This is a genomic window from Myxosarcina sp. GI1, from assembly GCF_000756305.1.
GTDB lineage: Bacteria > Cyanobacteriota > Cyanobacteriia > Cyanobacteriales > Xenococcaceae > Myxosarcina.
Genome location: NZ_JRFE01000034.1, coordinates 57,672 through 115,342, shown reverse-complemented (window position 1 = coordinate 115,342; position 57,671 = coordinate 57,672). Strand labels below are relative to the sequence as shown.

The following is a 57,671-nucleotide window of genomic DNA, read 5'->3' as shown; positions in this document are numbered from 1 at the left end:
TACTTCAAAAGCAAAATTAGCCGAACTGAAAGAATTGATTCAAATGAAAAATGAAGGAGATTTATCAGAAGCAGAATTTTCTGCTGCCAAACGAAATCTTTTAGGTATGTAACTTATAAATATTCTTTATAATGCCCCCGTTCATCTCAAATTTATTTATGCTAAACGCTTTAAAAATATTTCCTCCTTTATTGATTCTACTTACTGTAATCTTAATAATTTTACCAACGCTTGCTGCTATCTTATTAAAACAATCTCTGTATCATTATCTAATAGATTCTGCAAATAAAGTATCTAGGTTATTAGTACGAGAAAGTAGAGGTAAACAACCAGAATTAGTTACAAAGCTTGAAGCTAGATTTAAGGCTGCTAGCCAAAAATTAGAACAGGTAAACACCATCGCTCTTATTGATGGCTTGTACAGTCAGGAAAGATTAAAGTTTTTAGGTATAAATTTACGCTGCGAACAGTGGGATTATTTTTGTCAAACTTTACCTGGCTTATTACTTGCTTTTGGCTTACTTGGTACTTTTATTGGCATTAGCTCTAACTTATATAATCTCAGTCAAACTATTAGTGAAGGTGCGGCAGAGGTAGATAATTTAATTGCTCAGTTACAGACACCATTACAAAATATGGGCATTGCTTTTTTTACCAGTTTAACCGCGATTGCCTGTAGTTCGATTTTAATTATGGTTAATCTGCGCTGCAATACTAACTTCGCTAAATCTTTGTTGATTAGTTCCCTTGAAGACTATCTCGATAATATTTTTAAAATTAATATTGACGGTTACAGCCGTTTGGATAAAGCCGTCGATCGCATGGTAAAACAGCAGGAAGAATTTCTCACTCGTTTTCATGATAAAGTCGGACAGGTATTAGAAACCACTATTGGTAATGCGGCTAACCAAATGGTAGCAGCTAATCAAGGTTTTCAAAATAATGTCGATAGTATGGTTAGTAGATTTAACGATATATCTAGTTCACTAGCTGCTAGTATCGATAGCTTTCAAGGTTCGGTTTTTTCTTTAAAAGAACAAACTGAAACGGTAAACGAAATAATACCCAGATTTGAAACTGCAACTACAAAAATTGAATCTGGTTCTCAACTATACTTACAGGGTGCGGAAAGGATAGAAGCCAGCAAGTTTTCAGAGAACTTAGAAAATCTGACTAAGGATTTAGCTACTACACACTCATCATTTTCTCAATCTACAAGTTTTTTGGGCAAACAAGTTAAAAAGATTAGTCAATCTCATCAACAAGTAACCGAACTGGCACAACAGGTTTATACTCAACTGCAATCAGCCTCTAGTAAATTACAAGATAGTGCCGTAGGGTTTATTGAAGCCGCAGAGACATTTCGAAATAGCGATTTTGCTGACAAATTAACTACTGCTACCAACGAACTAACAACTATTCCGCAGCAGTTTAACGAATCTACCGTAGTTTTACATCAGTCAAGCAATACTTTGAGTAGCGCGATCGAGAAAATAGATAATGTTTCGCGAGAAAGTAATAGTTTGATTCAGCAAATAAATAATTTAAATCAGCACTCGTCGGAGTTATTAGAAAAAAGCGATCGCAATATTCAACAAGAAATTATTGGCTTTAACAATCTTAAATCCGAACTAGAACGCATTGTAGCTACTTTAGATCGACATAAAGAACAAGTTAATCTTAGTATTGGTAACTTTGGCGAAAAGATACTTAAAAGCTTTGAGAAACAAACAACCGAAAATATTGTAGAACTACACAATCTTACTTCTGAAATAAGCAATAGTTACGACTCTCTACAACGAAGTCAAACAGAAACAACAAGATTAATAAACATATTAGAAAATCAGGTAAATAATTTTAATTCTATTGATTCGACATTGACAAACATTGTTGATGTATCAAACAAGCAAGGGCAACAAATCAATCAAAGTTTAAATACTATTGGAACTAATGGCAATCGCCTATTAACTAGTTTTGAACAGCGGTCGCAGAATACTATTCGAGAAGTTCAGAATTTGATTGCAGAATTAAAACAATTAACAAGTAAAGAAATTACTAGAGACAAGCGATCGCGTAGTAACTTTAAAAATATATAAATTTATGTCTAGACGTTCGCTATATTCCAATAAAAACAAATTAGAATCTCACGACATTTTTCAATCCTTTACAGATTTGATGTCTAATGCCTTTATGATTCTTAGCTTATTATTATTGTTAGTTCTATTTAAATTTCTGGAAACCAATAAACGCTTACAGTCAGCTTCGCCAATCGTAATTGATGAAAGTTCTGGTAAATATAAGTTTGAGTCGGGAAGTGCCGAACTAAATCCCCAACTCAGACAATACATTTCCACAAAAATAACTCCCGAAATAGAAACTATTTTACAAGAAAGAGAAATCGATTTTATTCAAGTAATCGGACATACTGACGGAGAAAGAATAAGACGCAATAGCAATCTCGATAATACTTTAGAAGCAGTAGCGAACGGGAAGCAGCCAGTCAGTGTTTTATCTGCTGGTTCAAATGCCGATTTGGGATTGATGAGAGCCTTAGCAGTAGTTCGAGAACTAGAAAAAACTGGCTTGCAGAGTATAGAATTTCGTGCTTACTCTGCTGCACAACTATATTTACCAGATGGTAATTTGGCATCGGGCGATCGACAACCAGATGAAACTCGACGTAGAATCGAAATTCGTTTTATTCCTCCTGGTCAATTTAATTAATGGTACTTAAATAATTCTTAAGTTTCTCGGTGGTCAAACAGCGTAAAGTAAAGCCGAAATCGATCGGCATCACCAGAAACATGACCTCGAAAAATTTCACAATCGCAAGTTTCATATTGAAAAAGGCTATGTCGGTTTTTTTATGTTTACTTTATTCGACATAGAGCATTTACTCGTCGTATATATACATTGCTAACTATTCAAAATCTAAAAAAACCAAGTCAGAATTAAGAAGACTGGTCAATCAGTTCATGAACGGCTCTCTTAAGTTGCTCTAAACTTTCGCCCGAATTAAAAAGTCCCCAAACCACATCAAGATCTACTCTCCAGCAACGATGAGCAAGGATATTGCGAAATCCTATAATATCTTTCCATCTAATATCGGGGTATTGTACCTTTATTTCTTCAGGCAGTTGATTCACTGCTTCGCCAATAGTTTGAAGCCGAAAAATACCGCATCCTGAATCTTTTCATTCTGTAAAAATTCATCTTTTCCTGGTTGAATATATTCCTCAATCTTTTCGATTGCTGTTGCTATATCTCCGAGAAAAAGCAACGGTTTTCTCTTTTTCGCCATGATAGGTTTCCCTTTAAAGACTATCTAAAGAGATAGCTTCCCGCAGCACATCATCACGGATAACTGGATGAAGTACCGTGCTTTGAGCAACATCAACCTCACAGCCTAGAAGCTCTTTTAATTCGCGAGTAAATCCAATTAGATCGAGAAGTGTTTGATCGGGAGCAACATCAATTAAAAAATCAACATCGCTTTCAGGGGTATTATCATCTCGCACTGTCGAACCAAATACCCTTACATTGGGTGCGTGATACCGTTCGGCAAGCTCTAAAATTTTATCGCGATAGTGTTTTAATTTTTCTTTCGTCATTGAGAACCTTTTTGCTATAGAAATTATTATGACTATTCTGATATCAAATTTTCTATTTGAGTTAGTAATGAATCTAGTTTTTTTTGTTTCTTGGGATTTGATAATAACAACTTTTTAGATTTTTTTACTCGCTTGTAGGCACTATCCAGTCGATAAAAGATTGCTTCTTGCTGGGATTTTGGTTGAAAATCATTTATCCTGGCGCGAATTTGACTTAAGGACAACGAAGAAGCGATCGCTTCTTCTATTAGCTGTTTTCTAAAAGTTTTATCTTTGACACGACCAATTGTTTTGGCTTTTGTGTATTCAATTTTTCCTTGTTCGAGAACCGTCAAAATTTCTGGAGGCAGCTTTAGTAATGGAAGCCTACTGCTGACAAATGATTCCCAACTCAACTTACCCAAGCTCTCAAAAAGCTCAATAACTTTTTCACTTACTGGACTACCTAAAACGTTTTGGGTAACTTTTCCTTTAGCTTCATTTTGCATCTTATAGAGTAACAAAACCAATTCGTCTTTAGAAAGTTCTGTTTCGATTGATAACAACTGAAGAATTCCTTCGGTTTCTTCTAGAGGATTAAGTTCGGCTCGTTGCAAATTTTCAATCAAAGCAATCTGCATTGCTTCGACATCGGTTAATTGCTTAACGACAACAGGAACTTTAGACAGTCCTATTGCTTTAGCTGCCAAAAAACGTCGTTCTCCAGCGACTATCTCGTATTGCTCTAACTCAATCGGTCTAACTAGTAAGGGTTCTAAAATTCCGTGTTGATTTACAGAAGCTTCTAACTGTTCTTGCTTTATCGGATCGAAATAACGACGAGGCTGAGAATTAGATTGATGAACTCGATCTATTGGAATTAATTCTGCTGCTTTAGTTGCTATTACTTCTTCTGAAGTTGTGCTTTCTAATAATGCCGCAACTCCACGTAATTTGCTGGTATAAGGTTGTTCTTTTTTTTTAGTCTGAGTCATAATTGTTCCAGTTTTTTGACGATTTTGTTAATTACTTTGATAGCAGGATGCTTGGGTTGATATAACGCTAAAGGTATTCGTTTCTCACTAGCATCGGGAAAAACTACAGAACGAGGAATTGGTTCGTAAACTGTAGCTAATGGTGAAAGTTGCTCTTTAATTGCCTTATAAGTTCTAGTTTCTTGAGCAGTACGACCATCAAACATAGTGGGAATAAAACCAGCTATTTTAAGATTGCGATTTGCTGCTTTACGCAGTCTAGCAACTGTATTCAACAGCAAATCTGTTCCCTGAAAAGATTTAAATTGAGTTTGAATAGGAACTAATACGTGAGTTGCAGCTACCAAACTTAAAACAGTAAGAATTCCTAAAGAAGGAGGGCAATCAATCAAAATGAAGTCATAGTTGTCAGCAATACCATCAAGGGCATTTTTTAATCGTACTTCTCGCATTAAGCTAGATACTAGTTCTAGTTCGGCAGCACTTAAATTTATGTTGGCTGGAACTAAATCCAAACCGTTAATCCCTTCGATGATTTGTAGCGGCTCCTCATCAACTATTGATTCATAAATAGTTTTATCGAGTTCTTCAGGATCTATTCCCATAAATGTCGTTAAAGATGCTTGAGGATCGATATCCGCTAGTAACACTCGATTATTTCTTTGCCCTAGATGATAACCTAAATTCATTGTTAAAGTAGTTTTGCCTACTCCACCAGATTGATTAAATAAGGCTATTGTCTTGGTCATCTAGTTAATTTTTTACTATTATTACTTATCATCAATCGCTATCTTACAAGCTCGAACCAATTTTGACGACAATTTTTTTCTAAAAGTAAATCTTTCGTTCAAAGCCCGAAAAATATTAGATCGTTAAGATCGAGAGAGAGAGAACTACCAAACGAACTTTCTGGAACGGCAGAAAAAAGTCAAAAAAATATAACTACCTAAAACGTTTTGGGTAAAATTCTAATTCTCGAATTAGTTTTTCGCTTCTGACATAATCCCAAATATTGTTTATCATTGTCCCATCGGTAATCCTAATGCGGCTGGCGACGATATGAATGTGGTCGTGGTCTTTGTCGCCATGGCAATAGACTACATATTGACTGCCTTCAAAACCCATTCCTTGTATGTAATCTTCGGCAATGACAGTCTAGGGATCGTCGTCTAGCTGTTCGGTTTTAGGGAGCAACAGGCTCGAATGATACACCGCTTTCTATAGCCTGGGATTGAGTTATCTCGATACGGCAAACTTGGCTGCTATAATTCTGGGGGAATCTCCTGCAATGCATTGGTTGTTTTAGTTAGAACTTTATAATCCATAGTCGATCGCCATCGGCGATCGACCAAGCAAATGCTCGCTCCACTCTCCAACGCCAAGGTAGAACTTTGAATCTTTTTTTCTAAGTACGTTTTACCACTTCTAGCCCTAAATTGTAATTATCTCGAATCCGATCGTGAAAATCTTCTCAAGTCGAGGAAACTTTTGTCTTTAACTAGCTCTAGTAATCTAACAACTCTTCTGTTCTCTGCCAGATTAGCTGCGATAACTATAACAATTAACAACAATCCGAGAGTATCGACTAGAAGATGTAGTTGATGACTGACTTCAATCGCTATTTCCATCTCGCTTTTTTCTTAAAATAGATAAAGTCGAGCTAAGTTAAGTAGCTCACCAACAACTTTAGAACATCGCCTACAGATTTTGCTTAAATTCAAAGTTTACTTCAGGCTGCCGACCTGTAATAATATCGGAGATCGCTTTTCCCGAGCCACAGGCATGAGTCCAGCCCAAGGTGCCGTGTCCCGTATTGACAAACAAGTTGGAATAACGTGTTGTACCGATATAGGGCAGATTAGAAGGAGTCGAAGGACGCAATCCCGTCCAGAATTGGACTGATGCGAGCGTAATCGCTCCTGGAAACAGTTCCATTACCCGATTGACAATCGCTTCACAGCGAACCGTATTTAGTGCCAAATTATAGCCATTTAGCTCTGCCGTACCAGCAACTCGCAAGCGATCGCCTAGCCGTGAAAACACCAATTTGTATTCATCATCGGTTAGGCTAGTGGTGTAGGCTAGTTCTTCACGTTCTACCTGAAAAGTAGCCGAATACCCTTTGACGGGATAAATTTGCAAATTGATTCCTAAAGGGCTTAGTAGTAAGGAACTATAGCTACCCATCGCCACCACGCACAGATCTGGTCTGAGAGTTTCACGAGTACCGTTGGAGCGCGTAATTTGGATACCGTCGAGCTTGCCTTCATCTCCAGTTTCTAAGGTATGGACACAAGTATTCCAAAGAAACTCCGTTCCTCGTTTTTGGCAGAGCTTTGCTAGATTTTGCGTAAACTGATGGGCATCTCCCGACTCGTCGGCAGCGGTGTAGGTCGCGCCGACAATCTTGTCTCTTACCGTCTGCAAAGCAGGTTCGATCTGCACTGCTTGTTCTGGAGTCATTACTTGGCGACCGCAGCCGAATTCTTGCATTAGTTGGGTTACCTCGACCGCCGCTTCAAACTCTTGAGAACTGGTGTAGAAGTGTGGAATTCCCTTATTCAAACAGTCGTATTCTATTCCTGTCTGCGCTCTCAAGGCTTGTAAGGTATTGCGGCTAAAAGTGCCTAAGCTAAGTAACTGAGTTAGATTATGGCGAGCGCGAGCGGGAGTACACTCCCGTAGAAAATTAAGTCCCCACAGCCATTGTCTGAGATCTGCTTTGAGACGAAACAAAAGCGGTGCATCTTCTCGCAATAGCCACTTCAATATTTTGGCTGGAGTACGAGGGTTTGCCCATGGTTCGGCATGAGAAACGGAAATTTGACCGCCGTTAGCAAAACTAGTTTCTAGTCCCGCTCCCGATTGGCGATCGATAACCGTAACTTTATAACCTTGCTGTTGTAAATACCAAGCTGTAGTAACGCCAACTACTCCAGCACCTAAAACGCAAACTTGCATAAGTCTCTCCTGTAAAAGTTTTCGGTTTTCCAGACAGCAAGCTTTTGCTGCCCCCTCTGTCCTTTTACCTGAGAGATTCACAAACGAGAATTTACTCTAGCTTCTCGTCTATTTGCCCCTTCGGTCGCTGCACTTAACAGCACTCTCCAGATATTTAAATCTATTCAGTAACCAAACCTGAGCGTTCTTGGGCTTCGCCTTCGGTGTCTAGCGAGAATATGCTCTTGTTGCTAGAACTCTCCTGAGTAGATTTTACTATTCAATTTATTTTTACAAAAATAGCTCAAATCTAGAAGATGATACTGTTGTTGTTAATACAACTTAATAAGATTGACTATATTCGATTAGCTGGTTGTGTTTGCTTCTTATTGAGCAAAGAACTTAAAAGCCAATAAATCAAAGCCGCAGCAATGATGCCGTTAATTGGTTTAATTCCAGGAGTAAAATAGGCGATCGCACTAGCTACAATATAGGCAATTATCCCAGCCCAGTTGAAGTTTGGTTGTTTTCGTTCCAAATCGAACCCATCTTGACGATACAGCCAAAAATCTGCCATCAAGATCCCACCAATAGGGGGAATAAAAGCTCCTAATGAAACTAGATAGGGAACTAACGCTTCATAAATACCGCCTAGAGATAAAGCTAAAGCAAAGGTAGCACCGCCGAGAACAAATAAAGTCCTTTTAGAAGTACGAAACATATGCGCTCCTGCCACAGAAAAAGCATAGATCGTATTATCTTGAGTCGTCCACATATTTAGCAGAAATAGCCCCAACCCCCAAAACAACAAACCTTGTTGCGCCATGACCTGGACGATATCTTCGTTACCATAGACCAAAGCACAAAAAGCACCGCTAAAAACCAAAAAACCATTTGCCAGGAAAAAAGCACTAAAAGTCGCCCAGAACCCCGTATTTGGCGAACTGGCAAAACGAGTCCAGTTAGTTACTTGTGTCCCACCTGAGATAAAAGTACCGACAATGACGGTTAAAGCTTCACCAACTCCCATTTCTCCTGCTGGCTGAAGAGCTTGCAGTTGGCTATAACCGCCAATATCTCCCCATGCGATAGACAGACTCCAAAGCATCAAAATAATCATGGCAGGAACTGCGAGGCGACTCAACCAGTCCATCGCTTTATAGCCTATATATGCCGTGACGCAAAAAAGATAGGTAGCAATGACAATCAACAGCCAGTTGAGAGATTGAGGTACACCAGCGAGCTTGATTAATAGATCGGCAATTAAAGCCGAACCCCAAGCATACCAACCAATTTGAGTAAAACCGAGAATAAAATCCACCCAACGCGAACCAAATTCGCCAAAGCTATAGCGCGCCATCAGTACGGTACTCAAACCCGTCTTAGCTGAAATATAACCCAAGCCTGATGCATACAAACCAAGAATTAGACTCCCCAACACAATCAGACCGAATAAATCGGGGAAAAAGCGGAAATTGGGACCTACTAAACCGCCACCGAACAGAGTTCCCGAATAGAGGGTAAAACCGATTAATAGCGGTCCTAAAGACCAGATAGATTTTCTCGCACTAAGCGGTACAGAAGTTAAAGGAAAATCTTCCTCTTTTTGTGGCGATCGCTCTTTGATAATTGGTTCTGCTAACTTACTCATGGTTATTTATTTTTGATTGAATAATTTTTGAATTGAAAAAACTGAGTTAACGATAATTTTTGGAAGCACTACGAGAATCTGGATTAGCAAGTACCAAACTGAAGACCGAGTTGCTTGAGCCATTTACGATAGGCGATCGACATTTTGTCGCAGGGAAAATGAAACTCTTGTTGCAAGTTCAAGGGTAGCTTTTGTGGACGCTGAGACTCGACCATCGGTATATCTTGTGCCATGACTTCATCTTGAAAGGTTTGTAGTTCATCATTAGAGATTTCTGGCGAATAGTTGCGAGCTACTCCCAACCAAGCGATGCTGCGGGTTTCTTCCACAGGGGTCACAACCATAAAAATTGAAAACTGCTTGCTGTCCTCTCCCTTACGAAAACAAGCTGCTAGCGGTCGAACAATTTTGTAGACATACGAGACAGATTTTGCTTCGCCCGTCCCTTCTGGGTTGGGTTGATAAAAGTGAATGTCTTCTGCACTAATCTCCTCAGTTCCTACTACCAATTTGTAGTTTGGTACCTCTGGGAACTCTGGATCGCCCAGAAGGTCTTTGTGAGTGAATGGAAAGTGAGCAATATCGACAAAGTTTTCCACGATGCGCGGCGCACTCGCATTAATAAAATAAGGACCGCATTGAAACGTAATGGCATCAGCCCGATCCCACTCTGGAAACACTGGAATCTCGCGATCTGGTTCGCCCAAAGCTACCCAGACAAAACCGTATTTTTCTTTAACTTTATAGATATGAAGATTAGCAGCTTTGGGAAAAGACTCGATCTTGAGATCCGCAGGAATTCGGGTGCAGTATCCTTGCGAGTCGAAGGACATTGCATGATAAGGACAAACCAACGCACTGTTGTCGTCGATCCACCCCATTGAGAGAGACACCCCCCGATGCGGGCAGCGATCTTGACAGGCAACAAGCTTGTCTTGAGTTCTCCAAAGGGCAATTGTTTCACCTAATAAATGAACCTGTAGCGGTCGCTCGGCTTTAACCCGATCTGCTAAAGCCACTATATGCCAAGCGTTGTAAAGAACTGAGTCGTAGATGGGAGTTTCGTTAAGCACGATCGCATCCTCAATAGCTAGGTTTTCAAACGGTTAGGGTTTGGCTTAAAACACTGACAATCATTTGCAGAGATGCTTTCAGATGAGTATCGATCTTGAGCTATAAATATAAAATCATCGGGCGGTCAACAGTTCGAGGAAACCTCGAACTTACGCCCGTTCAATGCGAAGCTTGCAGCTATTGCATATTCAAAGTACTAGCCCAATAAATCACTAGAACCTTAACCTCTGAACTTCATCCTAAAGAAAGTAGTAAGTAAAAAAAGTTGTTTTTAATACAATATTAATAGAAGTTTGTTTATCTGCTAAATTAGCAATAAATAGGTTTTAAAATTGCGTTTTTTCAGCACTATGACTCAAAGTAATTCTAGTTTTACTACTCCATTCGCCCTTGACGATCTCGATCGCGACATTATTGGGTTACTGAAAATCGACGGAAGAATGTCCTTTACAGAGGTTTCCAAACGGCTCAATCTTCCAGAAGCTACGGCACGTTATCGCGTGCAGCGTCTGCTTCAATCTCAGGTGGTGAAAATCCACGCCACTCCTAATCCAGATCGTCTTGGTACGCCGCGTGTGGTGATTGTTCAACTCTTTGTCGAAAACAACAAGATTGATGCGGTCGCACAAGCACTGGTCGAGATTGAAGAAGTTCAATTTGTTGCCATTACTGCGGGACATCACAACATCGTCATTGATGTCTGCTTTGGGACCCACGATGAGATGCTATCCTTCTATGCCAAGCTCCACAAAATTCCAGGTGTCATTCGCTATGAGTCTCAGATAGTCATGAGGATGTTGAAAGCAGAGTATAAGTATGTGCTGAATTAGTGAAGTCTTCTAATTTTATTCTGTCGGCAGTTAGCATGGCAAATAGAAACTGCTAAAACTCATACCGTACAAAGCATATAACCTATCATTCACTAGAAAGTCAGGGAAGCCAAACATTTCTCTGACTATTTTTTTATTAATTTATCAGCAATCAATATTGTCATAAATTACTAAATTATTATTTTTAGAAGAGAACATATTTTTTTATTAACAAAATATGTTTAATAATTACGTATTTAGCAAAAAGAGTTTAATATGGTATCAAGGGCTACATAAACTATCGATCGAGTGCCTCTATTATGAGCTTGGCAGCGCGATCGAGCTATGAGAGAGCTTTTAACTTTAAGTAAGCTTTAGATAGCCTAATGAATGAGCTGAAGTGATATCCATTGATTCAATAAATTTGCTGCCAAACTAATCTGTTGAAAGAGAGCGAATATCCTATGCATCCACTAATTATGGGTTCATTAAGTTGGATTGAGTACCAGCAACGCCTACAGGATGAGGCGATCGTTTTTATTCCCTGTGGCGCGTTAGAGCAACACGGCCCCCATTTGCCATTAGGGACAGACGCATTGCTTAGCACCTCCGTGGCTCAAAGCGTCGCCGAAAAGATCGACGGTATTGTGGCACCAACTGTCAGCTATGGCTATAAGTCTCAGCCTAAGTCTGGTGGCGGACAGCATTTTCCTGGCACCACTAGTTTGGATGGTAACAGCTTGAGTCAACTGATTCGAGATATCGTGCGGGAACTAGCACGTCAGGGGGGGACTAAAATTGCTGTAGTTAATGGACATTATGAGAATCAGTGGTTTCTCACCGAAGGAATCGATCTAGCGATACGAGATGTAGGCAGTGCATCCACACTGCGCGTTATGCGGTTGGAATACTGGGAGTTTTTGACCCCAGATATTTTAGCTAAAGTGTTTCTAGAGGGTTTTCCTGGTTTTGCCCTCGAACATGCTGCGGTAATCGAAACCTCTTTAATGGCGCACTATCACCCAAACTTAGTCAGACTCGATCTAATTCCTGACGTTGCAGCAGCAGAATTTCCGCCCTACGATCTGTTTCCGCAGTGTTCTGACTGGGTTCACGTATCTGGCGTACTCTCCTCGGCTAAGTCTGCTAGCGTCGAGAAGGGAGAGCTGATGGCAGACCACATTGCCAAGGGAATTGCAACCGCACTCAAGCAAGAATTTCCTAGTCTGGTTTCCGTTCCTGACATGGTGCTAAACCAGAAAGCATAGTTACTTTACTTTATTTTTATAGCGATCGCCTTATCATGCAAAATCCCGATTTAATCCCAATTCAGCCGATTAATGGCACGATCTTACCTCGTTATGCAGGGGCTTCAACCTTTGCTCGTCTGCCCGAACTTCGAGACGTTCCTCAGTGTGATGTCGCAATTGTAGGCATTCCGTTTGATGCTGGTACGAGTTTTCGTCCCGGTGCGCGGTTTGGTCCCCAGGCAATCCGCCAAGCCTCCAGAAACTTGAGGACGCAATATCATCCCGCCTACGATGTCGAGCCGTTTATGGTTCAACAAGTTGCTGATGCTGGAGACGTTGCTTGCAATCCCTACCATATTAATCAGGCGATCGAGCAAATCGAAACGGCTGCCACAGAACTGCTCGAACAGACTGGAGCAATTGTGAGCTTGGGCGGCGACCATACGATCGCCTATCCCCTCCTCAAGGCGGTCAATCAACGCTATGGTCCAGTAGCCTTAGTTCACTTCGATGCTCATCTCGATACCTGGGACACCTATTTTGGTGCGCCCTACACCCACGGCACTCCGTTCCGACGAGCGGCTGAGGCTGGCTTGTTTCTAGATAGTGCCTCTATGCACGTAGGAATTCGCGGTCCGCTTTATAGCCGTCAGGATCTATCTAACGATGAGGAGCTAGGTTTTAGAATTGTTCATTGTGATGAGTTTGAAACTATTGGTATTAAAGGAGTTGTCGAACGAATCCGCAATCGGGTTGGCGATCGCCCACTCTACTTATCCATTGATATCGACGTTCTCGATCCCGCCCATGCCCCAGGTACGGGTACGCCCGAACTTGCAGGAATGACCAGCCGCGAGTTGTTAGGAGTGCTGCGGGGGCTTGCTGGTCTGTCTGTCATTTCTGCTGATGTTGTGGAAGTGGCTCCAGCTTATGACCATGCTGAAATTACCTCGCTTGCAGCAGCAACTATCACCTACGAGTTGATTAATTTATTGTCCCTTAGCCCAAAATTAAATCAGTAAACTTTTTCTACAGGCGATCGCTCTATTTGTAAGAGCGATCGCCAATCGTAATTTTTTTTTAACTATTGAACAATCATCTTTTTAAACTATAATTTTGCTTTTGTTTGAGAGCGATAAAAACCTTAGTTAACAAAAAATCCCACGCCGTTAGAAGTTTTTAATTCACCATTGGGAAAGGTAATCTATTCTTCAGTACCATTTCTGTCAATGGTTTGGTGAATTAATTTATTGGAATATTTTTTTAAAGCCTATTATCATACTACGAAAAAGCGAAATTAGAACATTTCAAGTAAATACTGCAATTTTTTTTATTTATTAAGTTAATAATAATTAAAATTTAAACCTTTGAATCGTAGTATTTTTATAGTTGTATAGTTTTTGTAAAAACATACTACATTAAGCTTGTTTTTACAAAAACTATATTATGTTGAACTTTTTTGTTTTTTTAAAAAAAGTTCTTGGTGTTTTATTGCTAATTTTTCTGGCGGCTAAAACAATAGTTGAGAAAAATTAATAATTAAAATTAGTGCAATTGTATTTACTTTTAATTAAATTTTTGTAATTAAGCGGGTTCAATTTTAGGTTCTGACAAAAGATGGTTACAATTTCATACTTACTTAAAAAACATTAACTTTAAAATCAGGAGTAAAAAATGGTTTTACCATCTTCAAGTAATATTGAAGGATTTAGCTGGCAAGATTTAAATCGAGACGGAGTCATAGATAATAACGAACCTGTGTTAGAAGGGGTAACGGTTTATCTAGACTCGAACGCTAATGGTTCTTTAGACACTGACGAAACCCAAACAGTTACCGATAGTAATGGTCGCTACGAATTTAACGATTTAGTAACTGGATTGTATCAAGTTCGTGCGGAGAATCTCGACCAGTTTGAGGTCATTTCACCCTCAACCGACACGCCGACCATCCCTTTTACGGGTTTAACGGAAGACAATCGAGGACTTATTGCTTACAGTACAATTGACAACATCGGGCATTCCGAACCGATTCCAGGTTTAACCGATTCTTATGCCTTCTATTATCTGGCTTCTCCCGAATTTAATGGAGTTAATCCCGATTCAATAGGGGCGGTTCAAGGCATAGAACCAGCAGTAGGTTTTAACAACCTAACTGAAGCTCTGGCGGATAACAATTTAACTTTAGAAGACCTTAACGTAAAAGTTAGCGAACTTTCTCTGGGGGATGATGTTCTTGGCGAGGACTGGTTTGCTGAAGATAACCTTGAGATACGCTACTACACAGGTGGAAATCTCACACTTCAGATTGACGGCGAAGATGCGCTCGTCGCTCCTATCGAGCGTTTCACTCTCATCTTGGAATACAATAACATAGAGAATTCCAGTACCAATGATTATTCTGGTTGGGTAGATCTTGGTTCGCTAGAGAATATTTCTCAAGACAGTTCTGGCAGCGTACAAACAATTGTAGAAGCTTTACTGACAGACATTAACGAGCGAGACACCAATTTTTTGTTTAACACCCTTCAGACTTCGGCACAAGCAAATTTTGCAGTGGGCAACGAAGTATTTGGCTCTTTTTATGAATTAGATGATGTAGCCTTTACTTTTGCCGATACACCTGTGGTCGGTGATTCTGCTTATCGATTGATTGCTAAACCAGGAGAAACATATAGCGATATTAATTTTGGGTTGAGCGATTTAATTGAGGATAATAGTGACTTTGATAATGATGGCAACGCTGACTTAGTATGGCGCAATCAAGCAACTGGGCAAAATGCTGTCTGGTACATGGACGGCATAAATCGTATTGGTAGTAAATCTCTGCCTAGCGTAGCCAATACCGACTGGGAACTTAAAGCAACTAATGATTTCAACAACGACAACCATCCTGACTTAGTATGGCGCAATCAAGCAACTGGGCAAAATGCTGTCTGGTACATGGACGGCACAAATCGTATCGGCAGTGCTTTATTCGACCCAGTGAATAGTGCCAATTGGGATATCTCTGGAGTAGGCGACTTTAATAACGATAACAATTCTGACTTAGTATGGCGCAATCAAGCAACTGGGCAAAATGCAGTCTGGTACATGGACGGCACAAATCGTATTGGCAGTGCTTTATTCGACCCAGTGAATAGTGCCAATTGGGATATCTCTGGAGTAGGCGACTTTAATAACGATAACAATCCTGACTTAGTATGGCGCAATGGAGTTACAGGAAGAAATGTGTTTTGGTATATGGATGATACTACCCGCATTAGCAGTGCTGATTTTGATGCCGTAACTAATACAGACTGGATTTTAGTAGCTTGATATCTTAAATCTGTTGAATTTTACGAAATAATTGGATCGGTTTATTATGTTTTCCAACGATGGAACTAAACGCCTCAATAAAACACTTTTCTAGCGCGATTTTTTTCAGGAAAGCCTGATTTCCAATTTCAACATAATATCTGTAAAACAAAAAAACTTTTAGCGGGAGCGATGCAGGAATATGGGCGAGATACGCGGCATCAAGTGGAACGATTTAAATAATGATGGTGTATTTAACTCTGACGAACCCGCTGTAGAGGGAGTCACTATTTATTTAGACTTCAACAACAACGATACATTAGATTCTATCGAACCAAGTACTACTACTAATGAAGCTGGCGAATATTCGTTTACTGAATTAGAGCCAGATGATTATGTGGTTCGCGAAGTAGTACCCACTGGCTTTACCAAAACTTTTCCTACGGATAGTGCCGATACTATCGGAGATGGATTTGCCGATGTGGTATTGGATTTCTTTGATAGCGGTGAAGGTCCAATTCCAGGACCTTATGGTTTTCTAGATCCCTATGGTGCTATAGAAGAAGTCGATTTAAATGTTGTCTTGGGAGACGATCCTAGTCCTGGTATCGAGGCTCTGTCGCTACCTACAAATTCTTCAGTTACCGTTGGATTTACCGATGAAGTAGGAATAGATGGACCTGGTGACGATATTTTTATCCGCGAATCAGGAGCAGCAGGCGACAGAGCCGAAGTTTTTGTTAGTTCCGATCTCGTTAACTTTACCTCTTTGGGTATCGCTCAAGATGATACAACTACTGCCTTCGATCTAGCCGACATTAATTTTACAGAACCAGTACGCGCCGTTAAAATTGTCGGTCTGGATAATGCGGGAACCGTACCTGGCTTTGATGTGGTTAACGTTCAAGTACTGCCCGAAAGCGTTGGGGAAGCAATAGGAGGTCACGCGGTGACGCTGGCGGAAGACCAGATTGTTGAAGGACTCAACTTTGGTAACTTCGGACAAGCTCCCGAATCTGAAGAACCGTTAGAAGTAACCATAAGTTCTCCAGACGATATTGCAGCCGATGAAACTGGTTTAGTTACTATAACCTATACCAATACGGGAAATGCCGACCTACCCGCACCTTTGCTAGAATTGACCGCTTCGGGTGCCAATCTCAGTTCTCTGGGAGCTACGGGATTTACTGAAGATTCAATTCAGTTTTTAGGACTCAATGATGAAGGAAATATCGGCGTTCTACCTACGGGAGCTACTAACAGCCTGACTGTAGGATTTCAACCGACACAAGAAGCGGGCGAACAAATTGATTTTTCCGTTAGTATTGCCGATCCCGACGAGTCGATTGACTGGCAAGAATTACAGCAAGACTCAAAGCCCGATTATCTGACTGATGAAGCTTGGAGTATTATTTACGATAACTTTACTGCTTCTGCTGGCAACACTGTAGAAGACTATCAAGAGCTTCTAGCCGCCAATGCCAATTATTTATTTGGATTGGGAGAATATGTTGCCGATGCCAATCGTTTAGTCGGGTTTGAGTTCCAGCAAGCTAGCGACTATCAAGCTATTTCCCAACGCTACGCTTTAGGTTCGTTCGGTCGCGGTCGCAGTTTTATCGGCGATATCGAACTGAACGTCGATGAGAATGGTAACGTGGCGATCGCCGCTTTGGGAAGCAGTCGTTCTTTCGAGTTGCTACCAGACAGTACTTATCAGCCAGAGGTAGGAGATTTTGCTACCCTTAATCTCAACGCTGGGGTTTACACTCTTACCGAACCCGATGGTACTGCTACTGTTTTTAATGACAACGGCACTATCGATTCTATTATCGCTCCTAGCGGTTATAGTTTAGTTGCTGACTACAGCGATGGGCAGTTAACCAACCTGAGCGATTCCTACGGCAATAGTCTGACTTATAAGTACGATGCCAACGGCAGAATTGTTACCGTCACCGATTCGGACGGACGCATTACTAACTATGACTACAATCCTAGCGGGGAACTGCTCGTAAGCATTAGCGATGCAGCGGGAACTACTACCTATACCTACGATGATGTAGCTCTGACAGCCATTACCGATGCCAACGGAACGACTATCGAGTTTGAATACGATACTCGTGGCAGATTGATACGCCAGAGCGTTACCAATGCTGCCGTCGATGAATTTGAAACTGAAGTACTTACCTATAGCTACGGCAGTGCTGGTGAGGTGGCAGTCACCGACGCAGAAGGCAATGAAACCCAGCTATTATTCAACGCTAACGGTCAGATAGGTAGGCTTATCGATGCCAACGACCGTTCCCTCGATTTCAATTACGATCGCCAAGGCAATCTAACTCAAATAATTACCTCTGAAAATAACACCACTCTGTTTGGTTATGACGAGCGCGGCAATTTAACTTCTCAAGTTGATGCAGCAGATAATCTAACTACTTTTACCTATGAAGATACCTTTAATCGGCTAACAGGCTTTAGCGATCCTCGTGGCAACGGTATTGATTACAGTTACGACGAGTCGGGCAATCTCACTACCATCGATTATGAAGATGGCAGCAGCGAAACTTTTGAATATGACAACAATGGCAATGTTACCGTTTCGGTCAATCGTCGGGGACAGGAAATTCTCTATAGTTACGACAACAAAGGTCAGTTAGTCAGTCAAATAAACCCCGATGCCGATGTTCCAATTGAATATACTTATGACGAACGAGGTAATTTAGATACTGTAACGGATGTCAACGGCACGATTGAACTCGATTATGACAAGAGCGATCGCCTAACCAAGATTGCCTATCCTGGTGGCAGGTTTTTAGAGTATACCTACGATGCTGGCGATCGCCGCACCAGTATGACCGATTCGGAAGGGAATGTAGTTAATTACAGTTACGATAATGCAGGACGGTTGGCGAGTCTGACTGATGGTAACGAAGATTTAATCGTTTCCTACGAATACGATGCTATAGGACGGTTGGCGAGAGAAGATAAGGGTAACGGTACTTATACTCTCTATAGCTACGACCTGGTAGGTCAGTTACTGAGCATTGAAAACTATGCTCCCGACGATACTCTCAATTCTAGTTCTGTTTATACCTATGACACTCAGGGACGGCAAATCAGCCTGACTACCTTAGATGGCGAGTGGACTTATAGTTATGACGCGATTTCTCAACTGACAGGAGCAGAGTTTGTTTCTACCAATCCCGACATTTCCGACCAAAACCTAACCTACGAGTACGATGCGGCAGGCAATCGCATTAGTAAGATTGAAGATGGAGAAACTACAGATTACACCACTGATAACCTCAATCAGTATACCGACGTTAACGGGTTTGAATATCAGTACGATGCGGATGGAAACTTAGTTTCTAAAACTATCGACGAGGGAACTTTTCTCTACGTCTACAACAGTGAAAACCAATTGAGTAGCGTTACTGCACCCAACGGTACTGTTACCTCTTACGAATACGACCCTTTTGGTAATCGCATCGCTAGCGTAGTTGATGGCGAACGAACCGAGTATTTAATAGATCCCTTTGGTTTTGGTGATGTCGTAGGTGAATACGACGCAGATGGTAATTTAACGGCTACCTATGCTCATGGTATCGGTTTAGAAACTATTACCGACCCCGAAGCTAGTTACTATTATGACTTTAATGCAGTTGGTTCTACTGTTGGCTTAACTGATGTCAATGGGGAAGAAGCTAATAGTTATTTCTACGAGCCATTTGGTGATGATATCTCAGAAACCGAAGCTGTTACTAATCCTTTTGAATTTGTCGGTCAATATGGCGTAGCCGAGGAAGCCAACGGACTCGACTTTATGAGGGCAAGATTCTACGACAGCGATACTGGTCGGTTTATCTCTCCCGATCCGATTGGGTTGAATGGCGGCGATACAAATTTGTATCGGTATGTTGAAAATAATTCAATAGACAAATTCGATCCAATAGGTTTAAAAACATTTGGAATTGGTTTTGGTGTAGTTGGGGGTGCTGGTTCAGGTGGATTAATAGAATATCAAGTGGTTTGGGATGATAATTCTAAGTGGTGGAATCCCAATATTTTACGAACAGTTGGTGGTGGTGGTTATGGAGGAGTTAGTCTTACTTTTCCAGTTAGCCTAAATTTTACTGATGCAAAAAGCGTTCAAGATTTAACCAAAGAAGGAATTGAGGGAAGTGTGTCATTGGCAGTACTTGCAGGAGCAGTAGGCGGTTCAATCTATACTAACCCAAAGCGTGAATTTACTGGACGAAGTTATTATCTCGCACCTGTATTAACTCCTTTTATAGTTCCACACCCTGAAATTAGTGTGTTTGGAACTTATACAGAAGATTTAGGAACTCCTGTTGATAATCTTCGTGACTTTTTATCATCAGCTTATAACAATTTCAAAGACTTTGCTAATAGAACTGCTGAATCATCTAGCGACTTAGTAGATTCTGTAACAAATTCAATTAATAGTTTTAAGGATAAAGTTGCTGAAAAAGTCACCGATCTTCTCAATCCAGAAGAATCTGCTATGGATAAAGGTGACAAACCTAACAACCAAGCACGTTCAAAAGGCGAACCTCACCTTACTACCTTCGACGGAGTTGGCTATGACTTTCAAGCTGCGGGTGAGTTTACCTTAGTTGAATCACTCGATAATGACCTCAACATTCAAGTCCGCTACGTGCAAATTGACGATGATGTAACTGTAGCCTCTGCCGTTGCTACGGAAGTTGACGGACAAAATGTGGTCATCGACTCGGAAGGAATTGAGTTTGTCGATGCTGAAGGCAATATTGTGGAAGAAGGCGGTATTCCCAGAGTAAGCAGAAGTAGCGGCAGTGGCGAAGCTACAGTCATAATCGATGGGGAAGAAGTAGAGATTGCTAGTGGGGACAGCATCGATGTCGGCAATAGCCGCATCTATAGAAGTAGCGATGAATATACTATTGTCTATGCTGGCGAGGATGGCGAACTCAATGACAGCGACGACCAGTTAGTAGTCAACTACTTTCGTCCTGGTACGATTAACATCGTCGATGTCTATCTAGGTGACGAAAAACAAGGGCAGATTACAGGACTGTTGGGCAATCTCAACGATAATCCCGATGATGATGTTGCCCTGCGGGATGGTACAGTCTTACCCCGTCCTTTAGAATTCGATCGCCTGTATGGTGATTATCTCGATGACTATCGCGTTACCAGTAACGATGAATCTTTATTTACCTACGAACAGGGACAAAACCCCAACACTTTCTACAATCCTGATTTTCCTACAGCACCCTATACCTATGACGATCTACCTTCAGAATTAAAAGCTAAAGGCGATGCCGCAGCTTTAGCCGCAGGATACGAACCAGGAACCTTTGCCTTTAAATCGGCAGCCTTTGACTTTGCCGTAACTAACGATTCGGGTTTCTTAGAAGGGGTAGGAACGAAATCGGAAGTTGCGGTTTCACTGCCCATCATCGATAAAACAGCAATTTCAATCGATAATGTTTCTTTAGCTGAAGGCGATTCGGGTAATACTGAATTTATCTTTACTGTTTCTCTAGAGGAAGCTAGTGATGCAACTATTACCGTAGATTACGTCACGGCAGACGGTACTGCCACTGCGGGGGAAGATTATACTGCTACTGAGGGAACTTTAAAGTTTGCCCCTGACGAAACTGAAAAAACTTTTTCGGTAGAAGTTATTGGCGATACGGAGGTAGAAAAAAATGAAACTTTTACAATTAACTTGAGTAATGCCGTCAACAGTACCCTATCTAACGACCGAGCCACAGGTACACTCGAAAATGACGATTCCGAACCCGAAGCCAGAGGTTCTACTGTTTATCGCTTCTTCAATCCGACTGCGGGAGTCCACTTTTACACTGCCGATAAAAAAGAAAGCGATTATGTCCTCAACAATTTAGATAACTATGACTATGAAGGAGAATCTTACGTTACTGTAGACCCTTTGACGGGAAACGATGCAGAAGAAGTCTATCGCTTTTTTAATTCCACAACGGGAGTACATTTATACACTACAGATGAAACAGAACGGGATTATATCATCGATAATCTCGATAATTTTGCCTATGAAGATGTTAAGTTCTACGCCTACGAAACCGAAACCGAAGGAACCATTCCTATATATCGCTTTTACGAACCTACTATTGGCGTACATTTCTATACTCCAGACGACGGCGAAAAAACCTATGTCGAAGACAATCTCTCTAATTATACCTATGAAGGTATTGCCTATTACGCTTTTCCTATAGACGATGTTTAAAAATACTTTCATGATATTTTATTAATAAATAAAAAAATAATACTTTAAAAAATTTCATTCTATTGTTGTGAAAATGAAATTCAAGCCTACTTTAAAAATAGTAATTTTCAGTGCTTTTATAGCGTTTAATTTGGTAGATATTAGAGAAGCAAAATCCCAATTAAAACAAGTTAATTTAGAGGGTTGCAATAATATTTACAATTATCCAGTTGCAGGAAACGTGATGGGTAAAGAGTTTGGTTCGCCAATTAACGTGCGTGAAGAACCGAATGTTTCATCAAAAGTAATTTATTCTGCTAGTAGTGGGGATGCCATCAGTATTACTGAAGTTTTTGAAAACAATAATGATGGATATTGTTGGTACAAAGTAAGCTTTCAATCACAGAATAACGGTTGGGTAAGAGGAGATCTTATAAGTATCTTTATGGACGATCATCATTAATAAAGCATCAGTATTATTTTCGCTATTAATCCTAGTGAAGTATCAAATACTCATTGTCTTTTTTTTGGCGATCGCAGTAGAAAGGGAAAACTCTCCACCGCTATCGCTTCAGAATTTAAACTAGCCTATTTTTCTTGTCGGCAATTTCTCCAACGCCGTAGCTAAAAGTCGGTGTTTGGAAGAATTGTCGTTGAAAATTATCTTTCTAAAGAAAATTTAAGCTTCCTTTGAGAATCAATAATGCTTTCTCTAATTTGCTTTGCTTCTTGGTAAGTTCGATAAATATAATCTTGGGCTTTTTCTTTATACTCGGTTTCTGGCATTGTCTGTTTCATTTTGAGAACCCGATCGCTCTGAGACAAAACCTGACCAACTCGCTTGAGGTTGGAGTTACGATCGACCGCTTCTTTAATTACCAGCATAGCTACAGCAGTATCAAGTTTTTCATCTCCAGCTTGAAGAAACTTAGGATTGGCTTCGACGACTTGGTTTTTAAGCCTTTGATATTCTTGTCTGAAAACTTGTCTTTGCCGTTCGATACTTTGTTGAGACTGACCCCATTGCTCTTGCAACTTGGGCTTCATTTCTTGAAAAAACTTGACTTCCGATTGGCTTAGATTATTAATTTGCTCCTGCCATTTTCCTCGATCGTATCGTGCTGACAATTTTGTCGAACCTTGTAGATCCTTCATTACCAGAAGCTGCTTGTCTTTATTCCAAGTAGCCGTATATTTCTGTCCTTCAAAATGTTCCGTACCTTTCAGCTTGAGGAAGTCGCGCACGATAGGAGCAATAGTTGCAACTGCTGAAGAATTATTAACTTCGGCAGATTGCCAGGAATAACTAAGACTATCTAAATCTACTTTTAAATCAGTCGTGGTAGCTGGCGAACGAACCAGATTAACAGGCAAAGTAACTTTATTGGATATAAGAGATAGCTTTTCTAATTTTTTTACACTATCGCGATCGATAATTCCCAAAATCTTGCCGTCCAATATCGCTACGGGCTTCTTTTTACCTTTGACAAAAGCATAGTCCAAATTAATTTTGGCTGATTCTCCCTGCCAATCTCGATTCGCATAAGCAAAGTTTTTAATTTGCCCGATCTCGATCGTATTGCCTTTAGGAGTAGTAGCAATAATCGAAGCTCCTGGTGGCGAGCGCAGTGTAGCTGTAAATTTAGCCCCTTCAGCTAAAGATGCCGATTCATTGCTAAAAACCGCCAGAGGTTTTCCCTCTACCAAAACTATTTTTTTGCCATAGTTGTAGCTTTGAGGGTCTTTATCTTTGACAACCTCACAATTTACTTTTTCTCCCTGCCAACGTTTATTGCCATAGTCGGTAGAATAATGACTCCCTACTAAAGTTAAATCCCGAATGGGTGGCTTTTCTAATTGTTTGACTATCCGTTCGGGAAACAGGTTAAAGGCAACACTGGCTTTTTTGACATAGTTAGTATTTGCACTTTTGGTATGAGACACATCCCACAGTGCTGCTRCCAGAGAAGCTTGTACGAGTTCTGGCGTATTCTGTCGAATTTCGTCTAAGTAGTTAGTAACTCTGGCAAACATCGCCTCGCTCTGAGTTTTAGTAATTCCAGGTTCGATTTGTATTGTTGCTCCTTTTCTCACGGGGTGACAAAAGAGTAGAAAACAAGATGAACAGTTAAATGTAACGGTGAGATGGTAAAAAAAGGGGGTTGAGTTAATTGAGAAAACCCCCCAATCAAAAATGTTGCCTGAATTTTATCACAAATGCCTGAAACAGTTATTAACTTCGAGACAATATGCGACACTAAGAATAATTGTCTTAATGTTACAAAGCTATAGAACAATCCAAATTGAAAAACTAGCTGCCCTGATGCCAATACCAATCAAATACGAAAGTCGCCGTCGGCATCTTCAAAGATTTTTGATTTTACCACAGTTAAACCCTAAATGTGTATGGTTTCCCATAATTAAGAAATGGCTAAAAATCAATCAAACAAAGAAAAGAGTTTGCTACGTAGCTATTGACAGGACAAGATGGCAAGAACGGAATTTATTTGTAGCTAGCTTAATCAAAAATAAACGGGCGATTCCTTTAAATTGGATGTTATTAGATAAAAAAGGAAATAGTAATCTTAGAGAACAAAAAAGACTACTCAAATCAACTCTAAAATTATTAAAAGGATATGAAGTAATTGTTATAGGAGATAGAGAATTTGGCAATGTCAACCTTGCCGATTGGCTCTCTTCGCAGTGCTGTCAGTACGTTTTAAGAACTAAAAGCAGTAAATATATCCAGCTAGATAATCAAAATTATCAACAGTTATTATTTTTCGGGAGCAAATTAGGAAAATCATTTTATATAGAACAAGTTAAATTTACTAAACAACCCAACATGGCTAGAACAAATCTTGCTTTTTATTGGAGTAATCTGACTAAATCTAAAACTAATAATGAAGGATGGTACTTAATCAATAACCTCTCCAGTTTGCAGCAGACCATCAAAGCTTATAAGAAAAGGATGGGCATTGAAGCTATGTTCAAAGATTGTAAATCAGGTGGGTACAATTTAGAGAAATGTCAAGGCAGCGATAAGCGTTTATTATCTCTGATTTTACTGATAGCAATTGCTTACACTTGTGCCATTACAAAAGGACAAACAATCTCTTTTAAACGAATTAAAGAATACGTATGTCGTTTGCAAGAAAATCAAAGAAGAGTTAAAAGGCATAGTAATTTTTGGATAGGTTTGTATGGTAGTTTATGGGTTAATAACTTTCAATTTTGTCATCATTGGGTTGAAAAGTTAATAAGACTTACTCCCAACAAGCTACCTTTTTATCAACAGGGTCTCAAAGCTAAAACTCTTATCCTTGCTTCACTCTAAATATGTTGTCACTCCGTGAGGCTCCTTTTAGAGTATGCCCAGGTTTCAAACCAAACTGCTTGACCTGCTCGGCATTAATAGTGCCAATTTCTTTGTTTCCTGTAGGCTTAATGGATACTGCCAAAAGCTCGTTTTGATTTTTAGGATTGACTTTGATGCCTAGATCTAACTTTTTGGCTTTCCAGATTGGTGAATCCGATTTGGCAAACTTAAGTAGATTGTCGATCTCAATAGTTCTACCGCTAGTTGCCGAAGTTACCTTGAGTACGGGTTGGTCTACTTTTTTTTCAGTAGCGATCGCCTCAGCTATTAGAGAATTGTAAGTATCCCTAACCGAACGTGCTAATTCTTCTAAGGCGCGATCGAACTTGATGTCAGAAAATAGTGGGCGAAACGACACGGTAGGTTCTGACACAAGCTGATTTTGCTGAAAATGCTTATTTGTCTCGGCTACTATTAAGTCTATTGGGGAGTAGCCATTAGTTTTCATTTCTCGGTTTTGATACGCTTCTGGGTTCTTCTTGTCTAGCAACCACTGCGGATATTTGTAGCTACCGATCGCCTTGAGAGTTTTTAGTAATTCCCCATCGGGACGAGCCGCACTCTTTGGTCCATCGACGGCAACTTGAAGTTCGTTACCCAGGTCGCCTACCAAATCGAAATTAATACTTTCAACTGTTTTCAAGGCTCGGTTACTTTCTTCTGCTGATAGTCGCTCTGGCAAATTTGCTATAAATTCAACGCGATCGCGATATTTGTCGGGTAGAGATTGGTTTGACTCTAATAACCCAGACATTTTTTGAGCAAGGTTTTTGACATAGCCCACCTTTTTACTTTCTGGAAGTTCGCGGGCTTCCCATCTTAAAGCGACTGCCCTTTGAATTTGATTGGCGATCGCACCAATTTGATTGTCGGCTGCCGATAGAGCAATTTCAGTAAAAGATCCCTGATAGGGAATTTTGTCTCTTTTGACAATATCGGGATAGCGATTTGCTTCGAGGTTATATTCTTTAACTTCTTTGGCTAAAATTGGAAACTTTTCTGCCATTTCAAAAGCTAGACGATCCCCATCATAATCCGCCTGAAGGTGTTTGGCGGCGGCAACTGGATTAATATGTACTACTCCCTTCAAATGGTTTACTTCTGGCAGGTGACGGTTCTTGAGAACTATTACTCCGTTAGAGTTGATTAAAGGCGATCGCGTAACGATAACTTCTTTTCCTTCGGCAATATGAGGGATACAAATTTCATCCTCTTTTAACTTCAGACTCGGTTGTGCCATTCCTGCCTGAAATTTGACACTTCTACCTGTAGCTATGTCTACCCATCTTTTTCGGACAAACTTGTTTAATTCGTCGATAATTTTAGGGTGTTCGGTTAGTTTTCCATGCTCGTCAGCTTTAAGCAGTTTGTATAAATTATGGTCTTCTTCGGTAATTGGTGTTTCGCGATCGCCAAAAGCTTCGTCGATTATTCGGTCAAACCCTTCTAGTTCTTCATAGTTTTGGTTTTTGTCCCCCGTTTGAGATAATTCTTTTCTTCGTTCGTATAGTTCTATATACTGTTGGGCTAGTTTTTGAGGTGAAGATTGGTTAGCAGCTAGTGTTTCTGCTTGAGCTTCTATTTTAGATAAAATCTCATTTTTTACGGCTTTGGGATAGTTGACCAATACCTGAGTTCCCAGACTTTGCTCTCCGTATTTAGCTAGAGTTTTTATTCCTATCCCCACTTTGAGATTGTATTCTCCAGGTTCTATTGGTTCGTAGCCTTTCTTTCTTCCCTTGAAGCTACTAGTTGGTAATATTAGATCGTAGCCAATTTTTCTTAACGTTCTACCGTCCTGTACTTTTTTAGTAGTTATCTCTACTCCGCTCAAATTATCAAGTTTGGCTGGAGCTAACGTACCTTTCGCTATTCTATGTACCGAATTTTCTTCTTGTGGCTTTATCCCCAATCGGTACTGAAATGGCGTATTGTCCAATCCCGTAAGTTTTTCAGCCATTTCCAAACTAATCTTGCCATAGCAATCCCCTACTAACTGTTTGGCTTTTTCTGGTGGCATGATGCCACCATTAACTCCCGTTTCATCATCAATGACTAAAACTCTGGCATCTATTTCTTCTAAACTCTGACAGGGGGTAAATACCAAACTGCCGTATGCCGCTCCATCCGATTGATTGGGATATATTAAAGATCTAACCTCGCGATTCGCAAAGTATAACCTTTCTCCAGAAGCAAACTGTAAGGTTTTATCCTCATAGTTTTCTAATTGCTCGGATGTTGTAATATTTTGATGAACCGAACCTATACTAAAGTTAGTATCGGGAAATAAATACTCTGCCAAAGAATTTTCGATTTTTTCGTCAAGATTGAAATCTTGACGAGTTAGAGTATCAAAATGATTGATTTTTATAGCCATACTAAAGTAATTGGTAAAAAATGACTAGTTTTGAATCAGCTTTTTACAAAGAACAAAATGATGATGGGTCTTTTACACCACAACGTCGCCAACGCTTGAGAAATAAAGGTTGGAGTGAAGAAAAGATTGCTCGAACTGAAGAAATTCTTATGCGCGATGCTCGAATCGATCGCGAAAATGCCATTGCCAGAAAAAAGCATGATGAATATTGCGATGAATTAAGCAGACAACGGAAAGCAGAAAGAAGAGAACGGGAAAAGTTGGGAATCGAGCCAACTTTTAAGATTTTGTATAGCTCCAAAGATAAAGTAGATATTAACTCTATGAGTCCCGCCAAAAGACGAGCTTTTGAGATGCGCGGATTAGATACTGAAGAACTTCTTTCTCAAGGATACATCGGTTTTGACGATCTAGATAATTCTAATTGGAACGATAACGAGGAAAGTGATTTTCGCAAACTTTCTGATGAACACGATTCTCCACCAGAAATACCTTTTTAATAGTGGCTACTCCTCACTTGCAACTTCGTCCCGAAGATTGTTCTTCGCTAGGTTTGTTAATCCTAGAGCAGATCGAGAAACATAAACTCACCTTTTCTGAGATAGCAGCAAGCATAGGTATCTCTCGCGCTGCCTTAAGATCTATCTGCCTGAAAAACAATAACATCACCCCAGGAAAAAAAACCGTTCCTCGTTTAGCTAAAGCTCTATCTATCTCTGAAAGCCACCTGTGTTACCTAATTTACGAAGAAAAGGTAAAACAGATGTACCCTAATAGTGAATATTTGGCAATTTCGACTCTCGATGCGATCGAGCGGATGGTAGAGATATTTTCTACAAGATTAGAAAATAATTTTCCCCAAACGTCAACTACTCAATACGAACTATACTCCCACGCCTTTAAGTCTATTACTAAGTTTGATTGACTTTTTATAATGACAAAAACAGATCGCTTACCTGCAAAACCGATAGCAGAAAAATTACTTCCAAAATTAATTAAAAAAATCAGAATCGTCAACGAACTCAACCAGGAAGAGTTCGGGCAAATTTTGGAGCCTCCAGTAACTCAATCGACGGTTGCCCGTTGGGAAAAAGGAGAACAAAATCCAGATACTATTCAATTTCCGAAACTAGCTTATCTTTTAGATTTGTCACTAGAACAATTTCACCAGTTGCACAAATCTAACTGCCTTTCAAATTTAAAGGATTTGTCCATACAGAAAAAATTTCTCGTACCAAATCGCCAGCATTATAGACTTTTAAAGCGGGGAGCAAAAGTTTGGAATAAATGGCGAGAGAAAAATCCAGATATCATCCCGCAACTAGCTGGAGCGAAGTTAGAAACTCTCGCTCTCGACGGCATGAATTTGGACAAAGCCGATTTGAGAGGTGTTGAGTTGAGAAATTTGTCTTGTCGCAATTCTTTTTATAGATCTGCCAATCTACAAGGGGCTTTTATAAGCGAAGTAGATTTTTCCAATTCCCAATTTAGAGGGGCTAACTTTTCTCATGGCGAAATTTGTAAAAGTTACTTTAATCAAACCGATTTAAAGAAAGCTAATTTCGAGGGAGTCAGAGCGAGCAACATTCAGATGAAAAATGCCACTTGTACTGAAGCTTCGTTTATCAATGCCAACTTAGACAACGTTCGCGTTTTTGGAACATTATTCAGAAATACCAAATTCGACGGAGTTAGATCGAGTAATATTTATATTTGTGACTGCGAAGACGAACTACCCATAAATGATATTAAGCTTGCAGAGTTAACATATTTGAAACGTTACGCTTCTTCGCAATTCGAGTATTTTTTGCAGAGTTTGACATTAGAGAAAAAACTTTTAGATTTGGCAAATAAACTTGTAGATAAATTTGGAAACTATAATTTTGCTAATGCAGTATCAGAATTTTGTAGCGAACCGAACGAGCTTCATCCTTCTGCCACTATTAAAATTCGTAAAACTAAAGATTTGCTAATTGTAAAATTCGATTCGCAACCTGCTAGTAATTCCAACGGTCGAACAGAGATAGCCGAACCAAAAATAATTCTCAGAAAAATTGGTGATGTTATTGAGAGTAACTTTACTGCTACTGAAGTAAACGAGAGTGAAAAAATAGCTAAGTTAACTCAACAAATACAATCAGAAAATGTTAGCAAATTTATTCCTATTGCTCTAAAACTTATCGATTTGCAGGGCAGTAAATTTTGCAGCAATAATTACAAACTTGAAAAGATCGACAACAGCATTATTCTCTCATCAGTTGCCAAAATTGAAGTAGAATTAATGAGAGTTCAGATAGGAAGTGAGTCGAACAAAATTATCAGAGCTAATTTAACCAAGTCTTGTCTAACGCACTTTCAAGAAATACTGCTCGAATTATTAACTTAAAAAAAAACCTAAATAGTAGCTTTATCAATTCTGGCTGTCGCCAAATATTTCATGACTGTTCTTATCCAAATTGTCAGGAGAATGCCATGAAATTAATCGAAGCCACTGTCACCAAAGCTCCCAAACAAATTTCTACCAAGTACGGCGACAGAATCGTACTCAACTGCCTAACCTACACAGGAGAAGAAGTTGCGGTTTGGGGCAATCCAGGCGATTGCAATCTTACCAACCGCTATCCAAACGAACCAGTAAATCTTGCTGTCAACGAAAAAGGTAAATATTCTGTGGTCGAACAAGTCACGACGAATGCTACACCACCACCAGCTAAAAGTGACAGTAAAGCCGAAGAAATTAAAGATTATAGCCAAAGACTAGCAAAACTTTACTCCCATTGTTTCAGAACCGTTAGTAGTGAAATGAGTAATACAGATTTGCCACTGGAATCTTTGAAAGATATTGCAACTTGTGTGTTCATAACTACTCAACGAAAATTTAACCTTTGAACGATGGCAAAAGCCACCGTAAATTAGCGCGATTGCTTGAAATGTTGATAGCAATCGCAGTTCATCACTTTCCTTTCACTTCATTATCAAATCCCAATCTATTAATTCTCTACATTCAAAAACAATGGAAAATCTAATCTTCTCAGCAATTCTCTATCTAATTCCACTGCTTTTCTTTTATTGCCCGATAATCAAAGCACTTCATAATGCGATTGAACGCGATCGCTCTAAAACCGTTCGCCTTAACAATATTCCTTTTGCTTCCTTTAACGAACTTATCGCTATAGCTAAAGAATTCAAAGTAATAGTTCCGCTTCAGATAGAGCGATACAATTTGCAAAATATTCTTATTGCAGAACTATGCTAGTTCTACAGAAGTTAAAATTTAAGGGAGGCTTCGACTAGACATCTACAACCCTCCCTCAAATTGCTTTTACACTCAGCTTAAATTTAATTGTACTAATGACTCAAAGTAACGAAAATAATCTAGTAGCGATTTCGCAAAGCGAAGCGGCAAAGCCGATCGCCTAGATAGAATCGAAGCCATTGTCGAAGCCAACAGTCAGGCGAGCGCCGAAAACAGTCAAGCAGTTGCCCAACAAAGAAGAAACATTTCCGATCTAGCCCAAGTAGCTCAAACTGCTCTCACCAGAGCCCAGAACAACCGAGAAGACCTACAGCAAACCGAGCGGTTAACTAGAAGAAATGCTGCTGCTATCGACCGATTAGAACAAAAAATGGAGCAATACATTATCGAAGGCAGAGAAAATCGGGAGTTTATTGCTACTCAAGTCGAAGGCATTAAAGTAGAAACTCGTCGCATAGTCCAGCATTTATTCGGTGATATCGAAGAATAGTTATAGTTATGGACCAAAACAAATCAAAAAAATAGCGATCGGGAAAAGATTTCAACCACGAACTTTTCCCGATTTTTTTATGTACCTAAATTGCCAGTTCCTCTTTTTGCATTTTAAATAGAAATTCATGATTGACATTACTAACTTCAAAGTTAATCCTCGACGCTGCAAAACTTGTCCCTTTAACGACGACGGCTGCATAGACATACGAAATACTGTTATCCGAAGAATAATAACACAGGAGAAAAGCCAAGTTTGTCATGGCAGTGACAACAAAACCCTATGTCGCGGAGCTAGAGATTATCAGCAGCAAATCTATTTTCGCTTGGGAGTTTTGGAAGCTCCTACTGACGAAGCCTGGGATAAAAAACGTCAAGAGCTTAACTGCTGATAACTGCTGAAGATTGGCTGTCGCCAAAAATTTTATGAACGGGTTTGAGAAACAAACATCTCAAACCTTTTTTGTATGAATACCAGGAGCATCACAATTATGAAATCAGGTAAAAGTCTTGTAGAGTTAGCCCAAGAATTGGAAAGACAATCAGAAGCTAAAAAAGATTATGTTGCCGAAACAACCGCACTGAAGTTAAAAGAAGATTCCAGCTTAGTTTTAGAAGGAGAAGATGCAGAAGAAACTTTAAAGGTTACTCCTCATACTCACGGACAAATCGCTTCACGGGTGAACATACCTCTTAAATACTACAAGAGAATGCTTTTTCAACAACCAGAACTATTGGCAACTAATGTCAACACTTGGTTTAACGAACAACCAGAACGGAGAATGATTCGTACTTTAGATGGTACTGCTAGAGCCTACCTCAGCGATCGCTATCGTAGACTTGACAACTACGAATTGGCTGAAACTATTTTGCCGATATTGACTGAAATGGGCGAAGGAATGAAAATTCTTTCCACCGAAATCACTGAAACTCGGATGTATCTTAAGGTCGTCAACCGAAGACTTGAAGCCGAGGTTAGTAAAGGCGATGTAGTCCAGGCGGGAATTGCTATTAGCAACTCAGAAATTGGTTTGGGTTCTTTGAGAGTCGAACCACTAATATATAGGTTAGTTTGTACTAACGGGTGCATTTTACAAGATTACAGCACTAAGAAATACCATGTTGGCAAAAGAGTTGAATCTGAAGCTGATGTATATCAGCTATATGCCGATGATACTCTTAAAGCTGATGATAAAGCGTTTTTCCTCAAAGTTCGCGATACAGTTCGTGCGGCGATCGACCAAACTAAATTTGAAACAATAGTCAACAAAATGCGCGATGCCAAAGAACGCAAAATTGAAGGCAGTCCCGTTAAAGCCGTCGAGGTTCTAGCCAATAAGTTTACCTACAACCAGGACGAACAATCGGGCATACTTACTCATCTCATTCAAGGTGGTGATTTGTCAGCTTATGGACTGATGAATGCTGTGACCCGCACTTCCCAGGATTTAGCCGACTACGATCGCGCAACCGAGTTCGAGCGAGATGGGGATCGAGTGTTGAATCTCGCACCTGCAACCTGGAAACAGTTGGCGACCGTTAAGTAATCTTCTAGCATTATCAACCTACTTATTTTTGCTACCAGCTAATAGCTGGTAGCAGTTTTTTTGATGTTCCAAAACGCATTTGATACTTGCCAATTACTAACTATGAAGGGAAAAACATTTAATGATAAATGTATGAAAAATTTAATTAAGCAATTGGACGACAATCGCATCCTGTTTCGCGATCGGCAAACTGGTATAGCCTGGGTTGATGATTACTTTACAGGATTGGGCTATAGCTGCCATCCTAATATTGATGTCACTGGTTCGCCCGAAGGTATGGTTAATTTGGGTTACTGGCAAAAATCCGATATTCTCGTTCGTTCTCATGGGTTTATCTACAATACCAGCAAACTTGCAGTAGACGGTACTTTCGATTCAATCGCGGCAAAATACTGTATCTGTCCGAGTTGTGCCGCTAAAAAACTTACATAACCTAAACAATATTTGTCATTTGGAGATCGCCCGTCCAATAAACGAGGCGATCTCTTTTTACTATGCCAGATTTTCAAACTGAATCGATTATCAAAACTCTACAAAACTATGAGTTAAGGCTAGTCGATAGACGATTGGCTTTACTCGAAGACACCTTTCAATATTACTCTGCCGCTCCTTACGGTCGTAGAGCAGTCGGTAGAAGCGATCGCACTACAGAAACTCGTTTTTTGAATAAGTAATTATCGAATGGGATGAGAGTAGTGACTTTCCCCAAAATCTTTTAGAATCTTGAGAATCAAACAAAGAATAGGAGCAAAAATGATGAAGAAATATCGGATTGAATTTTGGGCAGACGAAGATGCGGTTGCTGCTAGACATTCTTTATCGGAAAATGTCGAACTCACCGTTCTCGAAGACTGCATAAAAAAAGAGTTAAAGACTGGTTGCCCTAACTTTACCTTTGACTCTTGGATAGACGAATGCGATCGCGTTATTGCGCTCGCTTGGTGTATTGAAGACGTTAGAGAAGTTGTCTCACAGAGAGATAAGCAGATTAGCGATACAGATGCCAAGAAGGTGCTTCGCTATTTAGACCACAAGCACGATGCCACTATTGGTATATCGTGGGACGTTATCGATACCGTAGTCGATATGCTGCTTTGGGACGAAGAAATTGCCCTTACCGATACCGAAGAGGTCACAGCGTAAGCAATTCCTTTAAACTAGCAAAATCAATTTAGACATGACAGACAAGCAAAATTCTTACAATCACGAAGAATTCGAGCGTATTATTGCTGATTGAACCTCTAAAATCAAATCAGAGATTATGATTTCAGATTCTGAAGACAAGACAAGTACATTTATCCTGTATTCCATTCCCAATCGCTAAACAATTTAAGCTGTACGAAAAGCGCGGGATTACCAGACTCATCCACCATCGCAGATGATATATTCTTTCTGTTACCAGAAGCTCCTGTTAATTCAGGTTCGGTCGTAACTTTACGGCTGACCACCGTTAGGGTATCTATACCAAGCTTTTCTTTGCCACGTTGGGCTAATATGTTCCCTGCGTTTAAATCTGCGTCGTCGTAGTGACCGCAGTTTTCACAAACAAACTTTTCTTTATCCCTATTTTTAGGACTTATATAGTGACATTTGCAGCATTCTTGAGATGAGCCACGGGGATTGACCTCTATAACCCAAGTACCTAATTTAGCTGCTTGATGTTGAGTTTTCTGGCGTAAGGAATACCAAGCAGCATCGCTAATTGCTTTGTTGAGTTGAGATTTGCTTTTTTGATTGTTGGATAAATATTTGCCCGTTTGAGAACAAAATTTTGGCTTACATCTTTTTTTCATGCCCTGAATGTTTAAAGCTTCAAAAGCAATTATGTCGCCCATTGCAGCTATTTTTTTTCCTAACTTCCACTGAAAATCTTGACGACAACGACGAATATCGCGATGAACTTTGGCTACAGCTATACCTGCTTTTTGACGATTATTACTGCCTTTTTTCTTGCGTGATAAACGTCTTTGTCTAATTTTCAATCGGCGTTCAAAACGCTCGCCTATTCTAGGATTAGTTTCTATTTCTCCATTACTAAAAGCAGCTATTTTGTTAATACCAACATCACAACCGATAATAGTATTTAGTTCGGTTGCGGATTTTTGAGAATAATCAGGAATAGTTTCGTCTTTGAGCAGTACTGATACGTACCAAATATCAATTTCCCTGGTGATTGTAACTGTTCTAATTGACCAATTATTACTAATTTCTCTAGAAAGTGCAAACTTCATCCAGCCCAGACTAGGAAACTTAATTTTGTTCTCTTGGATTCTCACTGTGCCTGGTTTAAACTCAAGACCAATATCGCGAGTGCGTTTGAATCGAGGAAAATTAGCTCGACCTGAAAAGAAATTTCCAAAGGCTTTGTTTTGGTTTCTCAGTCCCTGCTGTAAAACATCAGAATTAACATCTTGATACCAAGGTTTAGTCTGTCGCCAACTAGTCGCAAAAGAGGAATGTATTTCGTATGCGGAGCGACGAGGATTAAAAAGTTTACTTTTATCTCCACGTCTTTTGGAGGGATTATTTTCTTTCCAATATTCTCCCAGAGAAGCCGATTTATGAATTGAGCAAGCTAGAGGCGAAGCGACTCCTCGGCTTCGTAAGTTGCAAAACTCCCCCTGCATAAAAGTATCTTGATAGCTGTCAATTCTATCTGCCAAACAGACATTGAGCAGTGAGCGTATTTTATTTTGCCACTGAATTAATCTACTTACTTGCTTAAGTGAAGGGTATAGTTTAAAGCGATATGTAACTTGCATTACCTATCTTGATTAGTTTTGATAAACTAAAAATAATATATCACATTAGTCCTGGCAATGCAAAAACTCAGTGGTGGAACAGTTTATGACTTATCTGTACATTTAGTCCTAGTGACTAAATACCGCAGGAAAGTGATTAATTTAGCTATGTTGAAACGTTTACAAGTGATATTTGCCGAAACTTGCCAGAAGTGGGACTGTGAACTAAAAGAGTTTAACGGTGAAGATAATCACTGTCATTTATTAATTGCTATCAATCCCAAGGCTCAAATTAGTGCCTTAGCTAATAATCTTAAAACTGTTAGTTCTAGGCGGATTAGAAAAGAGTTTCCCGCTCGATGCGCTCAATTTTATCAAAAACCTGTATTTTGGAAGATTGGTTATTTTGTCTCTTCTACTGGTGGTGCCAATCTGGAAACTGTGAAGCAATACATTCAACAGCAAGATACTCCTGCCTAATGAGTTATTGCCGAGCAATTCCTCTACATCCAACCGTCAGTATGGATGCAGTACCCTCGCTCAAAATTTCGATGGGTAAAGCGTGTCAAGCTCGAAGAACTCGAACAACAAAAGCTTATTGACCGCAAGAAACAAGAAGCAGGTGAAGCTATTGCACCTTTGCTCAAACACCTTCGGAGCGAGAGAGTCGAGCGAATTACCATTAAATATTCAGGAGCTAATGATAATGGCTCGATAAACGAAATAGAAATAATTCCTCATAGTTTCCGCTCTTTATGCGGTAAAGAAGAAAATATTTTAAAAAACTATGTTTTAACTCATCTTCCCGAAGATTGGAAGTGGCTATACGGCTCTAAAGGGAGTTATGTTTTCGATCTCGTATGGGGAACAAGTTCGGGCGAGCATTACTGGCTAGCTCCTACTCATGATGAAAACGCTCTCCCCAAAACTAAGTGGAAGTTGTCAGAGTGAAAAGTCGCATTGAAATACACAAATCTGGCAGCGATTGGCTTGCGCGACGGGCGCAAAGCCGATCGCTCATAATAGAGAGCTTTAAAAGCCTATGAACTCTGAAGAAGCAAGAGCAAGCTTTTTCATTCTGGCTGTCGCCAAAGATTTCTTGAAGTTTTAAAATCCAAAATTTAGCAATGGACAAAATTTTTACGAGCGATCGCGAAACCAAAAGACTGCTAATGCAGGTTGGAATGCCAGAAGATGTTGTCGATAATTTGTTTAAAACATTTCGCAAGTTAGTCACCAATCCAAAAGGATATGTTGCTACGGCTAATATTACTAGGCAATTAGTTGCTAATTGTTTCACACACGAACATTTATTGAACAATACTGTTGATAAAGCCAAGATGGCTGTGTTGGGCAACTTGGTCAAGATGCCCCATATTCCCTGGTATTGGTTGGCTGAAGAACTAGCTAGCGATCTGGTAAAGACAGATCCACCAGAGTCAATTCCTCAAGATATAATCTTGCCCGATGCAGGGATAATTATGCTTCCAAAAAACTTGATTTCAACCTCGACGGGAGAAATCAATTTTCTTGCTTATAAATTATTTCGACAAGGTGAAAATAGTGTGATTCCCACTGTTAGTCGAGACATGAATACTAACAAACTTACCAAGGGGACTGGCGAGACTAAATTTGTTGGTGAAGCTGGAGAAAGACTCTGTTGGACGAGTTTGCAAGAAGGTTATACCTACGGAGGCATTGTAGGACTCATCCCTCATGAAAACGAATATCGCATCCATCATTTGGAGGCTGTGGTTATGGCTGATGCTGAATTAGAGCGAAAAGAAGTTAATCTGATGACTGCTGTTATCTTGAGTTCTTTAGTTTATGCTAGCCAAAATGAAAGCGACATTGTCCATGCCACTTCTGGCTCTGGATTTGGCAACTCAAAGGATAACAATCGCCAATCTAAATATAGCCAACCTTTGTTTATAGGCAAAGATTACAAATCTCCACTGAGAAGCGCGAGCATCGGTTCTGGTAAATCTGGTAAAGGTACGTCAAAGCGTATTCACTTTAGACGTGGGCATTGGCGACGAATTGCGTATGGCGAAGGAAGAACCAAAAGACGTTGGCAACTCTTTGCACCACAATTAATTGGAGCGAATAAACAGAAATGAGCAGCAATTTTTATAAAGTAGCGTTCGCGCTATAAAACACTATGGGAATTTACCAACAAAAAGGAAGAAGCCATCCGTTGCTTTTTCTAGACGACAAGGATTTACAACTCCACGACATTGACCCGAAAACAGTCAATGAAGAGACTTTCAACGCAATGGTTGAAATTTTACAGGAGGAGGCTGTCGATTATCTAGACCGCCGATTAAAAGAGGCTTACGAAAAAGCTAAGAAATAGTCATGCCGTAGCGCGATTAGGCTACGCCTAGCCTACGGATCGCCAATCTTTTAACCAGGGAAAAACTCGACTATTACCGCTCCTTAGTTAGGGAGCGGTTGTTGTTCATTAGATTTAAAAAAATGCACGAACTTAATTATACTTTGGGAAGTACCAAGTCAACGTTAATCGATGAAAATTAAGAAAAAGCAAGGTATTTGTCCAAGAAATTTACGCAAATTACCAGGATTAAATCGAACAGCTTTACTAGAGTTAGTTGAGGTGCTTGGCGGTACTTGTGGATATTTTCTCAAAGGAGGTATTCCCGTCTATAAAAAGAGAGGTGCTTTGATCCAAGAAATTCGTCGCTGTTCTCAGAAAAATTTTCCTAATAGAATTGAATTAGCGCAATTCATACTAGAAAGCTATCCACAAGAAGCGCAGGAATTGCCAAAAGATAACCCAGAAACAGAATTGAGAAACTTGGTAGAAAGCATTAGGCTAGCTGCCTTGCAAGTGCCTCCTGATTTTTTGTACGAGCGCGTTGTTTCCTGGATAGAAAATAAAGAGTTGTTCGATTTTGATGAAGATGAGCATCTAGATTGGTTTGAGATATCTATCCAAGAAATTGAGGATGATTTTGAATTAATTCAAAACCTGACTCTTGAGCAATTCAGCAAAAAGCTGGAAGCTGCTAGCTTTAAAGAATTTTACAATAATTTTATTCGGCTTGCCGAAAATTGCGATGAAATTGAAGGTCGGCGACCAGGTGAATTTCCCGATCCCGAACCAGGTTTTGATTTTTTAGAAAATTTACTTGATTGGCTGCAATCTTTAATTTCCAAATAGAGAAATGCTCGGCTCGACGACTACCAGAAATCACTGCCGAGCGAGCTTGGGAACTTTTTGGCGATTTAGCTGAAAGCTATCGCCTAATTTTCTGTGAAGCAATTTATATCTTCAAGAGGAAACATCGTGTCCAGATACATTATTGACCGCGACTATTTCAACCGCAATCTTGATTCACTTCCAGAAAATCTCGAAGTTGTTGTTGGTKGGGRSGAGCCACTACGAACCTTTTTTGCAATCGTCGAAGATTTCTCTCGCGAAGAAACCGACGAACAAGATACGGTTCTGCTTTGGCTTGGCACTACCTACGATGAAATCAAAGATATTTCCGAACTGCAACGTCTACTAGCTCCTTACGCTACTGTTCCTGACGACATTGTTCGACAATGTCAACAGGATTCTGGTCAACCTTTTAATCCTTCTCCCCTTCAAAGACAAGTCGAGTCTTGGTTCGACGGAGTTTCTTAGCCAAGAATTGACAATTTACATCCCGTCAGTAGAAACTGGCGGTTTTTTTTTACTTTTGTCAGTGGCTAACGCCAAAAAGAATATGAGATTCAAGTCAAATCAGAAAAACAATGATTTCAACTGTTTTACCTCAAAAAACTAAAGTGTATGAATATTCTCTAACTGTTTTCAATATCGAAGAGCGAAATAGCCAAAAACTTACGGCTGCTTTTATTTTCATTCCTACCTCCAAAGACTGGCAACGCTGGCTTTCTGGTTGGGGCAACTGCGGTTATTATCTCGTCGGTTCTCCCAGACTGCTACATATCTACTGAATTAAGAAGCCGATCGATAAGGCGATCGGCTTCTTAATTTAATAGGCAGTTAATCAAATTTGTAACACTATCAAGGACAAAACTATGTTTAAACTTTTTGCTTCTGCTTACAAAGCCCTTAATAGGAAACGCAATCAACTTTATTTACGCGATCGGTGTCAATATCTTTATACCGATGACTGCGGTAATTCTGTCTATTTAGCTCCTTTCGAGGACTGGATCGTACACGTTATTTGTTTCGATCTAGACACTTACCTCGTATCTCATTTCGAGAAAAATACGGATAAAATCTTCTGGGAAGATTTCATTGAAGACAGTACAGAATTCATAGGTTTGTTTATTTGACGCAAAACTTTGATGAGAGAGCGTAGGCGATAAGCCTTCAGCATCCGCTTCGCGATCTCTATACAACAAAAGCGATCGCCTATCTAAAAAATGCGTCAATTAGCTATATGTTACTCTCGGCAATGGTAAGAACAACAAAAGTCACAATATTTTTTTTTAGTTTCAGGAAACACAGCAACCAAACCGCAGCAAAGACAAACTATATGCTTTGTACCTTCTTTTTTAACCAATCTGTATGTAGGTAAACTTTGGCGATTGTACTCGGCTCTAACTTTTTCGGCATTAATCCTTAAATTAGCCAGATCGATATAGCTCAAGCAATTTAAATAATCATTCAATTTTAAGTCCACTATCAAAATATTCTTATTTTCGATTAATTCTGAAGCTGTTGTTGGGAAGTATCTTCATACCAGTTGAACCAAGCTGGAATTTTTACTCCAAACAAATAGATTACTAGAACAATCATCATAGAACCTACAACTGGATAGACTGTAGTTCTTAAAAAGCGTTCTTTGTATAGTTCTTGTCTATGTTCTCGCAAAACTTCGCGTAAAGCTTGTTTTTGAATTTCTACTGGAGTAACTAAGTCTTGTAATTCCTGCTGCGATTGACTCTGCCGCTTCTTTGGAAATCTCTCGTTCATTTTTTTACTCAAATAAAGAACATTTATCACGTTCGACACCTGAAATTGAATCAGAATAGCCTATTCCCCCCATCAAAGTGGATTGATTCATTGCCGCTCTAGTCAATTCTGACGATTTTGCACTTCCACTTACTCCTTGAGAGATTACTTCTCTTTCTTGCGCTAGTTCGGGCTGCAAACTTACTTTTAAACCAGTTCCATAAAAACCTTCTTCTACAGGGTTTTGATGTTTGTACGGACAGCCTCGTGATTTTACTGCCACTTCATAAATCCACTGTTTGAAAAATACAGTTTCAGGGGGATCGGTTAGATATAACCTAACTTCGGGTTGATAATTCTTTTCATCTCCCCAAACATAAAAAGGAAATTCTGCATTGTTACCAATACAGTTTTCATTAATTTTCATTCCTGGAGAAAGAGTATCTGCTCCCTCTTCAGGACAATACGAAAAATCAACTTTATATGCTGGCAATTTTTCGTTGGGATTTTCCGCATGGGTTTTTAATCCAATTGCAGAAATAACTCCGCTAGCTAAAACTATTCCTATGACAAAACTTGTTTTTACCCAATTCACAATTTGTAGCGCACTAAATGAAGATTAACAATAACAGATTTTATCAACTGCTTAAAATAATATTTTCTTCTTTGTCGAAAATGTCAGGTTTATAAATATTTATTTACATTGGATAGGTATATTCTTGATTTTCATCCAAGAGTACCAGTCTGTTGTATGCGCTTTGATAGTCATCGAAAGTAACGTGTGTAGTTGGCAACTTTTCTGCTTCGTATAGTTGTCTGGGTGGACTAGCAAAACGGCTGGTATCTTTGCCATGAACGAGTCTAGCAAAATCAGCCTCCATCAAGATTTTTGCTAGAGCGTTACTAATAGATTTAACACTACTAGCTGGTTTGAATCTCGCTCTTTCTGCTAGCAATTCCTCAATCAAAACCTTAGTTTTTAGTTGTAAATGGCGATCGCAGAAAAAAATCTCATCGTGAGCGCGTTTGACTGCTCCTGCTATTTCAGCGGGCGAACAGCCTCGATACTCAAGAAATAAAGTCCGCCACTGCGCGTCGTTAAATTGCTGGTGTAAATTGGGAAAATGTTTATCGAGATGCAGCTTAAATATTTCCCACATCGCTCCATTATGCAACTTGGAAGGAAAAAACCAAATATATTCAAATCGACGAATCAATTCTGGAGGTAACATATCTAAATGATTGATTGTCGCCAACATGATACTTGGAGATGTATGGTCCTGCATCCAAGTCAGAAGTTTTCCCGCCATTTTCGCGAGTATTCCTCCATTTGCCCCTGAATTCCAGCCAGCAAAAGCTTTCTCGAATTCATCAAAAAACAAGACACACGCGCCCATACTATCGACTAAATCTAAAACATACTGCAAATTAGCCAGAGATTTAGTTAAATCTGTATCTAGCAACTGATTCCAATCACAAGAAATCAACGTTGCACCAATTTTCTTACTCATCATTTTAGCGATTAGAGATTTACCCGTTCCAGGCAAACCCCAAAGACAACATCCTCTTGGCGGACTCAATCCTCTAGCAAATGCTTCGGGTGAAAACAGCTTTTCTATTTTTCTTAAATCCCGTTTTAAATTATCTAACCCTCCTACATCTATGACATCGGGTTCGGGGACAATTCTCAATCCTCTTCCCGCTAACTTATTGGTTTTATATTGCAAAAGTCTATTCTTGAGCATCGATAAACTTTCCTCATTTTGGCGATTTTTTACCAAAATTTCTATTTCTCCCTTAGTAAGTCCGATACAACTTCTAACAATTGTCGGTTCGATAAGAGCGTAACTGTAACTCTTTATCAGTTCTTCAATCTCATCAATATTTGGTACTTGCCGCTTTAAAAGCGGAATTAACGGATGTATTTCTAAAGGAATATCTACACGGTCATCTACTAAAATAATCTTTCGTTGAAAACTATCATCTCTCTCACTCTCTGACTGAAGTTTAAAATAAGCATTCCTTAGTTGAAAACTTAAAGCGCGATCGATCTCTCCACTACCTTCAATAACAAAAATACCATTCGCTCCGACCGTACAACAAAACTCAATAAGATCGCGCTCTGGCTTGATTACATATTCGGTAGCGCATATATCTAGTCTATCTGACGAGAAATCAACTTTTACTAACTGTAGTTCTTTATATCCTGGATTCCAAAAGAAGATTTTTTCTTCAGGGCAAAATCGAGCAATCTCCAAGAGCAAAAACTGGCGATCGACTAATGGCGATTCAATTGCCAGTAGGTTGTGAAGCCGCAACTGTTGCCAGTTAGAGTCGTTCATGATGAAAAATTTCTTTTTGCAGGAGGAACCGTCCAGATCCAACAATAACCAGAAGTAGCCTTAGCAGTGCCAATTTGAATTGTCACACCGAGGTCGCCAACCTTTTTTTGGCATTCCTGACCGAGCAAGTCTTCGTTCCAATCAAGGATTTGTTTGGCAAATCTTCCTTCTCTACTCATAGCCCATTTATAAATAGCAAGTTCGGCATTACTTAAATTAACTTGATTGCGCTTGCCTAAAACTGCTGTTTCAAAACTCCAGCCAAAAATCCATCCTATTATTAAAAAGATTGCGCTCGATATGGCAACAGTAATCATACCTTTAACTTTAGGGGGAATTTTACCCTCCTGTTTAGTTTCCACTCCGTTATCCTTCAATACTTTGACTACTGCATCGTTGACTTTGGTAATCGAAACACGTAAAGCGTGTAAACTATGTCGATCTAACTGCTTTTTCTCAAATTCAGTAAGCTTATCAATATGTGTCTCAAAAACATTTACTATTTTTTGACTACCTAGCTCAAAACTGTTCTCCAGATCGTTAGGAGCATTTTCCAACAAAATATGATTGATTCTGCAAGCCAAAAGAATTAAAAAAAGCGGATCGTCTTCACGAATTCCAGATTTTTTAATTAGCCATCTAACCTTATTTTTAATTTCCTCTGGCTGATGTTTTAAAATTTCTTCTGCCAAACTATAACCATCATCGGCAATATTTTCTAGTTCTTCAACTGGTGTCTCGTTCATAATTACATTGAATTTTTAAACTTTAGCCATTCTCGATCCTGCTTTTCGAGTTAACAGGTCTGGTAATTGCTGTTGGTTACGGTTTTTCTCCTGGGCTTTTATTATGTTATCAAACGACAATTTATTAATTTCGTTTTGGAAGATTTCATCGAAAAAAGTCTCGACTTTATTGAGAAAACTCTTGATACGTTGTTTACTGATAACAAATTCAATCTTATTAACTGCTTCTTCGTAAGTATAATGCTGCCAATCAATCTCAAACTGCACTTCAGTCGTTAATTCGGGACAAAAAAGTACGGGTATTTTATGTTCTTTGATGATTTTTAGCAGTGGTTCGTATTTATTTAAATATGCAAAAGTTCCAGAACACGTCAATCGTGATTGATTTAAAACTAAAGCGTGTGGAAGCTTTCGCTCTTTATCGGCAAAATATTGTACTTGTCTGGTAAAAAACTCTACGCTACGATAGCTGCCATCACTAACAAAAAAATAAACAATCTGACCGTAGTTTTTCTTTAAATCATCCGATAAAATTCCCGATTCTTGCAACCAATAATTAAATTGCATCGATACATTACTCGGTAGATTAACAACTACAGTCTTATCAATAGCCAACTTAAATATTTCATCTGGCTCGGTCAGACGATAACGGTCATCGCTAAATTCTATTTCTGTAGTTTTATCTTGATAAAAATCATGTACGTCGTTAATAGTTGGATCTGCTTCAACAATCTTAAATTGATCTTGCCACTTTTTACGCATGAAGTAAGTAACGAGTTGACGACAAAATACACTTTTACCTACTCCTCCTTTTTCTCCTCCCACTATATATATATTGTTTCTTTTTTTAACCTCATTAGTATTCAAGTTTTCAGTCTCAGAGCTATTCTTAATATTAGGTTCATTCACAATTAAACAATCTCCTATTTAGGTAATAAAGAATCGATTAAAGTTACTTGTCTTAGCTTAGAATAATCATCTTTTACCTGGGTTTGCGTTTTTGATTTTTCTTCTGTATTATTTTTGTTTGATACTTTTGTTTTTTGAGGACGGTCGCAATGTGATTGGCAATTTTCTAAATGTATACGAGCAATTTCCAAGCAACCTGTATGAAACTGAACTGCTTGAAGACATAGTTTCTTTAGTTCAGTAGAACTAATATCTGTTTCTTGCAATACTTCATAACCTTTAATAAGAAATAAATAGTTTCTTACTAAGTTGCTAAAATTACTTTCGGTTTCCTTAAGCGTTTCAACTACCTGACCTTCTCGCGTTTTTTTATTGTAGTAAACGTGCGCTTGTCCGAGATTTTTTGCTTTATTTCCTGTCATGTTTAATTATGTGTTTGTGTAAACCATAAACGTCTATAAATCTCAATGGCATATTTTGAGAATCGTCAATTTCGCTAAATAATACATTATTGATTTCATTAGCAGTATCTTTAGCCCAATGTATATCTGTCCATTTTAGAAACTCTTCAATTTCTTGGCAAAAATACTGTGCGGCTCCTCCTAAAACTATAGTTTCGTGCAACATTGATGGTATTTGTCCATCTAGCCAACTTTTAATTGAAGTCCATACTTTTTGACGAGAATTTATTATGGTTATTTTTAATTTTTCAAATTCAATTTCTTGATTACTTTTATTTTGACTGCGTAGTAAAGCTGGTAATAATTTATTTATTTTTTCCGTATTTAAACCAATTAGAGGAATTACTTCTTCTAAATCTTCTAACTTCTGTCCAATCGAATGTTTTTTTATTTCTTCAATTAAATCTATAAAACCTAAGTCGATAGTTGCAGCATTATTTAAAGTTCCTCGTTCAAAAACCAAACAACTGCAATTACGATGACCGATCATAATGACTGCGAGCTTACTATTTTTAAGCCAATCATATCCTTTTAAATTAACTCTATTTAAAAATCCACCATATCCTTCTGGCAAACAAAAAAATTGAGTGAGTTTTCCTTTAATACTGGTTTTTCGGAAATAAAAGCTTTTTACAGCTTTTTTTATGCTTTCTTCTAGTATCACACGGCTTTCAAATTCATTGTATGGAATTAATAAATTTAAGTTGATTGTTAGTTTTTGGCTCAGATTATGTTTTTGAGCGATAGCTCCAATAAATGCCAAACTTTTTTCGACGGCATTTTCATACTTAATAAGGTGTATTTGTTTTTGCGCTTTTAATTTTCGAGCCAATAATCCGAAAGTAAATACCTCTAAAGCTTTTGAACGCGATTTAATCCAAGCTGAATGTTCGGGTGCATCAACTAAATTCCAGTCAAACTCAAAACTCTGTAGCATTTGTTCTGGAACTACAATCATTTCTGCATCCATGTACATATAGTAGATCTGTGATGATTCTACAGAATCCAATGTATATACTGCTTTTGAAATACTCGCACCAACATCTAACGATAAGGTCAGTATTGATTCTTTTGTCTCTTCAAAGTTTTCATTTTCATATACCGACTCTGATTTCTCTTTTAAAGCTTCAGTCATAAAACAATTTCATCCTTACGTGTAGGCGTTTGTGTAAGTATATGTGTTACCTAATGCAAAGTTTTGTTTTTTCGCCAGCAAACCAAAAATATTTTTGGTTTTTCTATATGTAGATAGTATACAAATATATTTTAACTTTGCCGATATTTTAAGTTTCGTTACAATTTACAGGCTTTTTTTCTGTAGCAGATTAATACTGTTTTGCTACATAAAATGTATTGAATTAATACATAAATTGCATATTTCTTACAAGTTACACAACTTTTATGAGCTTGTAGTTTATATATTTTCTGTAGCAGATTAATACTGTTTTGTTACATAAAATGTATTGAATTAATACATAAATTACCAACAAAAGCTCAAAAACTTAGTTTTTTTTAGATAAACCAGCAGCCAAAACTTTTGTAACACGCGACTTTTTTATTTTTAGCAAGCAATATTATTTGGGACGTTTTTAGAGATATTGTTTTTTTTAGGTAGTTGTCATAAAAATAGATTTAGCAAGCCCAAGCAAAAATGAAAAAATATTTTTAGCTAAATGTTGCTACATCTTTGAATACATACTTTCTACAAAATAGGTTTTGAATATTTCAACAATGTGGACGACTCGGACATCGTAGAACTCAAACTGAGAGTTCCTCGCGAACTCAAAGAACAACTCAAGCAGATTGCTAGACAGAGACAAACCAGTTTGAACAGTTTGGGAATACTGCTTCTCAATGAATGGTTGGAGCGTAAGCCAAATCTATTTTCTGTACTATTTACTCCTATTCAAATGCTTCAAGTAAATCCCGTATTAATGGCATTTTACCGCGAAATGATAGCTGCCTACAGCAAGATGCAGTTTGAAATGGATACTACTACAGATAGTTTTTTGCAAAATAGCACTCGCTTTATCCAACAAGCCGAACAGTTTATCACTCAACTTTGTAAAGGAACTAATTAATGTGATCGGCAAAGCCAGTAGATCGAGGAGTTTTAACCAAACTCTGTCTTATGTTTTAAATCCCCAAAAAAAACCGCAAATAGTCTTCGCCAATTTAGCAGAAGCTTATTTAGATACTCAATCTTTAGTCACAGCATTTACCAATCATGCAGCATTACCAAGTTCTACCAATAAAACCCAAAAACCCGTCTATCATTTATCACTCTCACCAGCGATTGAAGATTCTCTCACTTGCGAAGATTGGCACGAACTATCACGAGCCATTATTAAAACCTTAAAGCTCGAACGACATCAGGCGATCTCTGTAATGCACTGCGATACTTTTTTTCCCAATAGCGATCGCCCTCGCCCACACATTCATATAGTTGCAAATGTAGTAGGAGACGACGGTAAATGCGCTAATTTTTTTACGATTATCACCGCATCGAAAGTTGCTTGAGAAACTTCGAGCGAGAACGAAAATTAACATTTGTTGGATTGGATTGGAAGATGAAACCTACTATAGAGCAAGAACCCGAATTGTTAGAAGCTAACCAACAAAGTACGGGAATGGGAGAGCTTCTTAAAACTCACATTCGGGAGAGTGATTTTGATGAGCCTGAACTAGGTCATAAAGCAGTTTTTAATAATCGTTTTCGACCGAATTCCAATACTGCCGACGCACTTACAAGAGCCAGCCGACAGATCGATTCTAGAGAATCAGTCCTCGATGGATTCGATCTTATTGCTATGGCAGTTGACGGTGTAGCAGCAGTTTTGCGAGTCAAAGAAATGCTTGCCCAAGGTACATCTCTGCCCTCTACAAATACAAACAATAATGAAGAGCGAGATGATGTCTCTCAGCAGTTAAGCCAAATGAGCGATCGCATTATCGCCATCGAGCCGCAACTGTACGGAACCTCACCAATGCCTCAACTGCCTCCTGTCAAAAACAATAAGGCAAATTTGGCACTTGCTGCTTTTGTTTTAGACCAAAAAACCCAACAGTACGAACGACAACTTAATCTGATTGAAGACCATCGTTCTAGCGAATCAAAAGAACCAAACTGGCGTGAATACGATCGGCATTTTGCTGGATTACAAACAATAAAAGCCAAAATTTCTGAGATAGAAAAACGACTGGATACAGTACAAGAGACTATCGACAGAAAGCAAAAAAAATCCGTAGATCCAGAAAAAACTTATGTAAGTTTAAAGAATTATCTCGATGCTGTAACTGAATTGCGTCAGGAGTTTCTTGAAAACTCAGAACGTCAGATTTTTACAAAAACTTTGGGGAAGATTGACTTAAAAGATAAAGGCGAAAAAGCTATTAATATCGAGCGCGGGGGGACGACTCTATATCGAGCTAAAACCAAGAATAATAGCTGGAAAATAGAAACTAATAAACTTTCTTTGGATGAAATCCAACGCATAGAACGACTCCCTCAAAATAAATCTGAAGTAATTACAGAATATTCAGGAAGACAATTAGCAAATTTTCTCGCTCAAAAACTCGTTCGAGAACAAAAGGAGAGAAAAATTGTTAAATGGCAACATCAAGAAAATAACCGTGAAGGTGCTACCTATATTTTGGCAATTGAAAAAATAGACAGTCAAAATAAAACTTCTATTAGAGGTACAAACAGTAAAGATGAAAATGTTTTTAACGCCGAAGTTTCACAAGATGGATTAATAGAAGTTAACAAGAATAAAATCCCACTCAAGCATATCGAAAAGCTGTTAGAAGGACAATCAATCGAACAGACAAAACAGCTTTCTCAAGTTTCCCAAAATGCTCCACAACCTCAATCTCAATCCAAAACTAAATCTCTACGACTTAGGCTTTAACTCACTATGAAACTAACATCTCACAAAACTTTTAAAAAGTCCGACTTATTACCAATAGGAATCTGTGCTATTGGTTTAGTTTACTACACCCTAAAAGAGCCAATGTTAATGTTGGTTTTAGCGATCGCTTTATGCTCGACTTTTGGTGTTGTCTCATTTATCAATCTTCTCGACTCTGCACTTATAGGCAAATTACCAATCAAAACCTGGCACGTATTGGCGATCGCCTTGGGTGTTACTCTTTGTTTCGTAGGAATGGAAACACCTTCTCATGCTTTACTATTCGATGCTTTAGAAACGGCAATGGGAGATGTAACGGCGGCAACTGGTGGAGCCGTACCCGACGATGTAATAACTGCACTATTTACTTTTTTTAGAGTAGTCGTGATTTTAGCTTTCGTAGGTGGAGCGATATTAGGAGTAGTTCAAGCTCTACAAGGATCGGACTGGAGACCGATCGCTAATATGATGGGCATCGGCGTAGGACTAGTTTTAGCAATTGAAGTTCTTACCAACTTAATTGTTGGAACTGCATAAGCTACAAAAGTAATAGCAATGAACGGACAACAGCAAAAACCAGAAGAATACATTCGAGTAATTAAAGCTTTAGGTGAAACTCCTAAAATCGGACCAATTCCTGCCGATCTAATTCTTCCCTGGACGATGATTGCGGGAATCTTATTTATCGTCTGTTACATAATTTTTGGTTTAAGCCTACTTTATTTTTTTGCCTTGTCAGTCTGGTTTTGCGGTGCTTGGTGGATACTAACTGGCAATAAAAGCTATGAATTTACCGATCGCCTGATTCCCCTTCCTGGCAAAGCCTACTACAACGCTAATAGCTTATTCGTTCCAGCAACAGACCGAGGTAGCTTCAAACGTATGATGGCGCAAAAAACTAGATCGACACAAAGAAAGACTCCTAACGGTAAAAAGGAAAAAATTGTTCCCTTCCAAGTTGAGTCGAATTTACACGCCATCATGCAGATAAAAATTGGCAGCGATAATTTTACCGTTTTACTAAAATGCGACAAAAATGAAGAGAATTGGTCTGCCACTATTCCTTTTGCTCTATCGGGCATACATCACGAACTAAATTCTGAAGAGATCGATGGACAGGCATTAGCAATTTCGGAAGCTTTAAAAGATATTCCCCCAGGCGAAAGTCTGACAATGATGCTTGGTTGCCGCAGTAAATATCATCAAAGGCTCAAGCAGTTAGAGTCTCGTTCTCAAAGAAAAAACTTACCTTTAATCGAATTAATTCTCGAATCGGAAGCAGTGAGAATTGAAGAAATTACGAATAAAGGATTTCGACAGCAATGGCATCAATATGCTTTTGCTACCTGGACGAGAAACAAACAGGATTTGCGAAAAAAAAGCGATTTACTCGGACAAACCATGAATTGGTTAAACAATTCTATGGGCAAAAAGGTTCGACAATTGACAGATACTGACGAATCCTATCGAAGAGATATTTATATTCAATTGGCGAAAGAAATTTATAATAATGGCTTTCTACCCTGGAAACTTACTCTCGGAACTAAAGCAGAACTAGATTTTCGCAATCTTCAACCAGATGAAGTTTGGTCGGAACTTCTTTGGTATCGCTTTAATCGTTTTGACGAGAAAGATCTATCTAAGCATAAAGAACCACCGCCAATTCCCCAATTGATTACCGTTAGTGAAACTGCCAACGGTAAAAGGATGGAATATCAAGTTACACTCAGCAATCCCTACCATCCAAAAGATATTACTTCTATATTAATCGAAGGCGAAAACGGACGTTCTTCTTGTCCGCAACATTTATCTCGTCGTGACTTGGTAGCTGTTAACGATGAGTTAGTGGCTGCAATGAGCTTAGAAAATATAAGTTTGAACCAAAAAAATTCTCAACTTGGTTGGTCTAGTCGCCAGGAACAGTTGAGATGGATTTGGCAGCGACTCAGTAGTCTTAACGTGCGAGATACAGAGATTTGGCTAGAAATTAGTCCTGGAGATAAAGAACTCGCTCAAGACAATTTGATCAAATTGTCCAAACAAAGTACGGCTGCCAACCTACACGCTTTTGAAAGCGGTGCTGGTTTGGATGTAGGAGCTACTTTAAAGCAAGAAGAAGCCATTGAAGCTCAAAAGCGTCTTCATCAAGGAGCGCAACCTTTATTTGCCGCCCTAACTATTTTAGTCTACAGACAGAGCGAAGCCGAACTCGAAAGAGCCTGCAACCATCTGGCAGACGCTTTTGGTAATGCCAAACTAATAAGAGAAACCCAAGTCTGCTGGAAACTGTGGACGGAAACTTTACCCATAAATTGCCAAAAACAACTACAGTCAACAGCATTGTTTAGCGAACGTCGTCCAACTTTAGATACGACATCTATATTGGGGTTGCTACCTATAACCAAACCTAAAAATATCGAACGCGATGGATTGGAACTAATTTGTCGCGAAGGTGGATATCCCATACACATTAACCTGTTTAAAAACAATGAAAGAGCTATTATTACTGGCAAAGCTGGTTCTGGTAAAAGTGTTTTAGCCGCAGGAGCAATTGTAGAAGCACTGGCAAACGGTGTGCGAGTCGTCGGTATGGATATGTCCAACGCGGGCGAGTCTACTTTTAAGTTGATTACTCAATTATTGGGAAACCAAGGTGCTTATCTTAATATTCTCGATAACAGCTTCAATCTTTTACAACCTCCAGATTTGAGAAGATTTACTTCCAGGGCTAGAAGCAACCGCTTTCGGATTTGGAAAAATTTTACTCGAAAATCTCTTGTCTCTTTAGCTATGGGACAAATAGATGATGCCGAACTAATCGAAAGAGTAGATTCTTTGATTTTGAAATTAATCAACATTTTTTTTGAAGACGACCTTATTATCGAACGATACAACAAAGCTTTCGATTGTGGTTGGCAATCAAAAGAATGGCAGAATATGCCAACTTTACATGACTTGTTATTTTTCTGTTCCAAAGAAAAACTCGGACTATATGATTTTGGAGATATCGAAGCCAGAGCGATCGCGCAAATTAACAATCAGCTTTCTGCTAAACTTAGCGATCCTAATATTGGCGATGCTATTGGAAAACCTTCTAATATTCCTCCCAATCCCGTAATGAAGTTTTTCGCGCTTTCGGGATTGACCAATGAAAACAATGCCTACATTATGGCTTTAGTCGCTCAAGCAGCTTGCTTGAATACGGCTTTAGAACATCCTAAAAGTCTCTTAGTTATGGACGAATGTTCGGTGCTTTTAGGGAAACGCGGTTTTGCCGAGATTGTTGGCGAACGTTTTGCCACTGGTCGTAAGGAGGGACAAAGCGTTTTACTCATCGGTCAAGACCTCGAAGCCATAGTTAAATGTATTGCTTCTAGCCAAATTTTACGCAACACTGACGTATATTTCACGGGGAAAACAACCTCCGATGCTGCCAAAGTTTATTCTTCAGTTCTAAACTTTCCCAACCATCTCATTAGACGCAATGCTTCGGAAAGTTATCGAGCTAATTTACAAAATTTCTATTCTCACTGGCTAGTATCTCGCGACGACCGTTTTTGGGACTGTCTTTATTTTCCTTCGCTCGTTTTACTCGCCGCAGTTGCCAATAGCGTCGATGAAAAAGCAGCGCGAAACAGAATTTTTGTTGATTTTCCCCCTACCCAAAGAGGACAGATAAAAGCTTTATGCAAATTTGCTTATTTGTACAACAAATTTACTACATCAGGTTTGCCGTTGTCGCAGATTGGAGAAACTAAAAATTATGAAAAACCAAAAGTTTTTATTTAATCGCCAACTCACGATCGTACTCTTACCAATTTTTTTAGGATGGTTTATTTTTACTAACGAGCGAGCAGTTGCCCAAAGCTTTGTTGAAGATTCGGAAACCGAGTTTTCAATCGAGCGGATAATAGGTGGAATTTTTACGGATCTATTTCGCCGATTTGACTTAATAGTAGGTCAGATCGATACTTTTCTAGAAGATAAAGGCATTGAAATTCAAAAGGGTGCATTAGGAATACCCGATATTGCCGAGGCAAAAATTGTGTTTGATGAAAATGCCGACCTCGATAAATATGGCGATATGTTTGGTACTCAAACTGGTAGCACTCAGGGAATTAAAGATAAATTACTCCAGCAATATTTAAGAGAATTAGCCCAGGAATATTCGGAAAATAGCGGACTGAGTAATGAAGGACAAGAAAAAATAGCCGAAAAAATTGAAGTTGCCGCAGCTTCGGTTGAAACTTCTGAAACACTGGCGCGAGATAGTACGAATCAAGATGTTTCTCAAAATATTTTGAGAAACATTTCCAATCAACTATCGCTCCAGCAACAAATTGACAATGCGATCGTTTTTGAAATGCAAGAAAGCAAAGTTTCTAGAGGATTAGAGCTACAAATGAATTCCGAAACTCTTTCAGAAATTTCCAAACAAACTACTCGCGCCGAACGAGAAAATCTAGCGGGGATTAGGTCGAGTTTGAGTCAAAACCTTTTAATCTCACTACCAGGACAACATTTAACTACGGACTCAAATTAATGTTTAATTCTTTATTCGATTTAAATGTTTATATCTTTGCTCAAAACGTTTTTGGCAATGAATTCGCCCAGGCGATTATTGAAGATTCAATCGATCTAGCGGCTAATACCGCCAGATCCTGGCAGCGCATTTGGGATATTACCGTAAGTCCTCAAGAAGCTTTGTGGCAAGCAATGGTCGCTCTCGGTCTGTTTCTGGCTGCAATTTCTATCATTTATTTTGCCTTGAAAGAATCAGACCGATTGATTAATAATCCTAGTTGGCGAAGATTGATTACCATGTTTAGAGTCCCTCTGGGAATTTTTGTCTTTCTAAGTGGCAATGGTTTTCTTCTGGCAGGTACGATTAGAACTATACGAGCGATCGCTTATTACTGGTTTCAAAAAGTTCTGGAAATGACTTTTGCTGGTATCAGTTTGAATGAAGCCTTACAAAGAATTCAAAATACTGGTGTTGCCAACGCTAGAGCTAGAGAAATTTTTGCCGACTGTATCGACAAAACTGGTTTGGCATTAGAAGAATGTCTAAACGATCCTCAAAAACAACAGCAAGCAGCCCAAATTTTACAAGGCTTACAGGAAAATTCCCCTTTAGATGGCAATTTGTTACAGCAAGTAACGGATTTTTCTTCTCAGGTAGTTACTACTTTAGTTGCTACTACGTTTCTCGCTCCCGTCCAAACTTTTTTGATTGCCCTGCAATGGGCATTTATCAACGGTATTGAGGTAGCACTTTTCTTAACTGCTATGTTTTCTCCCGTAGCTTTGGGATTATCAATGATTCCTGCTGCCGCTCCTTCTATTATCGCTTGTGCTTCTGGCTTTATCGCTCTGTTTTTTCTACAGCTTGGTTACATTCTAATCGTCGGAGTTTCGGCAAATATTATCGCTCTAACCGAACAAGGCGGTCAGACAATTGGTGTAATTATTCCCGATATTGCCTTTTTAATACTTCTTTCTATTATCGCCCCCCTTATGGCAGGAGCGATCGCTAAAGGTGGAGGAACGGCATTATTTTACGGTATTTCTCGCAGCGCGACTATTGCCACTCGACTGGCTGTAGCGGGTGCTAGTGGTGGCAGTTCTTTAGTAGCAACGACTGCCATGAGTAATGCCAATCGAGTCATTGCTAATAAATAAAGGGCTTCGCCCAGCTATTAGCTTTTAGCTATTAGCCTTTAGCTTTGGTTTTACTGCTAACAGCTAATAGCTAATAGCTTTTAAATAAATAGTTCTTAATTTGACCCGAACATGAATATCGAGCGCATCAATAATAAAGAATTAAAAGCCAAAAAATCTTTAATTGCGGTCAAAGACCGTAATAAAGTTGTCCTGATCCTGGGAATTTTATCTTCAAGTTTGATTGTCAGCATATTACTTAGTTTATTTTTAGCTTTTAATAACTTTCTTTTAGCCAACAAAGAAAAAATCTATGTAGAACAAATCGATGGAACTACCAGTACGGCAATCGAAAAAGATCGTGACTTTCGTACTGATGAAGTAATTATCAAAACGGTTACTGATTGGCTCTATCTCACCTGGGAATGGGACACTAGAATTCCTGGTACTGAAAGCTTGGATACGGGAGTTGCTATAGAATCCAATCGAAACAATCTTAAAGTTCCCACTAAAGTTTATTTAGGTTCTTACCTATTAGAAATAGGTTTCAGGCAGGAATTTCTCAAAACAATGTCAGAAGTTATTCCCAGATCTGTTTTTAGCGGTGCTACTACAAGTAATTTAACAATTTACGATATCAGCCAACCCATAATACGTAAAAACTCTTATCAAGTTAAAGTTATTGCTACTCGTACCGAATTAACAAGTAGCGGTGAAAAATTACAAACTAAATTTAACAAAACTATTGTTTTAGAACCCATCGAACCATATCGCTTAATACTTGAAGATCGCGAGCCTAGTGCATTTAGAAAACAGCTAGAGCAATTATTAAAAAACGGTCTGATAATCACTAATATAGAAAATTATTAGGGTAATGCCTGAAACTACACTCGATAATGCTGAAGTTATTTACTCTTCCGAGAACGAGGAATCACAATTAAACTCAGAAGCCGCACAAATTCCCAAAGAAGATTGGAAAAAATTAGCCAAAGAAGTTTCTTCGGGAGCGAATAGTTCTGAAAACAAATCTGTAGAAACTAATTCTAATGAGGCTTCTAATCCTAATGAGGCTTCTAATTCTAATGAGGCTACTTCTTTAATTGACGAGAAAGAGCTTTACAAATCGAATAATTCTGCGCTCGGTGCTGGCAATCCGCTATTTAGAGTTTTTGCTGCATTGTTAGTTACGGGTTCGTTAGCACTTGCCGTTATTTTTCTTTGGTCTTTTTGGATTAAAATTACAGGTGGAAGTAGCAAGCCAAACAAGGCTACTGAAGAAACAGAAGAAGAAGCACCCGAAGCAGCAGCAGCAACCGAGGAGTCTAGCGAAGAAGACCGTTTACGCGCACAACTTGCTTTTATAGAACAAGAGCGAGCAGTTACTTCCGAACCCACTCCCACACAACCAGAACCAGAACCCACACCGCAACCAACTCCAGAACCCGCTCCACAACCCGCTTCTACCCAACCAACTCCCGAACCTGTAGCCAGATACAGACCGACTCCAGAACCCCAACCAATTGAAACCAATCCCTTAGATGATTGGGCTATTTTAGCTAGTCTGGGGGCTACAGAACCAAATAGTAGTTCTGAGGCTCTAAAAGCAGCAACTCAAACGAACGACATAGAAGAAAGCCAAATTGCAGTTCGTACTACTCCTTCCAATCCCCAATCTCAATCCGAGATATATAAAAATGATATTCAACCCGTAAGCTCGCAATCAGACAATACTAATACAGAACAACTTTCTCCCACCGAACCCGTCGAAATTGCTCGAATAGCAAGTTTGACTATCGGTTCGGGTCAACTAGCCTCGACTTCGCCATCAAAGAGCGAATTATATTCTCAAAGTTTGAGTCCTGCCAGTAAAAAAACAATTTCAACTGGATATGCCAACAAATTAAACAATTTAGCCAATAGCGGTACGACTTCTTCTTCATCAACTCCGACATCGTTTCAATCTTCTTCCCAAATCAAAACCGTTCCTTTGGGAACTTCGGTTAGTGGAACAGTTGCTACGAATATAGTTTGGAGTAATAATACTGCTTCTAATCGTACTAGAGCCACACTAACTCTAACCGAACCTCTAACCAACCAGCAAGGCGAAATAGCTTTACCTACAGGCTCGAATCTAATTGTCGAAGTTGCCCAGATCGATTCAAACGGCATGACTTTACTCGATGCAATTGCGGTTTCTTATGTCGATAAACAAGGGCAATTTCGGCAACAAGCAGTTACTCCAGGCACTTTGCTAGTGCGTGGTGAAAGTCATCAACCTTTGATAGCCGAGGCTATAGGTGATTCTGGTGGTACTGTTTTGGGACAAGACCTCTTAATTGGGGCTTTGGGCGCAGGAGATAGAGGATTTGAAGTTCTTAACGAACCTACCGAACAAACTATTGTCAGAGATGACAATTTTTACGGCAGTTCTTTTCGCAGTTCCACCAGACGCGATCGCTCTTTAGTTAACGGCGCATTAGAAGGTGCATTCAGCACGACTAAAGAACGATTGGAAGCACGTAGCGATCGCTTGGTTGAAGAAGAAATCGCTCGTAGCAAAATCTATCAAATAGAAGCGGGAACGCCTGTATCTATCTATGTCAACAGTTTTTTACAAATTAATAACTAACCATGAGCAAAAAAATTCTCAAATTCAATCTAGTTTCTGGTGCTTTAGGATTCATGCTTGCTGGAATGACTTTTTTACCAGTAACAGCCGAAACTAAAAATATAGGAGCGAGCCAAGCTCAAGCTGAATCGACTACGGTTAATGTTTCACAGGGTAAAGCTACAGCTATTAGCTTTGAAAATGGAGAAACTATTACTTTCGTTCTTCTCAGCGACCAGTCTCGCCACATATACACTCTTAATGCCCCTGTCGAATCGGGTCTAGCTAAATCGATATTTTTGCGGCGCATTCAAAACATTGAGATTCCAGGCACTACTACAACTTCTAGACCTAACTTGTTTGTCGTTACTGCTGACAAAAATGGCAACCAGCAGGAATACGAGTTTGTTATTGTCAATAGCGATGCTCAAGATGATAACAACCGAGTCTCGGTTTCA

The 57,671-nt window shown here is 39.2% G+C and carries 58 protein-coding genes and 1 riboswitch (2 of these 59 cut by a window edge); of the genes, 38 read left to right on the top strand and 20 right to left on the bottom strand.

Annotated elements, in window-relative coordinates; genetic code table 11:
* The 3 genes in view from KV40_RS24650 to KV40_RS24640 are tightly spaced (at most 46 nt apart) and all read left to right on the top strand, a layout consistent with a single transcriptional unit that may run on beyond the window.
* Positions 1-112, top strand: partial view of a tubulin-like doman-containing protein gene (locus KV40_RS24650; RefSeq protein WP_036486922.1) — the final stretch only. 3,221 nt of this gene lie to the left of the window's left edge; 112 of the gene's 3,333 nt are visible here — the last part of the coding sequence; the start codon falls outside the window, past its left edge; it ends in the stop codon at positions 110-112.
* 46 nt (positions 113-158) lie between these two features.
* Positions 159-2,096 (top strand): hypothetical protein, encoded by a 1,938-nt coding sequence (locus KV40_RS32575; protein WP_052055926.1) that lies wholly within the window; start codon positions 159-161, stop codon positions 2,094-2,096.
* Positions 2,097-2,100: 4 nt separating this feature from the next.
* On the top strand, positions 2,101-2,724 hold the full coding sequence (locus KV40_RS24640) for an OmpA family protein (protein ID WP_036486921.1): 624 nt from the start codon (positions 2,101-2,103) through the stop codon (positions 2,722-2,724).
* Between the two features lie 227 nt (positions 2,725-2,951).
* On the opposite strand, the gene KV40_RS37430 is transcribed toward KV40_RS24640, so the two are convergent.
* The 10 genes from KV40_RS37430 to KV40_RS24600 form a co-directional block, all read right to left on the bottom strand.
* Positions 2,952-3,146, bottom strand: coding sequence for a HepT-like ribonuclease domain-containing protein (locus tag KV40_RS37430; RefSeq protein ID WP_052055925.1), 195 nt, complete (start codon positions 3,144-3,146; stop codon positions 2,952-2,954).
* The gene (locus KV40_RS36380; protein WP_216595705.1) at positions 3,143-3,301 is read right to left on the bottom strand and encodes a hypothetical protein; all 159 of its coding nucleotides are present in this window, start codon (positions 3,299-3,301) and stop codon (positions 3,143-3,145) included. Before KV40_RS36380 ends, KV40_RS37430 begins: the two co-directional genes overlap by 4 nt.
* A 13-nt stretch (positions 3,302-3,314) precedes the next feature.
* Positions 3,315-3,611, bottom strand: a complete 297-nt coding sequence (locus tag KV40_RS24630) for a nucleotidyltransferase family protein (protein ID WP_036486920.1) — start codon at positions 3,609-3,611, stop codon at positions 3,315-3,317.
* 32 nt (positions 3,612-3,643) lie between these two features.
* Positions 3,644-4,585, bottom strand: coding sequence for a ParB/RepB/Spo0J family partition protein (locus tag KV40_RS24625; protein WP_036486918.1), 942 nt, complete (start codon positions 4,583-4,585; stop codon positions 3,644-3,646).
* Entirely contained in the window at positions 4,582-5,334 is a 753-nt protein-coding gene (locus tag KV40_RS24620) for a ParA family protein (protein ID WP_036486916.1), read from the bottom strand. Before KV40_RS24620 ends, KV40_RS24625 begins: the two co-directional genes overlap by 4 nt.
* 193 nt (positions 5,335-5,527) lie before the next feature.
* Complete coding sequence (locus KV40_RS37425; protein ID WP_371260830.1) at positions 5,528-5,734, bottom strand: relaxase/mobilization nuclease domain-containing protein; 207 nt, start codon at positions 5,732-5,734, stop codon at positions 5,528-5,530.
* 293 nt (positions 5,735-6,027) lie between these two features.
* On the bottom strand, positions 6,028-6,213 hold the full coding sequence (locus KV40_RS36375) for a hypothetical protein (RefSeq protein WP_036486914.1): 186 nt from the start codon (positions 6,211-6,213) through the stop codon (positions 6,028-6,030).
* 70 nt (positions 6,214-6,283) lie between these two features.
* Entirely contained in the window at positions 6,284-7,546 is a 1,263-nt protein-coding gene (locus tag KV40_RS24610; protein WP_036486912.1) for a D-amino acid dehydrogenase, read from the bottom strand.
* Between the two features lie 46 nt (positions 7,547-7,592).
* Positions 7,593-7,706, bottom strand: a riboswitch (glycine riboswitch).
* A gap of 174 nt (positions 7,707-7,880) precedes the next feature.
* Positions 7,881-9,176 carry a cytosine permease gene (gene codB / locus KV40_RS24605; RefSeq protein WP_036486910.1) on the bottom strand — a complete coding sequence of 432 codons (1,296 nt, stop codon included), beginning with the start codon at positions 9,174-9,176 and terminating at the stop codon, positions 7,881-7,883.
* Positions 9,177-9,259: 83 nt separating this feature from the next.
* Positions 9,260-10,249 carry an aromatic ring-hydroxylating dioxygenase subunit alpha gene (locus KV40_RS24600; protein ID WP_052055924.1) on the bottom strand — a complete coding sequence of 330 codons (990 nt, stop codon included), beginning with the start codon at positions 10,247-10,249 and terminating at the stop codon, positions 9,260-9,262.
* Between the two features lie 351 nt (positions 10,250-10,600).
* Between KV40_RS24600 and KV40_RS24595 the strand changes: the two genes are divergently transcribed.
* The 6 genes from KV40_RS24595 (at position 10,601) to KV40_RS24570 (ending at position 22,316) form a co-directional block, all read left to right on the top strand.
* Positions 10,601-11,080, top strand: coding sequence for an Lrp/AsnC family transcriptional regulator (locus tag KV40_RS24595; protein WP_036486908.1), 480 nt, complete (start codon positions 10,601-10,603; stop codon positions 11,078-11,080).
* Positions 11,081-11,523: 443 nt separating this feature from the next.
* Positions 11,524-12,327: a creatininase gene (locus KV40_RS24590; RefSeq protein WP_036486906.1), complete on the top strand. Its 804-nt coding sequence runs from the start codon at positions 11,524-11,526 to the stop codon at positions 12,325-12,327.
* 35 nt (positions 12,328-12,362) lie between these two features.
* Positions 12,363-13,331: an agmatinase gene (speB, locus tag KV40_RS24585; RefSeq protein WP_036486904.1), complete on the top strand. Its 969-nt coding sequence runs from the start codon at positions 12,363-12,365 to the stop codon at positions 13,329-13,331.
* 652 nt (positions 13,332-13,983) lie between these two features.
* Positions 13,984-15,624, top strand: a complete 1,641-nt coding sequence (locus KV40_RS32565) for an SdrD B-like domain-containing protein (RefSeq protein ID WP_052055923.1) — start codon at positions 13,984-13,986, stop codon at positions 15,622-15,624.
* Between the two features lie 181 nt (positions 15,625-15,805).
* Entirely contained in the window at positions 15,806-21,874 is a 6,069-nt protein-coding gene (locus tag KV40_RS24575) for a Calx-beta domain-containing protein (protein ID WP_036486902.1), read from the top strand.
* Between the two features lie 73 nt (positions 21,875-21,947).
* Positions 21,948-22,316, top strand: a complete 369-nt coding sequence (locus KV40_RS24570) for an SH3 domain-containing protein (protein ID WP_156114163.1) — start codon at positions 21,948-21,950, stop codon at positions 22,314-22,316.
* 197 nt (positions 22,317-22,513) lie between these two features.
* Here the strand turns inward: KV40_RS24570 and KV40_RS24565 are convergent, their stop codons facing one another.
* On the bottom strand, positions 22,514-23,947 hold the full coding sequence (locus KV40_RS24565; protein ID WP_036486899.1) for a hypothetical protein: 1,434 nt from the start codon (positions 23,945-23,947) through the stop codon (positions 22,514-22,516).
* Between the two features lie 181 nt (positions 23,948-24,128).
* On the opposite strand from KV40_RS24565, the gene KV40_RS24560 reads away from it, so the two are divergent.
* Entirely contained in the window at positions 24,129-25,190 is a 1,062-nt protein-coding gene (locus KV40_RS24560) for an IS4 family transposase (RefSeq protein WP_081942929.1), read from the top strand.
* Here the strand turns inward: KV40_RS24560 and KV40_RS24555 are convergent.
* Complete coding sequence (locus KV40_RS24555) at positions 25,171-27,609, bottom strand: hypothetical protein (protein WP_052055922.1); 2,439 nt, start codon at positions 27,607-27,609, stop codon at positions 25,171-25,173. The two genes, KV40_RS24560 and KV40_RS24555, sit on opposite strands and share 20 nt — an antisense overlap.
* A gap of 20 nt (positions 27,610-27,629) precedes the next feature.
* On the opposite strand from KV40_RS24555, the gene KV40_RS24550 reads away from it, so the two are divergent.
* The 10 genes from KV40_RS24550 (at position 27,630) to KV40_RS24505 (ending at position 34,044) form a co-directional block, all read left to right on the top strand.
* Positions 27,630-28,109: a hypothetical protein gene (locus KV40_RS24550; RefSeq protein ID WP_036486897.1), complete on the top strand. Its 480-nt coding sequence runs from the start codon at positions 27,630-27,632 to the stop codon at positions 28,107-28,109.
* Positions 28,110-28,111: 2 nt separating this feature from the next.
* Positions 28,112-28,534, top strand: a complete 423-nt coding sequence (locus KV40_RS24545) for a helix-turn-helix transcriptional regulator (RefSeq protein WP_036486896.1) — start codon at positions 28,112-28,114, stop codon at positions 28,532-28,534.
* Positions 28,535-28,543: 9 nt separating this feature from the next.
* Positions 28,544-29,995 (top strand): pentapeptide repeat-containing protein, encoded by a 1,452-nt coding sequence (locus KV40_RS32560; RefSeq protein WP_052055921.1) that lies wholly within the window; start codon positions 28,544-28,546, stop codon positions 29,993-29,995.
* Between the two features lie 86 nt (positions 29,996-30,081).
* Positions 30,082-30,498 carry a hypothetical protein gene (locus KV40_RS24535; protein WP_036486895.1) on the top strand — a complete coding sequence of 139 codons (417 nt, stop codon included), beginning with the start codon at positions 30,082-30,084 and terminating at the stop codon, positions 30,496-30,498.
* Between the two features lie 124 nt (positions 30,499-30,622).
* Positions 30,623-30,865: a hypothetical protein gene (locus KV40_RS24530; RefSeq protein WP_036486894.1), complete on the top strand. Its 243-nt coding sequence runs from the start codon at positions 30,623-30,625 to the stop codon at positions 30,863-30,865.
* A 617-nt stretch (positions 30,866-31,482) separates the two neighbouring features.
* The gene (locus KV40_RS24525; RefSeq protein ID WP_036486893.1) at positions 31,483-31,746 is read left to right on the top strand and encodes a hypothetical protein; all 264 of its coding nucleotides are present in this window, start codon (positions 31,483-31,485) and stop codon (positions 31,744-31,746) included.
* Between the two features lie 99 nt (positions 31,747-31,845).
* On the top strand, positions 31,846-32,901 hold the full coding sequence (locus KV40_RS24520) for a DUF932 domain-containing protein (protein ID WP_036486891.1): 1,056 nt from the start codon (positions 31,846-31,848) through the stop codon (positions 32,899-32,901).
* A 132-nt stretch (positions 32,902-33,033) separates the two neighbouring features.
* Positions 33,034-33,333 carry a hypothetical protein gene (locus KV40_RS24515; protein ID WP_036486889.1) on the top strand — a complete coding sequence of 100 codons (300 nt, stop codon included), beginning with the start codon at positions 33,034-33,036 and terminating at the stop codon, positions 33,331-33,333.
* A gap of 62 nt (positions 33,334-33,395) precedes the next feature.
* Positions 33,396-33,575: a hypothetical protein gene (locus KV40_RS24510; protein WP_036486887.1), complete on the top strand. Its 180-nt coding sequence runs from the start codon at positions 33,396-33,398 to the stop codon at positions 33,573-33,575.
* A gap of 79 nt (positions 33,576-33,654) precedes the next feature.
* The gene (locus KV40_RS24505) at positions 33,655-34,044 is read left to right on the top strand and encodes a hypothetical protein (RefSeq protein ID WP_156114162.1); all 390 of its coding nucleotides are present in this window, start codon (positions 33,655-33,657) and stop codon (positions 34,042-34,044) included.
* 152 nt (positions 34,045-34,196) lie between these two features.
* Here KV40_RS24505 and KV40_RS24500 read toward each other — a convergent pair whose 3' ends face one another.
* A complete protein-coding gene (locus tag KV40_RS24500) occupies positions 34,197-35,663 on the bottom strand; it encodes an RNA-guided endonuclease TnpB family protein (RefSeq protein ID WP_036486883.1) in 1,467 nt (488 codons plus the stop codon).
* Positions 35,664-35,720: 57 nt separating this feature from the next.
* On the opposite strand from KV40_RS24500, the gene tnpA reads away from it, so the two are divergent.
* The 8 genes from tnpA to KV40_RS24460 all read left to right on the top strand — a co-directional run bounded on the left by tnpA (position 35,721) and on the right by KV40_RS24460 (position 39,953).
* Positions 35,721-36,122, top strand: a complete 402-nt coding sequence (gene tnpA, locus KV40_RS24495) for an IS200/IS605 family transposase (RefSeq protein ID WP_036486881.1) — start codon at positions 35,721-35,723, stop codon at positions 36,120-36,122.
* A gap of 45 nt (positions 36,123-36,167) precedes the next feature.
* Positions 36,168-36,593: a hypothetical protein gene (locus KV40_RS24490; RefSeq protein ID WP_036486879.1), complete on the top strand. Its 426-nt coding sequence runs from the start codon at positions 36,168-36,170 to the stop codon at positions 36,591-36,593.
* A 176-nt stretch (positions 36,594-36,769) separates the two neighbouring features.
* On the top strand, positions 36,770-37,762 hold the full coding sequence (locus KV40_RS24485) for a hypothetical protein (protein ID WP_036486877.1): 993 nt from the start codon (positions 36,770-36,772) through the stop codon (positions 37,760-37,762).
* A 41-nt stretch (positions 37,763-37,803) separates the two neighbouring features.
* Positions 37,804-37,998 carry a hypothetical protein gene (locus KV40_RS24480; protein ID WP_036486876.1) on the top strand — a complete coding sequence of 65 codons (195 nt, stop codon included), beginning with the start codon at positions 37,804-37,806 and terminating at the stop codon, positions 37,996-37,998.
* Between the two features lie 171 nt (positions 37,999-38,169).
* Positions 38,170-38,826: a hypothetical protein gene (locus KV40_RS24475; protein ID WP_036486875.1), complete on the top strand. Its 657-nt coding sequence runs from the start codon at positions 38,170-38,172 to the stop codon at positions 38,824-38,826.
* A gap of 126 nt (positions 38,827-38,952) precedes the next feature.
* Entirely contained in the window at positions 38,953-39,294 is a 342-nt protein-coding gene (locus KV40_RS24470) for a hypothetical protein (protein WP_036486874.1), read from the top strand.
* A gap of 110 nt (positions 39,295-39,404) precedes the next feature.
* Positions 39,405-39,608, top strand: coding sequence for a hypothetical protein (locus KV40_RS24465; protein ID WP_036486873.1), 204 nt, complete (start codon positions 39,405-39,407; stop codon positions 39,606-39,608).
* An 84-nt stretch (positions 39,609-39,692) separates the two neighbouring features.
* On the top strand, positions 39,693-39,953 hold the full coding sequence (locus KV40_RS24460) for a hypothetical protein (RefSeq protein ID WP_036486872.1): 261 nt from the start codon (positions 39,693-39,695) through the stop codon (positions 39,951-39,953).
* Between the two features lie 373 nt (positions 39,954-40,326).
* Here KV40_RS24460 and KV40_RS24455 read toward each other — a convergent pair whose 3' ends face one another.
* From KV40_RS24455 to KV40_RS24425, 7 genes are all read right to left on the bottom strand, one after another.
* Positions 40,327-40,596, bottom strand: a complete 270-nt coding sequence (locus KV40_RS24455; RefSeq protein ID WP_036486871.1) for a hypothetical protein — start codon at positions 40,594-40,596, stop codon at positions 40,327-40,329.
* 4 nt (positions 40,597-40,600) lie between these two features.
* The gene (locus tag KV40_RS24450) at positions 40,601-41,170 is read right to left on the bottom strand and encodes a hypothetical protein (protein WP_036486869.1); all 570 of its coding nucleotides are present in this window, start codon (positions 41,168-41,170) and stop codon (positions 40,601-40,603) included.
* Between the two features lie 103 nt (positions 41,171-41,273).
* Positions 41,274-42,917 (bottom strand): ATP-binding protein, encoded by a 1,644-nt coding sequence (locus KV40_RS24445; protein ID WP_036486867.1) that lies wholly within the window; start codon positions 42,915-42,917, stop codon positions 41,274-41,276.
* Positions 42,914-43,663: a DUF6753 family protein gene (locus KV40_RS24440; RefSeq protein ID WP_036486866.1), complete on the bottom strand. Its 750-nt coding sequence runs from the start codon at positions 43,661-43,663 to the stop codon at positions 42,914-42,916. The genes KV40_RS24445 and KV40_RS24440 overlap by 4 nt, the downstream gene beginning before the upstream one ends.
* 15 nt (positions 43,664-43,678) lie before the next feature.
* A complete protein-coding gene (locus tag KV40_RS24435) occupies positions 43,679-44,572 on the bottom strand; it encodes a hypothetical protein (protein WP_036486864.1) in 894 nt (297 codons plus the stop codon).
* Between the two features lie 14 nt (positions 44,573-44,586).
* The gene (locus KV40_RS24430; protein ID WP_036486862.1) at positions 44,587-44,994 is read right to left on the bottom strand and encodes a hypothetical protein; all 408 of its coding nucleotides are present in this window, start codon (positions 44,992-44,994) and stop codon (positions 44,587-44,589) included.
* Complete coding sequence (locus tag KV40_RS24425) at positions 44,981-46,168, bottom strand: hypothetical protein (protein WP_036486856.1); 1,188 nt, start codon at positions 46,166-46,168, stop codon at positions 44,981-44,983. The genes KV40_RS24430 and KV40_RS24425 overlap by 14 nt, the downstream gene beginning before the upstream one ends.
* 598 nt (positions 46,169-46,766) lie before the next feature.
* On the opposite strand from KV40_RS24425, the gene KV40_RS35235 reads away from it, so the two are divergent.
* The 10 genes from KV40_RS35235 to KV40_RS24375 all read left to right on the top strand — a co-directional run.
* Complete coding sequence (locus KV40_RS35235; RefSeq protein ID WP_036486855.1) at positions 46,767-47,114, top strand: Arc family DNA-binding protein; 348 nt, start codon at positions 46,767-46,769, stop codon at positions 47,112-47,114.
* A 1-nt stretch (position 47,115) separates the two neighbouring features.
* Positions 47,116-47,553 carry a relaxase/mobilization nuclease domain-containing protein gene (locus KV40_RS24415; RefSeq protein ID WP_036486854.1) on the top strand — a complete coding sequence of 146 codons (438 nt, stop codon included), beginning with the start codon at positions 47,116-47,118 and terminating at the stop codon, positions 47,551-47,553.
* 50 nt (positions 47,554-47,603) lie between these two features.
* Positions 47,604-48,944, top strand: coding sequence for a hypothetical protein (locus KV40_RS24410; RefSeq protein WP_036486853.1), 1,341 nt, complete (start codon positions 47,604-47,606; stop codon positions 48,942-48,944).
* Between the two features lie 6 nt (positions 48,945-48,950).
* Positions 48,951-49,481 (top strand): hypothetical protein, encoded by a 531-nt coding sequence (locus KV40_RS32555; RefSeq protein WP_052055920.1) that lies wholly within the window; start codon positions 48,951-48,953, stop codon positions 49,479-49,481.
* An 18-nt stretch (positions 49,482-49,499) separates the two neighbouring features.
* The gene (locus KV40_RS24400) at positions 49,500-52,733 is read left to right on the top strand and encodes a hypothetical protein (protein ID WP_052055919.1); all 3,234 of its coding nucleotides are present in this window, start codon (positions 49,500-49,502) and stop codon (positions 52,731-52,733) included.
* Positions 52,708-53,487: a hypothetical protein gene (locus KV40_RS24395; protein ID WP_036486852.1), complete on the top strand. Its 780-nt coding sequence runs from the start codon at positions 52,708-52,710 to the stop codon at positions 53,485-53,487. Before KV40_RS24400 ends, KV40_RS24395 begins: the two co-directional genes overlap by 26 nt.
* Positions 53,487-54,626 carry a hypothetical protein gene (locus KV40_RS24390; RefSeq protein ID WP_036486851.1) on the top strand — a complete coding sequence of 380 codons (1,140 nt, stop codon included), beginning with the start codon at positions 53,487-53,489 and terminating at the stop codon, positions 54,624-54,626. The genes KV40_RS24395 and KV40_RS24390 overlap by 1 nt, the downstream gene beginning before the upstream one ends.
* 111 nt (positions 54,627-54,737) lie before the next feature.
* A complete protein-coding gene (locus tag KV40_RS24385) occupies positions 54,738-55,475 on the top strand; it encodes a hypothetical protein (protein ID WP_036486850.1) in 738 nt (245 codons plus the stop codon).
* 4 nt (positions 55,476-55,479) lie between these two features.
* A complete protein-coding gene (locus KV40_RS24380) occupies positions 55,480-57,234 on the top strand; it encodes a hypothetical protein (protein WP_036486849.1) in 1,755 nt (584 codons plus the stop codon).
* A 2-nt stretch (positions 57,235-57,236) separates the two neighbouring features.
* Positions 57,237-57,671: the 5' portion of a hypothetical protein gene (locus tag KV40_RS24375; RefSeq protein WP_036486846.1), read on the top strand. 333 nt of this gene lie beyond the right edge of the window; only the first 435 of its 768 coding nucleotides appear in the window; its start codon is at positions 57,237-57,239; the stop codon falls past the right edge of the window.

Coding starts and splice junctions, on each gene's coding strand:
- KV40_RS24490 (WP_036486879.1), top strand. CDS start 36,168: ATGCAGTACCCTCGCTCAAAATTTCGATGGGTAAAGCGTGTCAAGCTC.
- KV40_RS32575 (WP_052055926.1), top strand. CDS start 159: ATGCTAAACGCTTTAAAAATATTTCCTCCTTTATTGATTCTACTTACT.
- KV40_RS24395 (WP_036486852.1), top strand. CDS start 52,708: ATGAAAAACCAAAAGTTTTTATTTAATCGCCAACTCACGATCGTACTC.
- KV40_RS24560 (WP_081942929.1), top strand. CDS start 24,129: ATGTTACAAAGCTATAGAACAATCCAAATTGAAAAACTAGCTGCCCTG.
- KV40_RS24595 (WP_036486908.1), top strand. CDS start 10,601: ATGACTCAAAGTAATTCTAGTTTTACTACTCCATTCGCCCTTGACGAT.
- KV40_RS24570 (WP_156114163.1), top strand. CDS start 21,948: ATGAAATTCAAGCCTACTTTAAAAATAGTAATTTTCAGTGCTTTTATA.
- codB (WP_036486910.1), bottom strand. CDS start 9,176: ATGAGTAAGTTAGCAGAACCAATTATCAAAGAGCGATCGCCACAAAAA.
- KV40_RS24550 (WP_036486897.1), top strand. CDS start 27,630: ATGACTAGTTTTGAATCAGCTTTTTACAAAGAACAAAATGATGATGGG.
- KV40_RS24385 (WP_036486850.1), top strand. CDS start 54,738: ATGAATATCGAGCGCATCAATAATAAAGAATTAAAAGCCAAAAAATCT.
- tnpA (WP_036486881.1), top strand. CDS start 35,721: ATGCAAAAACTCAGTGGTGGAACAGTTTATGACTTATCTGTACATTTA.
- KV40_RS24535 (WP_036486895.1), top strand. CDS start 30,082: ATGAAATTAATCGAAGCCACTGTCACCAAAGCTCCCAAACAAATTTCT.
- KV40_RS24465 (WP_036486873.1), top strand. CDS start 39,405: ATGATTTCAACTGTTTTACCTCAAAAAACTAAAGTGTATGAATATTCT.
- KV40_RS24485 (WP_036486877.1), top strand. CDS start 36,770: ATGGACAAAATTTTTACGAGCGATCGCGAAACCAAAAGACTGCTAATG.
- KV40_RS36380 (WP_216595705.1), bottom strand. CDS start 3,301: ATGGCGAAAAAGAGAAAACCGTTGCTTTTTCTCGGAGATATAGCAACA.
- KV40_RS24380 (WP_036486849.1), top strand. CDS start 55,480: ATGCCTGAAACTACACTCGATAATGCTGAAGTTATTTACTCTTCCGAG.
- KV40_RS24625 (WP_036486918.1), bottom strand. CDS start 4,585: ATGACTCAGACTAAAAAAAAAGAACAACCTTATACCAGCAAATTACGT.
- KV40_RS24425 (WP_036486856.1), bottom strand. CDS start 46,168: ATGACTGAAGCTTTAAAAGAGAAATCAGAGTCGGTATATGAAAATGAA.
- KV40_RS24400 (WP_052055919.1), top strand. CDS start 49,500: ATGAACGGACAACAGCAAAAACCAGAAGAATACATTCGAGTAATTAAA.
- KV40_RS24620 (WP_036486916.1), bottom strand. CDS start 5,334: ATGACCAAGACAATAGCCTTATTTAATCAATCTGGTGGAGTAGGCAAA.
- KV40_RS24390 (WP_036486851.1), top strand. CDS start 53,487: ATGTTTAATTCTTTATTCGATTTAAATGTTTATATCTTTGCTCAAAAC.
- KV40_RS24430 (WP_036486862.1), bottom strand. CDS start 44,994: ATGACAGGAAATAAAGCAAAAAATCTCGGACAAGCGCACGTTTACTAC.
- KV40_RS24630 (WP_036486920.1), bottom strand. CDS start 3,611: ATGACGAAAGAAAAATTAAAACACTATCGCGATAAAATTTTAGAGCTT.
- KV40_RS32565 (WP_052055923.1), top strand. CDS start 13,984: ATGGTTTTACCATCTTCAAGTAATATTGAAGGATTTAGCTGGCAAGAT.
- KV40_RS24520 (WP_036486891.1), top strand. CDS start 31,846: ATGAAATCAGGTAAAAGTCTTGTAGAGTTAGCCCAAGAATTGGAAAGA.
- KV40_RS24475 (WP_036486875.1), top strand. CDS start 38,170: ATGAAAATTAAGAAAAAGCAAGGTATTTGTCCAAGAAATTTACGCAAA.
- KV40_RS24445 (WP_036486867.1), bottom strand. CDS start 42,917: ATGAACGACTCTAACTGGCAACAGTTGCGGCTTCACAACCTACTGGCA.
- KV40_RS24590 (WP_036486906.1), top strand. CDS start 11,524: ATGCATCCACTAATTATGGGTTCATTAAGTTGGATTGAGTACCAGCAA.
- KV40_RS24480 (WP_036486876.1), top strand. CDS start 37,804: ATGGGAATTTACCAACAAAAAGGAAGAAGCCATCCGTTGCTTTTTCTA.
- KV40_RS24575 (WP_036486902.1), top strand. CDS start 15,806: ATGGGCGAGATACGCGGCATCAAGTGGAACGATTTAAATAATGATGGT.
- KV40_RS24530 (WP_036486894.1), top strand. CDS start 30,623: ATGGAAAATCTAATCTTCTCAGCAATTCTCTATCTAATTCCACTGCTT.
- KV40_RS24440 (WP_036486866.1), bottom strand. CDS start 43,663: ATGAACGAGACACCAGTTGAAGAACTAGAAAATATTGCCGATGATGGT.
- KV40_RS24500 (WP_036486883.1), bottom strand. CDS start 35,663: ATGCAAGTTACATATCGCTTTAAACTATACCCTTCACTTAAGCAAGTA.
- KV40_RS32560 (WP_052055921.1), top strand. CDS start 28,544: ATGACAAAAACAGATCGCTTACCTGCAAAACCGATAGCAGAAAAATTA.
- KV40_RS32555 (WP_052055920.1), top strand. CDS start 48,951: ATGAAACTAACATCTCACAAAACTTTTAAAAAGTCCGACTTATTACCA.
- KV40_RS36375 (WP_036486914.1), bottom strand. CDS start 6,213: ATGGAAATAGCGATTGAAGTCAGTCATCAACTACATCTTCTAGTCGAT.
- KV40_RS24515 (WP_036486889.1), top strand. CDS start 33,034: ATGAAAAATTTAATTAAGCAATTGGACGACAATCGCATCCTGTTTCGC.
- KV40_RS24640 (WP_036486921.1), top strand. CDS start 2,101: ATGTCTAGACGTTCGCTATATTCCAATAAAAACAAATTAGAATCTCAC.
- KV40_RS24505 (WP_156114162.1), top strand. CDS start 33,655: ATGATGAAGAAATATCGGATTGAATTTTGGGCAGACGAAGATGCGGTT.
- KV40_RS24525 (WP_036486893.1), top strand. CDS start 31,483: ATGATTGACATTACTAACTTCAAAGTTAATCCTCGACGCTGCAAAACT.
- KV40_RS24455 (WP_036486871.1), bottom strand. CDS start 40,596: ATGAACGAGAGATTTCCAAAGAAGCGGCAGAGTCAATCGCAGCAGGAA.
- KV40_RS24510 (WP_036486887.1), top strand. CDS start 33,396: ATGCCAGATTTTCAAACTGAATCGATTATCAAAACTCTACAAAACTAT.
- speB (WP_036486904.1), top strand. CDS start 12,363: ATGCAAAATCCCGATTTAATCCCAATTCAGCCGATTAATGGCACGATC.
- KV40_RS24460 (WP_036486872.1), top strand. CDS start 39,693: ATGTTTAAACTTTTTGCTTCTGCTTACAAAGCCCTTAATAGGAAACGC.
- KV40_RS24555 (WP_052055922.1), bottom strand. CDS start 27,609: ATGGCTATAAAAATCAATCATTTTGATACTCTAACTCGTCAAGATTTC.
- KV40_RS24410 (WP_036486853.1), top strand. CDS start 47,604: ATGAAACCTACTATAGAGCAAGAACCCGAATTGTTAGAAGCTAACCAA.
- KV40_RS24610 (WP_036486912.1), bottom strand. CDS start 7,546: ATGCAAGTTTGCGTTTTAGGTGCTGGAGTAGTTGGCGTTACTACAGCT.